At 62.3% G+C, this 56,974-nt stretch carries 56 protein-coding genes (2 of these 56 cut by a window edge); 20 read left to right on the forward strand and 36 right to left on the reverse strand.

Annotated elements, in window-relative coordinates:
• Window positions 1-558 carry the final stretch of a methyl-accepting chemotaxis protein gene (locus DFR38_RS04155; protein WP_059287140.1) on the forward strand. It extends 1,068 nt beyond the left edge of the window, so only the last 558 of its 1,626 coding nucleotides appear in the window; its start codon lies beyond the left edge, outside the window; the stop codon is at window positions 556-558.
• Between the two features lie 105 nt (window positions 559-663).
• On the opposite strand, the gene DFR38_RS04160 is transcribed toward DFR38_RS04155, so the two are convergent.
• On the reverse strand, window positions 664-2,562 hold the full coding sequence (locus tag DFR38_RS04160; protein WP_059287139.1) for a propionate--CoA ligase: 1,899 nt from the start codon (window positions 2,560-2,562) through the stop codon (window positions 664-666).
• Window positions 2,563-2,868: 306 nt separating this feature from the next.
• Here DFR38_RS04160 and DFR38_RS04165 point away from each other — a divergent pair, with 306 nt between their 5' ends.
• From DFR38_RS04165 to ggt, 10 genes are all read left to right on the forward strand, one after another.
• Window positions 2,869-4,110 carry a PP2C family protein-serine/threonine phosphatase gene (locus tag DFR38_RS04165; RefSeq protein ID WP_059287138.1) on the forward strand — a complete coding sequence of 414 codons (1,242 nt, stop codon included), beginning with the start codon at window positions 2,869-2,871 and terminating at the stop codon, window positions 4,108-4,110.
• Between the two features lie 32 nt (window positions 4,111-4,142).
• Complete coding sequence (locus DFR38_RS04170) at window positions 4,143-4,703, forward strand: SiaB family protein kinase (protein ID WP_059287137.1); 561 nt, start codon at window positions 4,143-4,145, stop codon at window positions 4,701-4,703.
• An 11-nt stretch (window positions 4,704-4,714) separates the two neighbouring features.
• Entirely contained in the window at window positions 4,715-5,101 is a 387-nt protein-coding gene (locus DFR38_RS04175) for a DUF1987 domain-containing protein (protein WP_059287136.1), read from the forward strand.
• 104 nt (window positions 5,102-5,205) lie between these two features.
• Window positions 5,206-6,465, forward strand: coding sequence for a glutamate-5-semialdehyde dehydrogenase (locus DFR38_RS04180; RefSeq protein WP_110313042.1), 1,260 nt, complete (start codon window positions 5,206-5,208; stop codon window positions 6,463-6,465).
• Window positions 6,466-6,632: 167 nt separating this feature from the next.
• Complete coding sequence (locus DFR38_RS04185; protein ID WP_059286879.1) at window positions 6,633-7,085, forward strand: DUF2214 family protein; 453 nt, start codon at window positions 6,633-6,635, stop codon at window positions 7,083-7,085.
• Between the two features lie 79 nt (window positions 7,086-7,164).
• Entirely contained in the window at window positions 7,165-7,539 is a 375-nt protein-coding gene (locus DFR38_RS04190) for a hypothetical protein (protein WP_146215912.1), read from the forward strand.
• A 416-nt stretch (window positions 7,540-7,955) separates the two neighbouring features.
• On the forward strand, window positions 7,956-9,338 hold the full coding sequence (locus DFR38_RS04195) for a DUF2252 domain-containing protein (protein WP_059286877.1): 1,383 nt from the start codon (window positions 7,956-7,958) through the stop codon (window positions 9,336-9,338).
• 158 nt (window positions 9,339-9,496) lie between these two features.
• Window positions 9,497-11,107, forward strand: a complete 1,611-nt coding sequence (locus DFR38_RS04200; RefSeq protein WP_059286876.1) for a methyl-accepting chemotaxis protein — start codon at window positions 9,497-9,499, stop codon at window positions 11,105-11,107.
• A 212-nt stretch (window positions 11,108-11,319) separates the two neighbouring features.
• On the forward strand, window positions 11,320-12,672 hold the full coding sequence (locus DFR38_RS04205) for a glutamine synthetase family protein (RefSeq protein ID WP_110313043.1): 1,353 nt from the start codon (window positions 11,320-11,322) through the stop codon (window positions 12,670-12,672).
• Window positions 12,673-12,860: 188 nt separating this feature from the next.
• Entirely contained in the window at window positions 12,861-14,579 is a 1,719-nt protein-coding gene (gene ggt, locus DFR38_RS04210; RefSeq protein ID WP_059286875.1) for a gamma-glutamyltransferase, read from the forward strand.
• A 2-nt stretch (window positions 14,580-14,581) separates the two neighbouring features.
• Here the strand turns inward: ggt and DFR38_RS04215 are convergent, their stop codons facing one another.
• Window positions 14,582-14,896, reverse strand: a complete 315-nt coding sequence (locus DFR38_RS04215) for a hypothetical protein (RefSeq protein WP_059286874.1) — start codon at window positions 14,894-14,896, stop codon at window positions 14,582-14,584.
• A 270-nt stretch (window positions 14,897-15,166) separates the two neighbouring features.
• Between DFR38_RS04215 and DFR38_RS04220 the strand changes: the two genes are divergently transcribed.
• Complete coding sequence (locus DFR38_RS04220; protein WP_082693584.1) at window positions 15,167-15,625, forward strand: universal stress protein; 459 nt, start codon at window positions 15,167-15,169, stop codon at window positions 15,623-15,625.
• Window positions 15,626-15,735: 110 nt separating this feature from the next.
• Here the strand turns inward: DFR38_RS04220 and DFR38_RS04225 are convergent, their stop codons facing one another.
• Window positions 15,736-16,488 (reverse strand): TlyA family RNA methyltransferase, encoded by a 753-nt coding sequence (locus DFR38_RS04225; protein ID WP_059286872.1) that lies wholly within the window; start codon window positions 16,486-16,488, stop codon window positions 15,736-15,738.
• Window positions 16,489-16,903: 415 nt separating this feature from the next.
• On the opposite strand from DFR38_RS04225, the gene DFR38_RS04230 reads away from it, so the two are divergent.
• Together DFR38_RS04230 and DFR38_RS04235 are read left to right on the forward strand one after the other, a co-directional pair.
• A complete protein-coding gene (locus DFR38_RS04230) occupies window positions 16,904-18,442 on the forward strand; it encodes a glycine betaine uptake BCCT transporter (RefSeq protein WP_110313044.1) in 1,539 nt (512 codons plus the stop codon).
• 76 nt (window positions 18,443-18,518) lie between these two features.
• Window positions 18,519-19,148 carry a YceH family protein gene (locus DFR38_RS04235; RefSeq protein WP_110313045.1) on the forward strand — a complete coding sequence of 210 codons (630 nt, stop codon included), beginning with the start codon at window positions 18,519-18,521 and terminating at the stop codon, window positions 19,146-19,148.
• A 138-nt stretch (window positions 19,149-19,286) separates the two neighbouring features.
• Here DFR38_RS04235 and DFR38_RS04240 read toward each other — a convergent pair whose 3' ends face one another.
• From DFR38_RS04240 to DFR38_RS04255, 4 genes are all read right to left on the reverse strand, one after another.
• On the reverse strand, window positions 19,287-19,649 hold the full coding sequence (locus DFR38_RS04240) for a cupin domain-containing protein (protein WP_059285668.1): 363 nt from the start codon (window positions 19,647-19,649) through the stop codon (window positions 19,287-19,289).
• A 116-nt stretch (window positions 19,650-19,765) separates the two neighbouring features.
• Entirely contained in the window at window positions 19,766-20,296 is a 531-nt protein-coding gene (locus DFR38_RS04245; RefSeq protein ID WP_059285676.1) for an arsinothricin resistance N-acetyltransferase ArsN1 family B, read from the reverse strand.
• Between the two features lie 53 nt (window positions 20,297-20,349).
• Window positions 20,350-21,066, reverse strand: a complete 717-nt coding sequence (locus DFR38_RS04250; protein WP_110313099.1) for a glutathione S-transferase family protein — start codon at window positions 21,064-21,066, stop codon at window positions 20,350-20,352.
• Between the two features lie 65 nt (window positions 21,067-21,131).
• A complete protein-coding gene (locus tag DFR38_RS04255; protein ID WP_110313046.1) occupies window positions 21,132-23,165 on the reverse strand; it encodes a prolyl oligopeptidase family serine peptidase in 2,034 nt (677 codons plus the stop codon).
• A 368-nt stretch (window positions 23,166-23,533) separates the two neighbouring features.
• Between DFR38_RS04255 and DFR38_RS04260 the strand changes: the two genes are divergently transcribed.
• A complete protein-coding gene (locus DFR38_RS04260; RefSeq protein ID WP_082693386.1) occupies window positions 23,534-23,848 on the forward strand; it encodes a fimbrial protein in 315 nt (104 codons plus the stop codon).
• Window positions 23,849-23,917: 69 nt separating this feature from the next.
• Here the strand turns inward: DFR38_RS04260 and DFR38_RS04265 are convergent, their stop codons facing one another.
• The 3 genes from DFR38_RS04265 to DFR38_RS04275 form a co-directional block, all read right to left on the reverse strand.
• On the reverse strand, window positions 23,918-24,688 hold the full coding sequence (locus DFR38_RS04265) for an alpha/beta hydrolase (protein ID WP_110313047.1): 771 nt from the start codon (window positions 24,686-24,688) through the stop codon (window positions 23,918-23,920).
• Window positions 24,689-24,729: 41 nt separating this feature from the next.
• A complete protein-coding gene (ltaE, locus tag DFR38_RS04270; protein ID WP_059285675.1) occupies window positions 24,730-25,758 on the reverse strand; it encodes a low-specificity L-threonine aldolase in 1,029 nt (342 codons plus the stop codon).
• 130 nt (window positions 25,759-25,888) lie between these two features.
• A complete protein-coding gene (locus DFR38_RS04275; RefSeq protein WP_059285666.1) occupies window positions 25,889-26,113 on the reverse strand; it encodes a hypothetical protein in 225 nt (74 codons plus the stop codon).
• Window positions 26,114-26,352: 239 nt separating this feature from the next.
• Between DFR38_RS04275 and tcdA the strand changes: the two genes are divergently transcribed.
• Window positions 26,353-27,138: a tRNA cyclic N6-threonylcarbamoyladenosine(37) synthase TcdA gene (gene tcdA, locus DFR38_RS04280; RefSeq protein WP_059285674.1), complete on the forward strand. Its 786-nt coding sequence runs from the start codon at window positions 26,353-26,355 to the stop codon at window positions 27,136-27,138.
• A 69-nt stretch (window positions 27,139-27,207) separates the two neighbouring features.
• Here the strand turns inward: tcdA and oppF are convergent, their stop codons facing one another.
• The 7 genes from oppF to DFR38_RS04315 all read right to left on the reverse strand — a co-directional run bounded on the left by oppF (window position 27,208) and on the right by DFR38_RS04315 (window position 34,787).
• Window positions 27,208-28,200: a murein tripeptide/oligopeptide ABC transporter ATP binding protein OppF gene (gene oppF / locus DFR38_RS04285; RefSeq protein ID WP_059285665.1), complete on the reverse strand. Its 993-nt coding sequence runs from the start codon at window positions 28,198-28,200 to the stop codon at window positions 27,208-27,210.
• Window positions 28,193-29,194 (reverse strand): oligopeptide/dipeptide ABC transporter ATP-binding protein, encoded by a 1,002-nt coding sequence (locus tag DFR38_RS04290; protein WP_059285664.1) that lies wholly within the window; start codon window positions 29,192-29,194, stop codon window positions 28,193-28,195. Before DFR38_RS04290 ends, oppF begins: the two co-directional genes overlap by 8 nt.
• Before the next feature lie 11 nt (window positions 29,195-29,205).
• Complete coding sequence (locus tag DFR38_RS04295; protein WP_082693385.1) at window positions 29,206-30,120, reverse strand: ABC transporter permease subunit; 915 nt, start codon at window positions 30,118-30,120, stop codon at window positions 29,206-29,208.
• A 16-nt stretch (window positions 30,121-30,136) separates the two neighbouring features.
• Window positions 30,137-31,057, reverse strand: coding sequence for an oligopeptide ABC transporter permease OppB (gene oppB, locus DFR38_RS04300; protein ID WP_059285663.1), 921 nt, complete (start codon window positions 31,055-31,057; stop codon window positions 30,137-30,139).
• Between the two features lie 182 nt (window positions 31,058-31,239).
• On the reverse strand, window positions 31,240-32,859 hold the full coding sequence (locus DFR38_RS04305) for a peptide ABC transporter substrate-binding protein (RefSeq protein WP_110313048.1): 1,620 nt from the start codon (window positions 32,857-32,859) through the stop codon (window positions 31,240-31,242).
• Between the two features lie 586 nt (window positions 32,860-33,445).
• Complete coding sequence (pyrC, locus tag DFR38_RS04310; RefSeq protein ID WP_110313049.1) at window positions 33,446-34,480, reverse strand: dihydroorotase; 1,035 nt, start codon at window positions 34,478-34,480, stop codon at window positions 33,446-33,448.
• Window positions 34,481-34,556: 76 nt separating this feature from the next.
• Entirely contained in the window at window positions 34,557-34,787 is a 231-nt protein-coding gene (locus DFR38_RS04315) for a sulfurtransferase TusA family protein (protein WP_059285662.1), read from the reverse strand.
• Between the two features lie 113 nt (window positions 34,788-34,900).
• On the opposite strand from DFR38_RS04315, the gene DFR38_RS04320 reads away from it, so the two are divergent.
• The 4 genes from DFR38_RS04320 (at window position 34,901) to DFR38_RS04335 (ending at window position 37,702) form a co-directional block, all read left to right on the forward strand.
• Window positions 34,901-35,680, forward strand: a complete 780-nt coding sequence (locus DFR38_RS04320; protein WP_059285661.1) for an NRDE family protein — start codon at window positions 34,901-34,903, stop codon at window positions 35,678-35,680.
• A gap of 14 nt (window positions 35,681-35,694) precedes the next feature.
• Window positions 35,695-36,216 (forward strand): CNP1-like family protein, encoded by a 522-nt coding sequence (locus tag DFR38_RS04325; RefSeq protein WP_059285660.1) that lies wholly within the window; start codon window positions 35,695-35,697, stop codon window positions 36,214-36,216.
• Between the two features lie 145 nt (window positions 36,217-36,361).
• On the forward strand, window positions 36,362-37,276 hold the full coding sequence (locus DFR38_RS04330) for a DMT family transporter (protein ID WP_059285659.1): 915 nt from the start codon (window positions 36,362-36,364) through the stop codon (window positions 37,274-37,276).
• 27 nt (window positions 37,277-37,303) lie between these two features.
• Entirely contained in the window at window positions 37,304-37,702 is a 399-nt protein-coding gene (locus DFR38_RS04335) for a lysozyme inhibitor LprI family protein (RefSeq protein WP_059285658.1), read from the forward strand.
• A 34-nt stretch (window positions 37,703-37,736) separates the two neighbouring features.
• Here the strand turns inward: DFR38_RS04335 and moaC are convergent, their stop codons facing one another.
• From moaC to gatB, 19 genes are all read right to left on the reverse strand, one after another.
• Window positions 37,737-38,216, reverse strand: coding sequence for a cyclic pyranopterin monophosphate synthase MoaC (gene moaC / locus DFR38_RS04340; RefSeq protein ID WP_059285672.1), 480 nt, complete (start codon window positions 38,214-38,216; stop codon window positions 37,737-37,739).
• A 63-nt stretch (window positions 38,217-38,279) separates the two neighbouring features.
• Window positions 38,280-38,462: a hypothetical protein gene (locus DFR38_RS04345; RefSeq protein ID WP_059285657.1), complete on the reverse strand. Its 183-nt coding sequence runs from the start codon at window positions 38,460-38,462 to the stop codon at window positions 38,280-38,282.
• Window positions 38,463-38,464: 2 nt separating this feature from the next.
• Window positions 38,465-39,376: a UDP-3-O-acyl-N-acetylglucosamine deacetylase gene (lpxC, locus tag DFR38_RS04350; RefSeq protein WP_059285671.1), complete on the reverse strand. Its 912-nt coding sequence runs from the start codon at window positions 39,374-39,376 to the stop codon at window positions 38,465-38,467.
• A gap of 117 nt (window positions 39,377-39,493) precedes the next feature.
• Window positions 39,494-40,678 (reverse strand): cell division protein FtsZ, encoded by a 1,185-nt coding sequence (ftsZ, locus tag DFR38_RS04355; RefSeq protein WP_059285656.1) that lies wholly within the window; start codon window positions 40,676-40,678, stop codon window positions 39,494-39,496.
• Between the two features lie 95 nt (window positions 40,679-40,773).
• Window positions 40,774-41,985: a cell division protein FtsA gene (gene ftsA / locus DFR38_RS04360; RefSeq protein ID WP_220272880.1), complete on the reverse strand. Its 1,212-nt coding sequence runs from the start codon at window positions 41,983-41,985 to the stop codon at window positions 40,774-40,776.
• A gap of 46 nt (window positions 41,986-42,031) precedes the next feature.
• Window positions 42,032-42,757 carry a cell division protein FtsQ/DivIB gene (locus tag DFR38_RS04365; RefSeq protein ID WP_059285654.1) on the reverse strand — a complete coding sequence of 242 codons (726 nt, stop codon included), beginning with the start codon at window positions 42,755-42,757 and terminating at the stop codon, window positions 42,032-42,034.
• Window positions 42,747-43,658 (reverse strand): D-alanine--D-alanine ligase, encoded by a 912-nt coding sequence (locus DFR38_RS04370; RefSeq protein WP_059285653.1) that lies wholly within the window; start codon window positions 43,656-43,658, stop codon window positions 42,747-42,749. The genes DFR38_RS04365 and DFR38_RS04370 overlap by 11 nt, the downstream gene beginning before the upstream one ends.
• Window positions 43,659-43,711: 53 nt before the next feature.
• Window positions 43,712-45,106, reverse strand: coding sequence for a UDP-N-acetylmuramate--L-alanine ligase (murC, locus tag DFR38_RS04375; RefSeq protein WP_059285652.1), 1,395 nt, complete (start codon window positions 45,104-45,106; stop codon window positions 43,712-43,714).
• A gap of 39 nt (window positions 45,107-45,145) precedes the next feature.
• Window positions 45,146-46,234 carry an undecaprenyldiphospho-muramoylpentapeptide beta-N-acetylglucosaminyltransferase gene (murG, locus tag DFR38_RS04380; RefSeq protein ID WP_059285670.1) on the reverse strand — a complete coding sequence of 363 codons (1,089 nt, stop codon included), beginning with the start codon at window positions 46,232-46,234 and terminating at the stop codon, window positions 45,146-45,148.
• Window positions 46,235-46,404: 170 nt separating this feature from the next.
• On the reverse strand, window positions 46,405-47,562 hold the full coding sequence (gene ftsW, locus DFR38_RS04385; protein ID WP_110313051.1) for a putative lipid II flippase FtsW: 1,158 nt from the start codon (window positions 47,560-47,562) through the stop codon (window positions 46,405-46,407).
• A complete protein-coding gene (gene murD / locus DFR38_RS04390) occupies window positions 47,559-48,935 on the reverse strand; it encodes a UDP-N-acetylmuramoyl-L-alanine--D-glutamate ligase (protein ID WP_110313052.1) in 1,377 nt (458 codons plus the stop codon). Before murD ends, ftsW begins: the two co-directional genes overlap by 4 nt.
• A 12-nt stretch (window positions 48,936-48,947) precedes the next feature.
• On the reverse strand, window positions 48,948-50,033 hold the full coding sequence (mraY, locus tag DFR38_RS04395) for a phospho-N-acetylmuramoyl-pentapeptide-transferase (protein ID WP_059284704.1): 1,086 nt from the start codon (window positions 50,031-50,033) through the stop codon (window positions 48,948-48,950).
• 1 nt (window position 50,034) lies between these two features.
• Window positions 50,035-51,411, reverse strand: a complete 1,377-nt coding sequence (locus tag DFR38_RS04400; protein ID WP_110313053.1) for a UDP-N-acetylmuramoyl-tripeptide--D-alanyl-D-alanine ligase — start codon at window positions 51,409-51,411, stop codon at window positions 50,035-50,037.
• Window positions 51,408-52,886 (reverse strand): UDP-N-acetylmuramoyl-L-alanyl-D-glutamate--2,6-diaminopimelate ligase, encoded by a 1,479-nt coding sequence (locus DFR38_RS04405; protein ID WP_110313054.1) that lies wholly within the window; start codon window positions 52,884-52,886, stop codon window positions 51,408-51,410. Before DFR38_RS04405 ends, DFR38_RS04400 begins: the two co-directional genes overlap by 4 nt.
• 11 nt (window positions 52,887-52,897) lie before the next feature.
• On the reverse strand, window positions 52,898-54,649 hold the full coding sequence (locus DFR38_RS04410) for a peptidoglycan D,D-transpeptidase FtsI family protein (protein WP_059284567.1): 1,752 nt from the start codon (window positions 54,647-54,649) through the stop codon (window positions 52,898-52,900).
• The gene (ftsL, locus tag DFR38_RS04415) at window positions 54,649-54,921 is read right to left on the reverse strand and encodes a cell division protein FtsL (protein WP_059284568.1); all 273 of its coding nucleotides are present in this window, start codon (window positions 54,919-54,921) and stop codon (window positions 54,649-54,651) included. Before ftsL ends, DFR38_RS04410 begins: the two co-directional genes overlap by 1 nt.
• On the reverse strand, window positions 54,918-55,880 hold the full coding sequence (gene rsmH / locus DFR38_RS04420) for a 16S rRNA (cytosine(1402)-N(4))-methyltransferase RsmH (protein ID WP_059284569.1): 963 nt from the start codon (window positions 55,878-55,880) through the stop codon (window positions 54,918-54,920). The genes ftsL and rsmH overlap by 4 nt, the downstream gene beginning before the upstream one ends.
• Window positions 55,877-56,323: a division/cell wall cluster transcriptional repressor MraZ gene (mraZ, locus tag DFR38_RS04425; protein ID WP_059284570.1), complete on the reverse strand. Its 447-nt coding sequence runs from the start codon at window positions 56,321-56,323 to the stop codon at window positions 55,877-55,879. Before mraZ ends, rsmH begins: the two co-directional genes overlap by 4 nt.
• A gap of 392 nt (window positions 56,324-56,715) precedes the next feature.
• On the reverse strand, window positions 56,716-56,974 hold the 3' portion of the coding sequence (gene gatB, locus DFR38_RS04430; protein ID WP_059284571.1) for an Asp-tRNA(Asn)/Glu-tRNA(Gln) amidotransferase subunit GatB. The gene runs 1,169 nt beyond the window's last position; 259 of the gene's 1,428 nt are visible here — the last part of the coding sequence; its start codon lies off the right edge, out of view — the gene reads right to left on this strand; the stop codon is at window positions 56,716-56,718.

The following is a 56,974-nucleotide window of genomic DNA, read 5'->3' on the forward strand; positions in this document are numbered from 1 at the left end:
GCCGCCAACGCCATCGACGACCTGAACAAGCAGACCGACGCCATTGCCTCCATCACCCGCACCATTCACGACATCGCCGACCAGACCAATCTCCTGGCGCTCAATGCCGCCATCGAGGCCGCGCGCGCCGGGGAAATGGGCCGCGGCTTTGCCGTGGTGGCCGATGAAGTGCGCAAGCTGGCCGAGCGCACGGGCGTGGCCACGGTAGAGATTTCCGGGCAGATCGAAACCATCCGCCAGGGCATGACCGGGGTGGTCGGCGTCATGCAAAGCAGCGTGGATGCCTCCAACCACGGGGTGGAGCAGACCCACAAGGCACGCGAGGCCATCAGCGGCATCCGCCAGAATACCGACCAGATCGTCGAGCACATCCAGGGCATCAGCCTGGCGCTGCGCGAGCAGCAAAGCGCCATGGGCGACATGGCGCAGCGCATCGAGGTGATTGCCAGCATGACCGAAGCCAATCAGGTCACGGTGGAGGCTTCCGCCTCCGCCTCCGACCAGCTGAACAGCCATGCCAAGGCGCTCAATGCGGCGGTCAGCGTCTTCCGCAGCTAAGCCGGACAAGCAGACGGACGCAAAAATGCCGCATCCCATGACAGGATGCGGCTGAATCCACAGCCGGCAACTGACCCGTGCCGGCCGTGTCCACCCACCTTCAGTTCAAGACTGCACGGCCTCGCGTACCTGTTCCAGGCCGGTCGGATCATCCAGCGTGGTCAGGTCGCCCGGATCACGCCCCTCGGCCAGCGCCTGTATCGAACGGCGCAGCACCTTGCCGGAGCGGGTCTTGGGCAGCTGATTGACAAAATACACCCGTGCCGGATTGGCAATGGCCCCCAGCTGTGACGCCACCTTGGCAATCACCTCTTTTTCCAGCGCGGCCTTCTTTTCCGGGTCCTTGAGCACCGAGGGATCGCGCAGCACGGCAAACGCCTGCGGCACCTGGCCTTTCAGTGTGTCATGCACCCCCACCACCGCCACTTCGGCAATGGCAGCGTGTCCGGACACCGCCTCTTCGATTTCCCGCGTGCCCAGCCGGTGGCCGGCGACATTGATCACATCATCGGTACGGCCAAGAATGGTGAAATAGCCGTCGGCATCGCGCACCCCCCAGTCAAACGAGGAATACACCTTGCGGTCCTGGAACAGGCTGAAATAGGTATTCACAAAGCGTTCGTCCTGCCGCCACACCGTGCTCATGCAGCCGGGCGGCAGCGGCGGAATCACCGCAATCACCCCCTTCTCGCCCACCGGCACTTCCGCACCGGTCGCCTCGTCCAGCAGCTTGACGTTATAGCCATACACCGGCAGGCCGGGGCTGCCCAGCTTGGTGGGCAGCGGCTGTACGCCATTGCACACGGTCAGCATCGGCCAGCCGGTTTCGGTCTGCCAGTAATTGTCCAGCACCGGAATCTTCAGCTCGTCGGCAATCCAGCTGGCCGTCGGCTCGTCCAGCGGCTCGCCGGCCAGGAACAGGGCACGCAGGCTGGACAGATCGTATTTGTGCAGCCATGCCGGGTCCTGCTTTTTCAGCACGCGTAAGGCAGTGGGAGCCGAGAACATCACCGTGGCGCGGTATTTCTCCACCAGCTGCCACCAGATGCCCGGATCGGGGCGGACGGGCAGACCTTCATACACCAGCGTGGCCATGCCGCAAATCAGCGGGGCATACACGATGTAGGAGTGCCCCACCACCCAGCCGATGTCCGAGGTGGAAAAATAGGTTTCGCCCGGCTTGCCGCCATAGATGTAGTCCATGGTGGAGGCCAGCGCCACGGCATAGCCGCCGGTATCGCGCTGCACGCCCTTGGGTTTGCCGGTGGTGCCGGAGGTATACAGGATGTAGCTGGGATGGTTGGACTCCACCCACTCCACTTCGGCCCGGTCATGCCAGTGCTGCTCACGCAGGGTGGCGTAATCCAGGTCGCGCCCCGGCTTCATCATCGGCGCTTCGGCCAGACCGCGATTGACCAGGATCACCTTGTCCGCGGCCGCGCTGCCGGCCAGCTCCATCGCCTCATCCACCAGTGGCTTGTAGGCAATCACCTTGCCGCCACGCATGCCGGCATCGGCAGTGACCAGCAGCTTGGGGGCGGCGTCCTCGATGCGGGTGGCCAGGCTGGCCGAAGCAAAACCACCAAACACCACCGAATGAATCGCCCCCAGCCGTACCGTGGCCAGCATGGCAAACAGCGCCTCCGGAATCATCGGCATGTAAATCAATACCCGGTCGCCCTTGCCCACGCCCTGCGCCTGCATGATGGCGGCAAAGCGGCTGACTTCCTCATGCAGCTGGCGGTAGGTGTAGGTGAGTTCGGCACCGGTTTCGCTGGAAACATGAATCAGCGCGGCCTGGTCGGGCCGGGTTTCCAGATGGCGGTCTACCGCGTTGTAGCAGAGATTGGTTTCGCCGCCGGCAAACCACTGGCGAAAGGGGGGATTGTCGTACTGCAATACCTGGGTATAGGGCTTGTGCCAGTAAATGCGCGCGGCCTCGGCACCCCAGAATGCTTCTGGCTGCTCGATGGAACGGCGATGGAATTCTTGATAGTCGCTCATGCATTCTCCCGAGGATGGTAGCTAGATCTTTGTTTTATTTATCAACCAAGCGGTTGCTAGACAAGCAAAATAAGCCCTTTATCCCACAGGGTCAAGCAGCATCGCCATCTCGGGCAGGCCGGCGCCAATAGCCGTCGGGGCGAAACAACAGGCCATGGATCTGCCAGCTTGTATTCATTCAATAATCAAAACATCTAATAAATAACACCAAGTTTAGTTAGCAATAAAACAAAATTCATCTTGTAGTAACCGAATCATCATCCGGCAAAACTAGACTGCGGCCACGTCAATTCCGCCGAGAACATCATGCCGCTAGATAGCACCCCCCACGCCGCTCGCTCGCAATCCATGGCGGGACATCTGCTGCAAACGCCGCCGACTGTCAGCCCCAATGACAACAACTACCACGTGCTGGAACTGTTCACCCAGGATGAAGGGCTGAGCAATATCCCGGTGGTGGAGCAGCAGCGCGCAATCGGCATCATCAACCGCAATACCTTCATGAGCACGCTGGCCCGCCCCTTCCACCGCGAAATCTTCGGCCGCAAGCCCTGCACCGCCTTCATGAATGCCAGCCCGCTGATCGTCGACTATCTGACGCCGATTACCGAGCTGTCCTTCATGGCGCTGGAAGCGGACAAGAAAGTGCTGTCGGACGGCTTCATCATCAATCTGGACAATGCCTATGCCGGCATGGGACTGGGCGTGTCGCTGATGCAGGCACTGGCCGACCAGCAGGCGGAAAAACACCGCCAGATGATGGAGAGCATCAATTACGCCAGCGTGATCCAGCAATCCTTCCTGCAAAGCTCGCGCCGCGACATGGCGGCCGCACTGGACGATTACTTCATGGTATGGGCCCCGCGTGACATCGTCGGCGGCGACTACTACTACTTTGTCAAACGGCCGGATGGTTTCTTTGTCGCGGTCATCGACTGCACCGGCCACGGCGTGCCGGGCGCCTTCATGACGCTGATCATGGCCTCCACGCTCAAGCAGGTGCTGACCAGCCACGACCTGCACAACCCGGCAGCCCTGCTGCAGGCGATCAACCAGCAGGTCAAGCAGTCGCTGGGCCAGCTTACCCCGGAAGAAGCCGGCCTCGCCGACCACCCGGAGCTGAACTCCGACGACGGCATGGACGGTGCCTTCTGCTGGTTCGACTATGCCAGCCGCACCCTCACCTATGCCTCGGCCAAGACCCCGCTGTTCGTACTGGAGCCGGGCGCGGACGAAGTCCACACCCTGGATGCCAACAAGAAGGGCGTGGGCTATGTCGGCACGCCGCTGGACTACCAGTGGGACAACCACGCCGTGCAGCTGCCGCCGGGCAGCCGCCTGTATATCAGCACCGACGGCATCATCGACCAGATCGGCGGCCCCAAGCGCATCTGCTTTGGCAAGAAGCGCCTGAAGGAAAACATCCTCAAACATGCCGACAAGCCGATGCAGCAACAACAGAAGCAGCTGATCGACGCCTTCCTCAAATGGCAGGGTGACAACAGCCGCCGCGATGACGTCAGCCTGTTTGGCGTCCACCTGCTCTGATTCCAGCGACCACCCATCAAGAAAGAACGCACATGAGCCTGACCGATTTCCACCGCTTCAAGGAACTGGCCCGCCAGGAAAACGTGGTGTTCTATTACACCGGCTATTTCTCGCAAAGCATCGTCACCGCCATGGGTGACTCGCTGCGCCTGCGCCTGTCCAGCCTGGACGCCAGCCAGACCGCCCGCCGCAAGCTGTTTTCCGTATTCGTGGAAATGGCGCAAAACGTGGTGCATTACTCGGCTGATCACCTGACCGCCACCGATGAATCCGACCATGAAATCCGCATGGGTTCGCTGTGGGTGGGCGAGGCCGACGGCCACTACTACGTGGTATGCGCCAATCCCATCAGCAGCGAAGGGGCCGCGCATATCCGCGCCAAGCTGGAACCGCTGCGCACCATGACCAATGACGAAATCAAGGCCCTGTACAAGGAAAAGCTGCGCGCCGAAGGCGAAGCCGGCAGCAAGGGCGCCGGCCTGGGCTTCCTCACCGTGGCCCGCGACTCCAGCAATCCCATCGAATTTGATTTCGTCGATGAAACCGGCACAGCCGGCCCGTTCACCACCTTTTATCTCAAAGCCACCATTTAAAGCACCGAGCCATGCAAAACCTGTATATCGCCCCGACTTCGTCCACGCCGGAAGTGAACTTCCAGTTCGACCAGCACCAGCTGAGTCTGCGCGGAGAAAGCTACCCGGAAAACGCGCAAGCCTTTTTCGGCCCCATCATGCAGGCGGTGCAAAACTACCTGCCCAGCCTGCAATCCACCCAGGTCACGGTGGACGTGCAGCTGGCCTACTTCAACAGTTCCAGCACCAAGGTGCTGCTGGAGTTGTTCAGCCTGTTCAATGACGCAGCAGTGGCAGGCAATTACGTCACCCTCAACTGGCACTACATCGAGGACGACGAAACCATTCTGGAATTCGGCCAGGAAGTGGCGGATGACTTCACCGCGCTGGATTTCCACCCCTGCGCACTGGTGGAATAAGCCACTGTCCGACAATATCCACCTGGCGGCTGACTGGATACGGCAGCAGGTTTTGGGGTAATCTGGCTGACTACCCCGACAAGATCTGATTCAGGACATCCGCCATGAATGTGAAGGACTACATGCAGCGCGTCGGCCAGGCGGCGCGCAAAGCCAGCCGCGCCATTGCCAAGGCCGATACCCGCCAGAAAAACCAGGCACTCAATGCCATGGCCGATGCCATCGTGCGTGACAGCGCCAAACTGTTGGCCGCCAACCGGCAAGACCTGGACGCTGCGCGCGCCGCCGGGCTGGACGCCGCCTTCATCGACCGTCTGGCCTTGTCCGAGGCCACCGTGGCCGGCATGGCCGAAGGCCTGCGCCAGATCGCCAGCCTGCCCGATCCGGTGGGCGAGATGGACGATTTCTGCTACCGCCCCTCCGGCATCCAGCTGGGCAAGATGCGCGTGCCGCTGGGTGTGGTGGGCATCATTTATGAAGCCCGCCCCAATGTCACCGCCGATGCCGCCGGCCTGTGCCTGAAATCCGGCAACGCCACCATCCTGCGCGGTGGCTCGGAAGCCTTCCACAGCAATCAGGCCATTGCCGCCTGCGTGCACGAAGGCCTGCGCCTGGCCGGCCTGCCGGCCGAAGTGGTGCAAGTGGTGGAAACCACCGACCGCGCCGCCGTGGGCGAGCTGATCACCATGCAGGAATACGTGGATGTGATCGTGCCGCGTGGCGGCAAGAGCCTGATCGCCCGCATCAGTGCCGAAGCACGGGTACCGGTCATCAAGCATCTGGATGGCAACTGTCATGTCTATATCGACGACACGGCCAATCCGGAAAAAGCCTTCAATATCGCCATCAACGCCAAAACCCAGCGCTATGCGCCGTGCAACACCATGGAAACCCTGCTGGTGCACACCGCCTTTGCCGAATTCATCCTGCCGCGCCTGGCGGAAGCCTATTGGGAAAAAGGCGTGGAGCTGCGCGGCTGCGAGCGCACACGGGTGATTCTGGGCGAGAAGATCGTGCCGGCCACCCAGGACGACTGGTATACCGAGTACTCGGCACCCATCCTCGCCATCAAGGTGGTCAAGGACCTGGACGAAGCCATCGAGCACATCAACCACTACGGCAGCCATCACACCGATGCCATCATCAGCGAGGATTACGGCCGTACCCGCCGCTTCCTGCGCGAGGTGGACTCCTCCAGCGTGATGGTGAATGCCAGCACCCGCTTTGCCGATGGCTTCGAATATGGCCTGGGCGCGGAAATCGGCATTTCCACCGACAAGATCCATGCCCGTGGCCCGGTCGGCCTGGAAGGCCTCACCAGCCAGAAATGGATCGTGCTGGGCGATGGCCAGGTACGCGGCTGACCCCCGTTGCGGTGCCATGAAACCGGCTGCGGCCGGTTTTTTTGCGCCTGCCGCCGGCGGACAAATGTCACAGCCGCCGCCAGCATGACAGGCAAATACCGCTGAATGCTTGCCAGCAGCAGCCGGCTTCACTAGTGTAGTCAGACTTGGCTGGCCGGGGGGTCATCATGCTGCAATGGCTGTTTGCCACGCTACATCTGCTGGCCCTGGGCTGCGGCCTGGGCGCGCTGGCGGCGCGAGCCCGCAATCTGGCTCCGCCACTGGATGCTGCCGCCCTGACACGCTGCCTGCGCGCCGACAACTGGTGGCGGCTCAGCCTGCTGCTGTGGCTGTGCAGCGGTGCCGGGCTGGCGTATTACCATGCCGCCATGCTGTGGCAACAAGGGCGGCCGGTCCCGCTTGCCATGGCCAAGCTGCTGGGCATGCTCCTGCTGCTACTGCTGGAATGGCGCATCCGCCCGCTGCTCAGCCAGTGCCGACAGCGGCTGGAGCGTGGCCGCCTGCCTGCAGAAGAGCTGTGCAGCCAGCTGGCAGGCCAGAGCCGGCGGCAATTGCTGCTGTTATTGCTGTTGCTCATGCTGTCCAGCGCCTGGCAAAGCGGCGCGTTCAACACTCCTTAACATCTGTTGGCACAGCCTGGCGGAACCAGCAGGCGCAATCGGGCCTCCATCCGCATATCACTTGCCAGAGCAGAACCTCATGCCAACACCCCCATTCTTTACGGCCTTGTGCCAAGCTTTTCGCCGTGCACACCTGTTTGCCGTCCTGCTGCTCATCCCGCTCACCGCCCTTGCCGACAGCAGCTTGCAGCTGTCATCCGACAAAAAACCCGCAGAGGTGGCGGACTGCCTGAAACAGGGCATCCGCCAGCTGAAGATTCCCGATGACTATGTACGGCGCGACAGCAAGGCCGATGGTACGGAAACCATCAGGCTGCTCAACCCGGTCAGCGGCAACACCAGCCTGCAAGTGGATGTACAGCCCGATGGCGAGCACAGCCGGCTGCAGGTCGACCAGAACGGCATCCCGCTGACCCCGCCCTGGTTGCGCCTGATCAAGCGCTGCGCCAGCTGACGCCAGCTGTGGACAAGTCCACCAGCAGCGTCTGCGCTGTGGATGAGCGGGATAAAACCTGAACAAGCTGTGCATAAGACATGCGCAACCTGCCCGCAATGCGTGACAATGCCCCGCACATGGCGCCGCCGCCGCTGTGCATATTTTTCCAGATGGCCATTCTGCTGTGGATATTGTGCACAGCCTGTGCATGAATCTGTGGATAAAATCGGCATGACCCTCACCCGCCCCCGGCTTCAGACGGCGCCTTCCACCCATCCCGCAGCGGCCCGGCACGAGCGCCAGCAATTGCTGCACTGCCTGCTGCAAGACTAGCCACCGTGCTGTCCGTGACAGCAAATGACATCCCATCATCAATTTTTCATGTCTGCGGGATTACACTGTGCTGAATTGTCATCTACAGCCAGTTAACTGCCATGCCCACTCCCGCACATCTGCAATATGAAAAACGCCTGGCCGCCGGCAAGGCGCGCCGTGAAAGCTGCTCCCGCACCCTGCAGGCGCAATGCCTGCTCAGCCCGCAACGCGACGTGGTGGACATGCTGCGCCAGACCTCCGCTGGCCGGGTCCCTTCGCTGATTCCCCTGCGCTACAGCCGCATGCAGGCTTCGCCCTTTGCCTTCTTCCGCGGCATGGCCATGATCCAGGCCGCCGATCTGGCCGCCACCCCCAATAGCGGCATCACCCTGCAAACCTGCGGCGATGCCCACCTGATGAACTACGGCTTCTTCGCCTCGCCGGAACGCCAGCTGATGTTCGACATCAACGACTTCGACGAAACGCACCAGGCGCCGTGGGAATGGGACATCAAGCGCCTGGCGGTCAGCGTGGTGCTGGCGGCGCGCAATCGCGGCTTCAGCAATGCGGCAGCACGCCAGGCGGTGTGCCAGCTGGTGGGAACCTACCGCAAGCGCATGCAGGAATATGCCCAGATGAGCCAGCTGGAGCTGTGGTACTGCAAGGTGGGCTTCGAACAATTACTGCAGCGGGCCAATAGCGACAGCATCCGCCAGCAGCTGCTGAAGCTGGCGGACAAGGCGCGCGGCCAGACCCAGGAAAAACTGCTGCCAAAGATGACGGTACTGGAAGACGGCAGCCTGCGGCTGCGCGACAACCCGCCGGTGATCTTCCACATGCAGCAGCAAGACCAGGTCTGGGGCAATGATGAGCACTGGCTGGGCGATGGCAGCTCACACGACTTGCTGCACACCATGCTGGCCGAGTACAGCGCCACGCTGAAAGAAGACCGCCGCACCCTGCTCAGCCGCTTCCGGCTGGTGGATGCCGCCTTCAAGGTGGTGGGGGTGGGCAGCGTCGGCACCCGTTGCTTGGTGATGCTGCTGCAGGATGAATACGACCAGCCGCTGTTCCTGCAATTGAAAGAAGCGCGCAACTCGGTGCTGGAGCCCTACACCCAGCCCTGCGTGCACGGCCACCAGGGCAAGCGTGTGGTGTTTGGCCAGCGGCTGATGCAGGCTGCCAGTGACCTGTTCCTGGGCTGGACGACCGGGCCGGGCGACCGTCATTTCTATGTACGCCAGCTGCGCGACATGAAGGCAGCACCGGCACTGGAATCATTCGACTCGGCGGAAAGCCTGGCGGCATTCGGCCAGGCCTGTGCCTGGGCACTGGCACGCGCCCATGCCAAATCCGGTGGCCGTGCTGCGGAAATGGCCGGCTATATCGGCCAGTCGGACAAATTCGACCAGGCCATCGCCAGCTATGCCATGAGCTATGCCGATCAGGTGGAGCTGGATTTTGCTGTTTTTACTGCCGCTTTGGCCGAACACAAGCTATAAGTGAATCATCCGCCGCCAATAAAGAGCGACTAGGGGTTTTCAGCAGTTATTCCGGCCTGACCCTGCGTTTAGTATTAACAATGCCCCGGTATATTTACCGGGGCAACTTACAGAAGATGCCATCTTAAAGAACTCACTCCACGCCAAGGACTGCCATCGTGCGCGTCAATACCCGTCTGCTCATCATCATTGCTGCCAGCCTGATCGCGCTGATCGCCCTGGCAGCCACTTCGCTGTACATCACCCGCAGCACGCTGCAGAGCGAAAAGCGCGAGCAGATCACCCTGTTGCTGCGCATGGCGGAGAACACGCTCGACTACTACGCCAAACAGGAAGCCAGCGGCAAACTGAGCCGGCCACAGGCACAGGACATGGCACGCAAGGCGCTGAAGGCACTGAAGGTGGACGACATCTACTTCTTTGCCCGCGACAGCGACAACCGGCTGGTGCTGCATCCCAAGGCTGACCGTGAAGGCAAGGTGGACATGGGCAGCACCGTGCCCGATGGCCGCACCACGGTAGCCGTGTACAACGAAGCACTGCAAAAAGACCATTACGGCATCGTCACCATCCTGACCTCGCGCGGGGCAGGCAAGGAGCAGCTGCCCAAGCTCAACGGCGTGGTGCGCTTCGACCCCTGGGGCTGGACGGTGGGCACCGGCTTTTTCATTGACGATATCGACGCCCTGTTCTGGCGTCAGGGCACCATCCTGCTGCTCATCAGCGGCCTGTCGGTGCTGGCGCTGGTCGTGCTGGGCAGCGCCATGTCGCGCAGCATCGTGCGCTCGCTGGGCGGTGAGCCCGGCTACGCCGCCCAAGTGGTGCGCCAGATTGCCCAGGGCGACCTGACCGAACAAATCCGGGTCAACGGCCCGCCGCACAGCCTGCTGGCCGCCATGCACGACATGCAGCAGAAGCTGCGCGAAATGATCAACCAGATCCGTCAGTCCACCGACAATATCGGCCAGGCCGGCCAGCAGCTGTCGGCACAGATGAACAAGGTGGACGAAGTGTCCGGCATTGCCAGCAACTCCACCGCCTCTGCCGCCGCCTCCATCGAGCAGCTGTCGGTCAGCATCGATCATGTCAAGGACAATGCCGGCGGCTCGGAAGAAGGCGCCCGTCGCTCCAGCCAGCTGGCACGCGAGGGTGAGCTGGTGGCCAAGGAAGCCGCCAGCGGCATCGAATCCATCGCCACCCAGGTGGGCGATGTCAGCGATCTGGTCGGCAGCCTGGCCGAACGCACCCGCAACATCAGCGGCATTGCCGAAACCATTCGCGACATCGCCAACCAGACCAATCTGCTGGCGCTGAATGCCGCCATCGAGGCCGCCCGTGCCGGTGAGATGGGCCGCGGCTTTGCCGTGGTGGCCGACGAAGTACGCAAGCTGGCCGAGCGCACCGCCAGCGCCACCAATGAAATCACCAGCATCGTCCAGGCCGTGGTGGATGAAACAGGCAGCGTGGCCGGACGCATGCAGGAAATCCGCCCCGCGGTGCAGTTGGGCGTGGGCAAGGCCAATGAGGCCGCCCAGACGCTGGATACCATCAGCCGCCAGGCACACAGTGCGCTGGAAAGCCTGCATTCGGTGGTGAGCGCCATGACCGAGCAAAGCCAGGCCGGTGCCAATATCGCCGTCAGCGTGGAACAGGTGGCTGGCGTGGTGGAGGAAACCCAGAGTTCGGTCAAGCTGGCGGTCCAGGCCATGCAGAATATCGACCAGCACGCCCGCCAGTTGCAGCAGTCGGTAGCACGCTTCCGGCTGTAAGCGCTTTTCCCTGCCTGTGATCAAACCGGTCCTGCCTGCAAGCAGGGCCGGTTTTTTCATGTGCCATGGCCGGCCGCAGCGATATCGCGCTTGCCCTCCCCCCTGCCGGTGGCATAATGCCCACAGGGCTCAGCCCGCAAAATCAAAAAAATGCAGCACCGACAGACAGGCAGATAGATGAAACAATCGAGAACACTCCAGGGGAGACCTGCATGTCCCAACACTCCATCGCGGCTGCTCAAGCCGAATGGTTGATTCAGCAAAACGTCCGTGACGTTGAGCTGGCCTTTGCCGATGTCAGCGGCTTTGCCCGCGGCAAAACCCTGCCCGCCAAGGCCCTGATCAAAGGCCAGGAATTGCGCATTGCCCGTGCCGTCGCCATCCAGACCTGCGTGGGCGAATTTCCCGACTACCGTTTCTATGGCGAAAACGACCCCGATGTCGTGCTGCGCCCGGATTTCGCTACCCTGCGCCCGGTACCCTGGGCCAAGACCCCGCGCGCCATGGTGGTGTGCGACAACATTGATCACGATGGCAGCCTGTCGCCGCTGGCACCGCGCTCGGCGCTGAAAAACATTCTGGCGCGTTACCAGGCCCGTGGCTGGACCCCGGTGGTGGCACCGGAGCTGGAGTTTTACATCTTCGATGCCCACGCCAATCCGGAGCAGCCCTTCCAGGCACCGGCCCTGCGCACCGGCCGCCGTGAAACCGGCTTCGACGCCTTCAGCTTTTCCACGCTCAACGATCTGGAAGGCTTTTTCGACGACCTGTACCGCGCCTGTGAGCAACTGGGCATCCAGACCGACACCTATGTGCACGAAATGGGCCCCAGCCAGTTCGAGATCAACCTCAAGCATGGCAATGCGCTGGAGCTGGCCGACCAGACCTTCCTATTCAAGTACGCGCTGAAGGAAATCGGCTACCAGCACGGCCTGACCGTGGTCTGCATGGCCAAGCCGCTGCCCGGCCAGCCCGGCAGTTCGATGCACCTGCACCAGAGCGTGGTGGATGGCCAGGGCAATAATGTGTTCAGCCAGGCCAATGGCGAGGCCAGCGCCGAATTCTTCCATTACATCGGCGGCCTGCAACAGTATCTGCCGCACCTGATGCCGCTGTTCTGCCCCAGCCCCAACTCCTTCCGCCGCTTCGTCAAGGGTCTGGCCGCACCGGTGAATGTCAGCTGGGGCGTGGACAACCGCTCGGTAGGCATCCGCGTGCCGGTATCCGGCCCGGAAGCCCGCCGCGTGGAAAACCGCCTGCCAGGCTGCGATGCCAATGCCTACCTGTCGCTGGCGGCCAGCCTGGGCGCCGGCCTGCTCGGCGTGGAAGAAAAATGCAGCCCGAGCGAGCCGGCTGTCGGCAATGTCTTCAACAATGCCGATGCCGCCACCCTGCCCAATACCCTGGACGCCGCCTGCGCGCTGATGGCTGCCCATGACACGGCCGAACGCCTGTTCGGCAGCGAATTCAACGCCGCCTATCTGGCCGTCAAGGAAGTGGAACTCAGCCATTTCCACAACCAGATCACGCCATGGGAGCGCCAGTACCTGGCCACCCTGTCCTGATCCGGCAGCCCTGGCAGGGACAACGGCCTGACGCCTATACGCGCCAGGCCGTTCTGCATGGGGCCGACCGCGCAGGATTGACCCTCTCCCGCCCCTGTCGCACCATTGCCCCTGTGCTTTTCACACCGCCCGCGCGCGCTGCGGGAGGCCACCGCTGATCCAGCCCATCGCCAACGAGGTCCGAATTCATGTTGTTACGCAGTCTGCTGCTCTTGCTGTGCGCCCTGCCAGCCCTGGCGGAAACCGCAGCGCCTGAAGCCGCCAGCGGCTTTAGCCCCCGCCCCGCCGTCAGCGCACGCAACAGCATGGTAGCGACCGCCAATCCCTACGCCAGCAAGGCTGCGCTGGAAATCCTGCAACGCGGTGGCAGCGCCATCGATGCGGCCATCGCCGCCCAGCTGGTGCTGGGCCTGACCGAGCCACAATCGTCCGGCATCGGGGGCGGGGCCTTCATGCTGTATTACGACGGCCACCGGCTCACCAGCTTCGATGGCCGGGAAACCGCCCCGGCCACGGCGGATGGCAAGCTTTTCCTGCAGGCACAAGGCCAGCCCATGGACTTTTATCAGGCGGTGGTGGGGGGACGTTCGGTGGGGGTGCCCGGCGTGCTGGCCATGCTGAAGCTGGCACACCAGCAAGGTGGCCATCTGCCATGGGCCAGCCTGTTCCAGCCGGCCATCCGCCTGGCGCAACAGGGCTTCGCCATTTCACCACGGCTGTACACCCTGCTGGCTAACGACCGGTTTCTGCGCGAGGACGCCGCTGCCCGCCGCTATTTCTACCAGCCGGATGGCCAGCCCAAAGCCATGGGCAGCCTGCTGAAAAACCCCGAGTATGCGGCAACGCTGGAGCAGATCGCCCGCCATGGCCCGCGCGCCTTCTACCAGGGCGAGATCGCCACGGCCATCATCGACAAGGTCAACCAGCATCCGCGCAACCCCGGCCGCATGCTGCCGGCTGATCTGGCAGCCTACCAGGCCATCGAACGCAAACCGCTGTGCGCCCCCTATCGCAGCTGGCAGGTCTGCGGCATGGATGCACCCAGCTCCGGCGGTGTGGCCGTGCTGCAAATGCTGGGCATGCTGCAACGCTTCCCGCTGGCGGGCATGTCGCCCACCGCCGGCTCCACCATCCATTTGTTTGCCGAAGCGGGCAAGCTGGCCTTTGCCGATCGCAACCGCTATCTGGCCGACCCGGCTTTTGCCAGCGTGCCCAGCGCGGCACTGGTCGCCACCGATTATGTGCAGCAGCGCAGCCTGTTGATCCGGCCGGAACGCAGCATGGGCACGGCCAGCGCCGGTGAGCCGGCCGGCGTCAAATTATCGGCCTATGGCAGGGATAGTGCAGTGGAGCTGCCCTGTACCTCCCACCTCAATGTGGTGGACCGGCAAGGGCGGGTGGTCAGCATGACCAGCTCGATTGAAGACCAGTTTGGCAGCCGCATGCTGGTCAAGGGCTTTTTGCTGAATAACCAGCTGACGGATTTTTCCTTTGCACCGGAAGACCACGGGCTGCCGGTAGCCAACCGGGTGGAAGCCCGCAAACGGCCGCGCAGCAGCATGTCGCCCACCATGGTGTTCGACAGCAAGGGCAAGTTCCTGCTGGCCACCGGCTCCCCCGGAGGCAGCCAGATCATCGGCTATGTTGCCCAGACACTGATCGCCCTGCTCGACTGGAAGCTGGATCCGCAACAGGCCGTCAGCCTGCCGCACTACGGCAACCGCAACGGAGCCACCGAACTGGAAGCGGGTCAGGGACTGGACTTGCAGGCCAGCACGCTGACGGCGCTGGGGCATCAGGTGAAAATGGTGGACATGACCAGTGGCCTGTCGGCACTGGTCAGGACGGGCAATGGTTATACCGGTGGTGCGGATCCACGCCGCGAGGGGCTGGTACTCGGCCGCTAGGGCTAGCGGCGGCTGGCCTGCAGGCGCTTGGCCAGTTGCTCGATCGCACCATCGCGGCTGATCGGCGGGATATTCTGGTGCTGCTCGGCCATGATCCACTTTTCCACCACCGAACGGTCGCCACGGGCGGCCTTGAGCAACAGGCCGAAAGCGTGGCCGGTGCTGTGTTCCAACGGCTCCAGGGGCCGGGACTGGGTATGTGCGGCATAGATGCGGCTATCGTCCGCCACCTTGTTGTTTTTGCGCTTGCCCGACTTCAGACTCCAGGCAACGATGGCGGCAATAACGAGCAAGGACAGCAAGGCAAAGATCAACATGATGTAAAACCATCCTCCTTGGTATGCAAATGGGTCGGGCCGGAATAGCGGCAGACCATGGGTTCACGCATTAAACGCGGCCCATGGTCTGTTCGAGTTTGTTATAGATCAAATGCATAACAATTAGTTCGGAGAGTCTTTCTGCCGCCGCGAGTATCCTAAAATCAAACAGGGCATTCAGCCGCTTCAGGACGCCGGGCAGGGCCTCATGCCGGCCGACAGTACCGCCATCTGACCTGGCGCGAGCGACGGTTTTACGAGGAGCACTCCATGTATCAACACATTGTTATTGCAGTAGATGGTAGCCGAACTTCTGCAAAGGCTCTAGCCGAGGCACTACGTATTGCCAAAACGGCACAATCCAGCGTGTCGCTGGTGCATGTGGCCAGTTTGCGCGACATGGCCATCGAGGGCGTGGGTGCGCTGGACACCCATCAGCTGCATGATCTGGCCTTCCGTCAGGCGCGCGAGTTGCTGGACAAGGCAGAAAAACAGGCCATCAACGAAGGGGTCAGCCGGGTGGACTGCCATATCGCAGAAAGCTGGGAAGGCGGCAAGGACATGGCGGATGCCTTGATCCGCTTTGCCGACAGCCGCAAGGCCGAGTTGATCGTCATCGGCACCCATGGCCGCAGCGGACTGGCTCATCTGCTGCTGGGCAGCTTTGCCGAAAACGTCATGCGCAAGACCCACTGCCCGCTGCTGGTGGTGCGCGGCGAGGAAGACTGAAACCGCCGGCCGCCTCACTCGCAAGATCCCACCGCACCGTCAGGCCACAGGCAAGGTGGCCGGTGCCATCCGCAGAGTGCATGACGCCTCTGCGGATTTTCTTTGCCTGCTCAATAGACCGCCCGGCGTGCCAGCACGAAAAACTCGCGGTTGCCGTCGCCACCGGTCAACGGGCTGTCGAACCACTGCTCCACCTCCCAGTCCAGCTCGTCCAGGCAGTTGCTGATCTTGTCCTGCACCCCGGCGAACAGGCTTTCATCGCGCACGATGCCGCCATGTCCCAGCGCGCCGCGTCCCACCTCGAACTGCGGTTTGACCAGCCCCAGCAAACGGCCATTCTCCGCCAGCAAAGGCAGGGCCGACGGCAGGATCAGCGTGAGCGAGATAAACGACACATCGCACACCATCAGGTCGAAGGGCAAACCGTCATTGGCCTGCAGCAGGCTGCGGCCATCCAGTGCGCGCGCGTTCACCCCTTCAAAGCAGCGTACGCGCGGATCATCCCATAGCCTGGGATGCAGCTGGTCGTGACCGACATCCACGCCCACCACATACTCGGCCCCGGCCTGCAAGGCGCAATCGGTAAAGCCGCCGGTAGACTGCCCCACATCCAGCACCCGCCAGCCGGTGATGTCCAGCCCGGCCTGGCGCAAGGCGCCATCCAGCTTCTGCCCGCCACGGGAGACGAAGCGGTCGGCCGGATCGGGCCGGACCTGCAAGGGTGTGCCAGCGGGAAATTTTGAACTGGCCTTGCTGATGACCTGGCCGTCCAGGCTGACCCGGCCGCTTTCCAGCAGGCTTTGTGCCGCTGTCCGGGAAGTGGCAAGTCCTTGTTCCACCAACAGAAGATCCACCCGCTTCATCACCGTTTCCTTGCATGCTTTTCAAAAGGCGACAGGTTGGCCAGTCCGCCGCATGCTGTCAAGCATCAACCCGTCTGGCGCGGCCAAGGCGGCGGGACAAGGCGCCGGTCAGGGCTGCGGCGGCCACCAGCTGATTCAGTATATTTGTTTACATCAATTTACTAATAATGTTATGGTAAAAAGGCAATGTATTGAATTCATTGAATTATCCATATGGCAGCCCACAGACTGCCGCCCATTTCAGGCTGCTGCGCCTGTTGCATGGCTGCTTGCCATGCCATCGCCGCCAGCTGACATCATCCGCCCGTCCCCTGCCCGGCCCTTGCGCCGGAGCGGGCGACAGCCCTGCCCCACCCTGCCAGTGAAGGCCAGCCAGCCCGGCGTTCTGCTGGCCGTCTAACGAAAGGAGACACGCTTGGTCTTGCGACTATCCCTGTTACTGACTGCCCTGTTTGTGCTGTTTGGCGCTCTTGCCCCACAGCAGCTGGCCGACACCACGGCCGCCCTGCTGAGCGATACCATTGCCCGCTTCGGCTGGTTTTACCTGCTTGGCGTATTCGGCTTTCTGGTGTTTGCCCTGTATCTGGCCTTTGGTCGTTTCGGCCATATCCGGCTGGGAAAAGCGGATGAGGCACCGGAGTTTTCCCGCGGCAGCTGGTTTGCCATGCTGTTTTCTGCCGGCATGGGCATCGGTCTGGTGTTCTGGGGCGTGGCCGAGCCGCTGTCCCACTTCGCCAGCCCGGCCAGCGCGGCCGTCACGCCGCAGTCGGCCGAGGCAGCCCGTGCCGCCATGCGCTATGCCTTTTTCCACTGGGGCCTGCACCCCTGGGCCATCTATAGCCTGATGGGGCTGGTACTGGCCTATTTCAAATTCAACCGTGGCACGCCGGGGCTGATCAGCGCCGCCTTCCGCCCGCTGCTGGGCGCACGGGTGGATGGCCCCATCGGCAAGGCGATTGATACCCTGGCCGTACTGGCCACGGTATTCGGTGTGGCCACTTCGCTGGGCTTTGGCACCTTGCAGATCGAGAGCGGACTGCTCAAGCTGTTTGGCCTGCCGGCTTCGCCCTGGCTGACCTTTGCCATCGTCGCCATTGCCACCGTGCTGTTCCTGCTGTCCTCGCTCACCGGCCTGGCACGGGGGATCAAGTGGCTGTCCAATCTCAACATCCTGCTGGCCTGCGGCCTGATGCTGCTGCTGATGGTACTGGGCCCCAGCGGCTTCATCTTCGATACCTTCACCACCACCCTCGGTGATTATCTGGGCAATCTCACCAGCATGAGCCTGCGCATGTCGCCCTTCAGCCAGAGCAGCTGGATGGCCAGCTGGACGCTGTTTTACTGGGCCTGGTGGGTGACCTGGGCACCGTTTGTCGGCATGTTCATCGCCCGCGTCTCGCGTGGCCGCACCATACGCGAATTCGTGGTGGGCGTGATGCTGGTGCCGGCCCTGGCCAGCTTTGTCTGGTTTGCCGTATTCGGTGGTACGGCACTGGAGCTGCAATTGTTTGGCGGGGCCGACCTGGTCAGCGCGGTAAAACAGGATGTTTCCACCGCGCTGTACGTGATGTTCGACTATCTGCCGGGTGGGCGCGCGCTATCCATGCTGGCCATGTTGCTGGTGGTCAGCTTTTTCGTCACCTCGGCCGATTCCGCCACCTTTGTGCTGGCCATGCTGTCCTCCGGCGGTTCGCTCAATCCGGGACACCGCGTCAAGCTGGTCTGGGGCGTGCTGCTGTCGGCCATTGCCCTGGTACTGCTCTCCAGCGGCGGGCTGAAGGGCTTGCAGACCATGTCCATCGTGGCAGCGCTGCCCTTCATGCTGATCATGATCGGCATGGCGATTTCGCTGTACAAGGCCCTGGCCGAGGATGAGGATGCCGCCCGCCTGCGCCAGATCCAGCGCCGGCAGCAGCTGGATGCCCTGCTGGCGCAACAGCAGCCACCACGCTGAGCGGTGGCGGCGACAAAGCTTGGTTGCCGGGTGTGCTTGGTGCGATGATGTGCGCATTGCAACAAGGGAGCACAAGATGGATACACACCAACTGGATGCCGCGGAAGTGCGGGTACTGGGCGCACTGGTCGAAAAACAGGCGCTGACACCGGATGCCTACCCGCTGACGCTGAACAGCCTGTCTTCCGCCTGCAATCAGCTCACCAGCCGCGAACCGGTGATGCAGTTGTCCGATGCCGAGCTGAGTGCCGCCCTGGACGGGCTGATGACGAAAAAGCTGGTCACCGAGCGCCTGCCGGCCGGCAGCCGGGTGGCCAAGTATGAGCATCGCCTGAACTATGAATGGAATATCGACGGCGCACGGCAGGCTGCACTGGCGCTGCTGATGCTGCGCGGCCCGCAGACCAGCGCGGAAATCCGCACCCGCTCCGGCCGCATCTACAGTTTTGCAGGCGTGGAAGAAGTGGAAGGCGCGCTGGACGCACTGGCCGACAAATACCCGCCGCTGGTGATGAAACTGCCGCGCCAGCCGGGTGAGCGCGAAGCGCGCTGGTGCCACCTGCTCAGTGGCGAACCCAGCCAGAGCGAACTGAGCGCCGCGGCCATCATCGATGTCGGCGTTGCCGGACGGGTGGCGGCGCTGGAAGCCGAGGTGGCCGCCCTCAAGGCCCGCTTGCAAGAACTGGAACACCGCCTGGGCGAGTAAGCGCCACCAACACCCGGCCCGTTGTGGCATTGGCCCGGCGGGGTGCGCGATCTTGCTCGCCGCGCCAGGCCCTGCGGTTGGTCGGTAATGCACAAAGCCCCGCCAGGGCGGGGCTTTGTGCATTACGGCAAGGCGCAACTATTTGGGCTCAAAGATGGCGTAGGTCTTGCGCGCCGGTTCCAGCACTTCCCACACCCCTTCGAACCCTGCCGGAATGACGAAGTGGTCGCCGGCATACAGCTCCACACTTTCACCCTGCTTGTCGGTCAGCCGCACATAGCCTTCCAGCAGGGTGCAGAATTCGTGCTCACTGTATTTCACTTTCCAGCTGCCACGGCCACCGCTCCAGATCCCGGCATGAAACTGGCCGCTGGGATCGGAGTAATGGTTCTCCACGGTCTGGGCGCATTCGCCTTCGATACGACGCTCGTCCGCCGCGTTGAACTGTTCGACCCGTACCGGGTTGCGTTGAAACACGATGATGTCGCTGGCCTGTGTCATGTCTGCTCCTTTTGTGAGTATTTGATCAAATTTGTCACAAAGCGCAGCGGCTGTCCAAGGTTTTGCACGCACCACACTGGGGAGGGCATGGCCCCAGCATGGCGCAGATGGCGTCGTCAGCTGCCATGGCCTGGTGGCGGGCCATCATTGAGCTTCAGCTCCCAATAGCCCACGTCCAGCCAGCGGCCGGCCTTCCAGCCCACCTCGTGAAACGTGGCCACCTGACGGAAGCCCAGACCCTCGTGCAGGGCGATGCTGGCCTCATTGGGCAGGGCGATGCCGCCGATGGCCATATGCACCCCCCGTGCGCGCAATTGCTGCAGCAAGGCGCGATACAGCCGGCTGCCCAGGCCCTGGCCGCGGGCGGCGGCGGCAAAATACACCGAGGTTTCCACCGCAAAGCGATAGGCATGGCGCACCCGCCAGCGCGTGGCATAGGCATAGCCCAGCACTTCGCCATGCAGCTCCACCACCAGCCAGGGCAGGCCCTGCTCGTCCACCTTGCGCATGCGCTCGGCCATGTCCTGCTCGCTCACTGCCTGCTCTTCAAAACTGATGGTGGTGTCCAGCACGTAGGGATTGTAAATCGCCACGATGCTGGCGGCGTCGGCCAGCGTGGCCGGTCGGATGTGGATATCTTGGCTCATGCTCAGGGTCTGGGACGGGATGATGCTGCCGGGTGGTGCAAGAAACGCGCCAGTCATGCAGGAACCGTCCAATCGGGAAAGTATTGCCGGCGCAGCCGCTCGACATAAGCCTGCAGATTGGGGTGCTGCCGCAGCGCCTGCTGGCTGGGGGTGTCGCCCAGTGTGCCCAGCCAGGCGGAAGCGAGAAAGGCAAATACCGTGGCATCCAGCCAGCTGGGCGCCGCGCCCAGCATATAGGGCTGCTCGCCCAGCAGGGTGGCCAGGGTGGCGACATCCAGTTGCAACAGGCGCTGGCGTTCGGCCGGACTGAAGCGCCCCAGCCCCTGGGCCTGCAGGCTGGCACGCACCTTGCGCCGCACCATGGCCATGATCGGCGCGCGCAACAGCCGCGGCACGCGCTGGAAAAACTGCGCCGGGCCACGGGCAAAGGTGGCGTCGTCCAGCCAGCGTTCATGCACCACGCACCAGTACAGATGATCGCTGCACAGGCATTCCACGCTCCAGGCCAGCGCCTTGTCAGTCTCCGACAGCCCGGCGTCCAGGCTGATGCCATACTGCTCGGCCAGATAAAGGCGGATCAGCGTGGAGTCCGGCACGCGCCGGCCATCGTCATCGAGATAAGGCAGCTTGCCCTTGGGCGCCCGGCGCATGCTGCCGGGCTGCTTGCGATATGGCAGGCCGGACAGCTTGAGCAGCATTTCGGCCTTGATGACAAAGGGGCTGGCATCGGGCAGGCCAAAGGCCGGGCCAAACACATACAGGGTGATCACGGGCAGCACTCCGCGGGGTGGCAAGGCGTTCAGACTAGCACCACCGGCGCAGGATGACGATGGCTTCAGTCCATCAGTTGCTGGTACAGATACACCAGCACCCGCGCCAGTTCCTCGGCCGTCTGTTGCTGACCGGCATTGCCGGTATGGCCGCCGGCAGCGGTTTCGATCAGCAGTGCGGCGTGGCCCAGTTCCTGCAGGCGCGCCACCATCTTGCGGGCATGGCCGGGGTGTACCCGGTCGTCGTGCGCACTGGTGGTAAACAGCGCCAGCGGATAGGTCGCCCCTGGCTTGATCTGGTGATAAGGCGAGTAGGCGGCCAGCGCGGCGGCCTCCTCCGGATTGGCCGGATCGCCGTATTCGTCTATCCAGCTGGCACCGGCCAGCAGCTCGGTGTAGCGCAGCATGTCCAGCAGCGGCACTTCGCACACCACGGCCTTGAACAGCTCGGGTCGGCGCAGCATGCAGGCGGCCACCAGCAAGCCGCCATTGCTGCCGCCTTCGATACCCAGCTTGTCCGGGCTAGTGAGGCCGCTGGCCATCAGCGCTTCGGCCACGGCGCAGAAGTCATCAAAGGAAACCGGGCGCTTCACGCCTTGCGCAGCCTGATGCCAGGCGGGGCCGAATTCGCCACCGCCACGGATGCAGGCCAGCACGAAAGCTCCACCCTTTTCCAGCCAGTGTGCGCCAAAGTTTTCCACGTAGTAGGGCATCATCGGCACTTCGAAACCGCCATAGCCATACAGCAAGGTGGGCGTGCTGCCATCCGGCACCATATCGCGGGCACGTACCACGAAATAGGGAATGGCCACTCCGTCCGGTGCCGTCGCCCAGCATTGCTCGGCGACAAAACGGCTGGCATCGAAGGCGGCGGGCTGCTGGCGCAGGCATTCCTGCTGGCCACTGGCCACATCCAGCCGGTACAGGCCGGTGGGATTGAGAAAATCGCTGAAGCTATAACACAGCACTTCGCTGTCCCAGGGCTGGTCGGCAAACTCGATCACCCCGGAATCCGGCACCGGCAGGCTGCGCGGCTGCCACTGCGCGCCATGCAGGTCAAAGGCCAGCAGACGGCTGCGCACATTGTCAATCAGGTTTACCACCACGCTGCTGCGGGTGGTTTCCACCGACTCGATGGCCAGCCGCGGCGCCGGCTGCACCAGGCACTGCACCCTGCCATCACCGCCCAGCAAGTGGTCCAGCGGCACCGCCAGCAGGCTGCCGGCCAGATGGACCACGCCCTGCCACGACCAGTCTTCTGCCAGCTTGACGATGAACTGGCCATGCAGATAGCCCTCGATATCCGCTCGGGCCGGCAGCGGCAGCGGTCGGGTTTGCAGCTCGGCATCGATCAGATGATAGGTCTTGCTGTAAAAGCCGTCGGCCGCTTCGATCAGGTCCAGGACGCCGTCCGTGCCATCCAGATAACGCCAGGCCGCCACCATCATCGCCCCCTTGGGGGCAACAAACAGCTGCTGCCATTGATGCTGGCCATCGGCCGCCCGTTCCACCAGCCATACCTCGCTGGGATAACCGGAGCGGGTCAGCGGTGCGCCCTGCCAGCCCGGGCAGACCAGCACGCTGTCCGGATCGCGCCAGGCGATATGGTTCTTGCCCTTGGGAAAGCGCAGGCCCTGCTCCACCCAGGCCGCGGCCTCCAGATCGTATTCCCAGGCCAGGCTGGCATCACCGCCCCCTTCGCTCAAGTGCACCAGCACCCGCGTCGGGGCGACCGTGCAATGCGCCACGCCATCCAGATACCAGTCCTTGCCAGCCTCCGCCGCCAGCGCATCCACGTCCAGCACCGTCTGCCACTGCTGGCTACCTGCACGGTAAGCCGCCAGCGTGCTGCGGCGGTAAATGCCACGCGGGTGGTGTTCGTCCTGATGGAAGTTGTACAGCCAGCCGGCGTGCTCGGAAAAGAAGGGAATCTGCCGCGTATCGCGCAGGTGGGCCAGGATGTCGCGCTGCAGCGGGGCATAGCGCGCATCGGCATCCAGCAGGGCCTGGGTACGGCTGTTTTGCGCAGCAACCCATTGCAGGACTGCAGGGTCGTCGAGGCTTTCCAGCCACTGATGGGGATCGGGAAGGTGGGACATGACAGAACCAGAAATGCTAACAGGCGCACAGCTTAGCACCGACACCTGGCCGGCATGAATCAAACACGCGACAGCATGGCGGCGAAAAACCATCCTTTAGTACGGCATTTTCCGTGCAAAAACTCTATTTCTTGCAAAAGGGTCAACACATCAGCCCTATTTACGCTCTAATTATTAAGCCATCGATGTCAAATAACAGCGTCTTTGTAAATACAAAACCTAAAGCCGCGTTTTTGATATGAACGAATAAAAGAATTTATAGGAAAACACAAACAATCAATAGCTGGCGGTAATTTGATTATTTTCCTATAAATCGTTCAGAAATTTCTTTATATATCTATCTATTTACTTAAAGTATTGGAAAAATCATGAAAAACATTCTGATTGCCTGCAGCCTGCTTGCCCTGTTGTTCAGCCATGCTGCCTCGGCCAGCAGTGGCACCATTACTTTTCGTGGCGCCATCGTCAATACACCCTGCGTCATCCCGGCTGAAACCTGGATGAACTACGCCCAGCACCCGGCCAATTACAAAATGGCCCGTACGGCTGCGGCCAATCCCAGCTGTGCCGGCCCGGCGGCAACCCAGTCGGTGCGGGTCTCGCGCTATATCCCGGCATCCATGACCAGCACCACGCTGACGGTCAGCCCGGCCAAGGCCATCGTTACCGTGGTGTACGACTGAACACACCATGACCAGCCCTGTGCATGACTGCCGATTGCTCGTCCACGGATGACGACGGCCAGGCCAAGCTCAGGGCTGATGCTGTTTGATCCAGGCCGCGACCTGGCTGATGACTTCATCCTCTATGCCGTTATAGCCGTGTGCGGCCCAGGCCTGACAGGGGTCGCCCCGGTCCTGTCCACCATCAAACTCCAGCAGGGCGCGCGGCCTGGCCTTGAGCAGCCCGTCCAGTACCGGCTGCACATTGGCCGGCAGGCTTTCCTTGCACTGGTCATGCCGGTGTTGCACCAGCAGGACCGGCAGGGTGAGCTGTGACAAATCCATGGCCGCGACATTGCCCCGGTCGTGATTGATGGTGGAGGTCAACACCAGCCCGGCCACACGCGTTTGCAGACGGATGCCGATGGCCGCCGCCGAGGTAGTGCCACGGCTGGTACCCACCAACCATACCGGGACATCCGCCCGGCGGCGCAGCTCATCAATCACCACCGCCATGTCTGCCGCATGCTCGGCGCTGCTGCGAAAATCGTTACGGCTGATATTGTCCGGATGGTCGGACGGCGCATCCACCACCGCCACCTGGAAACCCTGCCCGGCCCAGCGCTGGCGGGTCCTGACCAGAAAATTGCCGGCACCGGCGCGCAGCTGGCCGCCATCGCTCAGTTTCAGCGTGCCCTCGCCTCCGGTGAACAGGATCAGGCTGGCCAGCGGCTGTCCGGGCGGCTCCAGCAACAACAGCCGCTGCGTCACGCCGGGACGGGTGCTGAGCGTGAGCATCTGTTCATCGGCCAGCGCCCGGCCACAACACAATGCCAGCAAGCAGATCAATACGCTTTTCATCTCGCCCCTCCTGTTTCGCCAGCCGCACCCGGCGCGACTGCTCAGTCGCTCAACACCCGCTGAAACACCTCCAGCACGCGGTCAATGGCTTCACGACTGACCTGCCAGTGTGTCACCAGCCGCATGCGCCCGGCCTCGGGCGGGTTAACCTTGATGCCGGCCGCGGCCAGCGCGGCCATCAGTTCGCTGACATCAATATCGGCCAGAAAACGGAACCACACCATATTGATGTGCACATCATCCAGATCGACTTCAATACACGGCATGCCAGCCAGCTGCTCGGCCAGATAGCGGGCATTGGCATGGTCTTCCGCCAGGCGTTGCGTCATCTCGGTCAGCGCCAGCAGGCCGGGTGCCGCCAGCACGCCGGCCTGACGCCAGCCACCGCCCAGCAACTTGCGATTGTAGCGGGCGCGGGCAATGAATTCGGCCGAACCGGCCAGGATGGAACCGACTGGTGCGGCCAGGCCCTTGGACAGACAGCACATCACCGTATCGGCATGACGGGTGATGTCCTGCACATTGCAGCCCAGATACGTCGCGGCATTGAACACGCGCGCACCATCCAGATGCACCGGCACGCCGTGGCGGCGGGCGATGTCGGCGGTGCGCTGCATGATGTCCAGTGGAATCACCCGGCCATTGCTGTGGGCGTTTTCCAGGCAGATCAGCCCGGTTTTGGGCCAATGCACATCCTGCCCGACCCGGATGCGCGCTTCGATTTCGTCCGGGTCCAGCACCCCCTTGTTGCTGGTGATGGTGCGCAGCTGTACACCGCCGATCACCGCAGCACCGCCGGTTTCATGCCAGACGATATGGCAGTCGTCGCCCAGAATCACCTCATTGCCACGCTGGCAGTGAGTGAAAATGGCCAGCTGGTTGCCAAAATTGCCGGTGGGCACAAACAGCGCGGCTTGCTTGCCCAGCAGGCGGGCTGCCAGGGCTTCCAGTTCGACCACGGTCGGGTCGTCGCCATAGACATCGTCGCCCACCACGGCGTGGGCCATGGCGTGGCGCATGGCCTGGGTGGGTTGGGTGACGGTATCGCTGCGCATATCAATCCACTGCATGCTGTGCTCCTGCAAATGAAAGCGGCGGCCAGAAGGCCGCCGCATGGGGAAAATGATGAATCAGGCCCTGCCTGATTGTGCCAGCAAACGGGTTGCCGGGGGTATTGCGCGGGTTGTGGGAATCACTCCATCAGGGTATTCGATATGCCTGCTTCAGTTCGCTGACGCGGCGCTGGGCGGCCAGCATGGCCGTGCTGTTCATCGAGATGTCACTGCCGCACTGGCAGCGCAGGGTATGGTCGGGGGACAGGGCTTTCAGATGATGGCGGTTTTCATGACCGCAGGCCACGCAGGCAATCACCACGGTGGCGTTGTAATGCTTGTCCAGATCGATATCGAAACGCGGGTGCTTCATGGGGAACTCCCTTGAGATCACACAGGCTGGCCCGGATCAGAGGAATGCCGACATGCATTCTTGACAGGCCCACAGACAAGGATAGGCAAGGCCGGGGAAAGTTCCAATAAATCAGCTGCTTGTTCAGCAGCTGCCGCTGTGCACTGTTGCAGGCAGGACGCAGCCGTTTTCTGCCACAGCGCTGGTCAGCCGGCCCCGGCTTGGTTATGCTTGGCCGTTTTTCCGTACCGGATGTCCCGATGTCGCACGATGCTGATCTTGAACGCCGCTTTGGCGGTATTGCCCGCCTGTATGGCGCAGAGGCGCTAAGCCGTTTCCAGCAGGCTCATGTCTGCGTGGTCGGGGTGGGCGGCGTGGGGTCCTGGGCGGTGGAGGCGCTGGCTCGTAGCGCAATCGGCCGCCTGACACTGATTGATCTGGACAATATTGCCGAGTCCAACACCAACCGCCAGCTGCCCGCGCTGGACCCGCACTACGGCATGGCCAAGGTGACGGCGCTGGCCGAGCGGGTGGGCGCCATCAATCCGGCCTGCGTGGTGCAGGAAATCGAGGATTTCGTCACCGAAGACAATCTGGACGCCATGCTGGGCCAGGGCTTCGACTTCATCATCGACTGCATCGACAATCTGCGGGTGAAAACCGCCATGGCGGCCTGGTGTGTGCGCCATCGCCAGCCCTTTATCGTGTCCGGCGGTGCCGGTGGCCAGATGGACCCGACCAGGATCCAGCTGGCTGACCTGGGTGAAGTGACTTACGACCCGCTGCTGTCCAAGCTGCGTTACAACTTGCGCCGTTATCACGGTTTCCCGCGTGATGCCGGCAAGAAGCTGCAGGTTCCCTGCGTGTTCTCTACCGAACAGCTGGTTTATCCCGACACGCAAAGCTGCGATGCCGACAGCAGCCGTGGCCCGCAGGGCCTGTCCTGCGCCGGCTTTGGCGCGGGCATGGTGGTGACCGCCAGCTTTGGCCTGGTGGCGGTGTCGCATGCCTTGAAGCAGCTGGCCAAGGCGAAAAAGAAAAACTGAAACATCCGGCAGACCATAAAAAACGCCCGGCATGGCAACAGGCCGGGCGTTGGTTTTTGCAGAAGCGAATCAAGCCAGCAGGCAGGAACTCTGGCTCTGCTCACTGATCCGGCGCAGCTGGATTTTCTCCGTGCCGCAACGCGCCTCGGCCTGCGGGCAGCGGGTGCGGAACACGCAGCCGGACGGCGGGTTGATCGGGCTGGGCAGATCGCCTTGCAGGATCTGGATCACCTTGCCCTTTTCCAGCTTCGGGTCGGGGATGGGAATGGCCGACAGCAGCGCGCGGGTGTAAGGATGCGCCGGCGCATCATACAAGGCATGCTTTTGCGCCAGTTCCATCTCGCGGCCCAGATACATCACCAGGATGCGGTCGGAAATATGCTTGACCACCGCCAGATCGTGGGCGATGAAGATCAGCGCCAGCCCCATCTCGCGTTGCAGCTCTTTCAGCAGATTGATGATCTGCGCCTGGATCGACACGTCCAGTGCCGACACCGGCTCGTCGCAGATGATCAGCTTGGGTTCCAGAATCAGCGCGCGGGCAATGCCGATACGCTGGCACTGGCCGCCGGAGAACTCGTGCGGATAGCGGTTGATCATCTGCTCGCGCAGGCCCACCCGCGCCATCATGGCGCGTACCCGCTTCATCACCTCGGCTTCCGACAGCTCCGGCTTGTGTACGCGCAGCGGCTCGCCAATGATGTGCGCCACCGTCATGCGCGGGTTAAGCGAGGCCAGCGGATCCTGGAAGATCATCTGGATGTCCTTGCGCACTGCGTGCCAGTCCTTGTCCGTGCCACGGGTCAGGTCCTTGCCCATCCACACGATCTCACCCGCGGTGGCCGGAATCAGGTTGAGGATGGCGCGCGACAAGGTGGACTTGCCACAGCCGGACTCGCCCACCACGCCCAGGGTTTCGCCGGCATACAGGTCAAAGCTGACCCCGTCCACCGCCTTCAGCGTGCGTTTGGCACTCCACGGCCACTTGCCGTCGCCCTTCACCTGGAAGTGCACCTTGACATCGCGTACCGACAGAATCGGCTGCTTGCTTTGTTCAGACATGGGCCACCTCCTGTGCTGCCTGCTGCAATTCGTCTGCCGGTTTGTGACAGGCGCGCAGCACCTGCGGATTGACGCTGCTGGCAGCCAGTGCCGGCAGTTCGTCGGCACAGCGGCTGCTGGCATGGGTGCAACGCTCGGAGAACGGGCAGCCCTTGGGCATTCTGGCCATATTGGGCGGATTGCCCGGAATGCTCACCAGCTCGCTGCCATCGTGATCCAGCCGCGGCAAGGCGCCGAGCAGGCCGATGGTGTAGGGATGGCTGGGCTGATAGAAGATATTGTCGGCGCTGCCGTACTCCATGGCGCGGCCGCCATACATCACCATCACTTTTTCGCACAGCCCGGCCACCACGCCCAGATCGTGGGTGATCATGACGATGGAGGTGCCGAAATCACGCTGCAGGTCTTTGAGCAGGGTGAGGATCTGCGCCTGTACCGTCACGTCCAGCGCGGTGGTGGGTTCGTCGGCAATCAGCACTTCCGGTTCGCACAGCAGGGCCATGGCAATCATCACCCGCTGGCGCATGCCGCCGGAGAATTCGTGCGGATACATATTGATGCGGCGGGCGGCTTCCGGAATACGCACCGCATCCAGCAGCTCGATGGCGCGCTTTTTGGCGTCGCGGCGGCTAATGCCCTTGTGCAGCTCCAGCACCTCGGTCATCTGGCGTTCTACCGTCAGATAGGGATTGAGCGAGGTCATCGGGTCCTGGAAGATCATCGCCAGCCGGTCGCCGCGGATGCGGTTGAGTTCGGCCGGGCTCATCGCCAGCAGGTTCTGGCCCTGGTACAGCGCCTCGCCAGTGGTTTTGCCGTTCTTGGCCAGCAGGCCCATCATGGCCAGCACGGTCTGGCTTTTGCCGGAACCGGATTCGCCGACGATGCCCAGGGTCTGGCCTTTTTCCAGCTCGAAGCTGACGCCGTTGACGGCACTGACCACACCGTCGTTGGTCTGGAACTGCACGCCCAGATTACTTACTTTCAATAGACTCATCTGTTGCTACCTCAACGATCTTTCGGATCGAGCGCATCGCGCAGGCCGTCGCCGATATAGTTGGCGCAGTACAAGGTGACCGACAGCAGGCCGGCCGGGAACAGCAGAATCCACGGGCTGGCATCCATCACGCCGGCACCGTCCTGAATCAGCACACCCCAGCTGGTCATCGGCTCCTGCACCCCCAGGCCCAGGAAGGACAGCACCGATTCGGTAAGGATCACGCCCGGCACGGTAACGGTGGTGTAGATCACCACGATGCCCAACAGATTGGGCACGATGTGGCGGAAGATGATCTTGGGAGTGGATACGCCAATGGCGTGGGCGGCCTCGACATATTCCTTGGACTTGATTGCCAGCGTCTGGCCGCGCACCACCCGTGCCATGTCCATCCACGAGAACACGGTAATGGTGAGCACCACCAGGTAGAAGTCGCGGCCCAGCAGGGTCACCATCAGGATGGCAATCAGCAGGTAGGGCACGGCATACATCATGTCGACAACGCGCATCATCAGCGCATCCACCTTGCCGCCCATGAAGCCGGCAGTGGCACCCCAGACGATGCCCAGCGCCACCGAGGCGATGGTGGCCAGCGCGCCCACCATCAGCGAAATGCGTCCGCCGATCAGGCAGCGCACCAGCAGGTCGCGGCCCAGCGCATCGGTGCCGAACCAGTGGGTATTGGCCAGCGTCGGGGCGATGCCCATGGCGTCCCAGTCGGTGTCTTCATAAGTGTGCGGCAACAGCATCGGCCCGAACACACAGGCCAGGGTGATAAAGGCCAGCACGATCAGGCTGAGCACGGCGGCCTTGTTGCGGAAAAAGCGCAGGCGCGCGTCGCGCCACAGGCTGCGGCCTTCCACGGCGGCATCGGCGAGGCCATTGTCCAGCGCAGCCGTCATGGCTTTCTGTTTGCTTTGCATCATGATTGCTTCCTCCCGCTCAGTAGCGAATCTTCGGGTCCAGCAGCGCATAGGCCAGATCCACGAGCAGGTTGAGAACAACGGTAATCACCGTCACCAGCACCACCAGCCCCAGCACCAGGGTGTAGTCGCGGTTGGCGGCGCCATTGACGATGAGCTTGCCCAGGCCGGGCAGGCCGAACACGGTTTCGGTAACCACGGCAGCGGTAATCGAGGAAATGGCCAGCGGGCCGATCACCGACACCACCGGCATCAGCGCCGGCTTGAGCGCATGGCGCAGCACGATGGTGCGCATGGGCAGGCCCTTGGCGCGGGCGGTACGGATGAAGTTGCTGCCCAGTACCTCGATCATGCTGCCGCGCATCACGCGGCCGATGGTGGAGATGTTGATGAACACCAGCAGGGCAATCGGCAGCACCATGTAGCGCAGCGAGAAATCATCCCAGCCGCCGGCCGGCAGCCATTCCAGGCCAATGGCAAACACCATCACCAGCACCGGGCCCAGCACGAAAGAGGGAAAAGCACCGCCGATATTGCCCAGCAGCATGACGAAGTAATCGATCAGGCTGTTCTGGCGCAGTGCGGCGACAATGCCCAGCGCCACGCCGATAAACAGCGAAATGACGATGGCACCACCACCGATGGCCGCCGATACCGGCAGGGCCTTGCCCACCAGATCGTTCACGCTCCAGTCGGCATAGCGGAAGGAAGCGCCCAGGTCGCCCTGCAACAGGCTCTTGATGTAATACAGGTATTGCTGCCACAAGGGCAGGTCGAGATGGTATTTGGCCTGCAGATTGGCCAGCACCGCGGCAGACACCTTGCGCTCCCCGTCAAAGGGGCCGCCCGGCGTCAGGTGCAGCAGCAGATAGCAAACGGTAATGACGGCCAGCAGCGTGGGAATGGTGGCCAGCACGCGTCGGAAAGTATAGGACCACATGGGGATACTCCAGCCAGGGGCAGCCGCCGGCAGGGCGCACGTCTGGTCAACGCGCCTGCAGGGCGAAGCTCCGGCATGATGCTCTACATCACAAGCCGGATGTCCGTCTGGCGGACATCCGGCCTCTGTTCAACCGGGGGCCGCAGCCCCCTCCTCTTGCATCACTCAGTCAAGCGCAAGGCTTAGTGCTGGATGATGTAGAGGTCCTTGCCGCGGTAGCGGTCCATCGGGTTCTTGCCGTAGCCACCCACATAGGACTTCACCAGACGCGGTGCGGTGTATTGCAGCAGCGGGATCATCGGATAGTCATCCATGATCATCTTGACTGCCTGGGTGAACAGCTGCTTGCGCTTGGCCTGATCGGTGGTATCGCTACCCTGCTTGATCAGGGCTTCGGCCTTGGCATTGCAGTTCTTGTTGTCGTTCTGGTCGTTGTCACACTGCACCAGCGCCAGGAAGGTGGTGGCGTCGTTATAGTCGGCTACCCAGCCATTACGGGCGATCTGGTAGTCGGCGTCATGGCGCTTCTTCAGCAGCACCTTGAATTCCAGGCTTTCCAGCTCGGTGTTCAGGCCCAGCTTGGATTTCCATTCGGAAGCGGCAAAGATGGCCATCTTCTTGTGGTAGTCACTGGTGTTGTAGGCAAACTTCAGCTTGGTGCCGGGCTTCACGCCCGCTTCGGCCAGCAGCTTCTTGGCCTCTTCCACCCGCTTGGCCATCGGCCATTTTGCCCAGTCATAGCTGGTGACATCGGCACCGGCAGTACCGGCCACGATGGCGCTGTAGGCCGGAGCCTGGCCGTCGGCGGTCACTTTCTTGGCCAGGATGTCACGGTCGATCACCATGGACAGGGCCTTGCGCACGCGCACGTCCTTGAGCAGCGGGTCCTTGTTGTTCAGCGAGTAGTAACGCAGGCCCAGGAAGGGCGCATTGCGGATTTCCTTCGGATACTGGGTCTTGTACTTGTCGTAAGTACCGGACGGCAGTTCCAGCACCCAGTCGTTTTCGCCGGACTCATACAGCTTCACGTCGGCATTGTGGTCTTCGATCGGCAGATAGGTGATCTTGCCCAGCTGCACATTCTTCAGATCCCAGTACTGCGGGTTCTTTTCCACCACCACCTTGCTGTTGACCTGCCAGTCCTTCAGCGCAAAAGCGCCGTTGGAGACCATCTTGCCCGGCTTGGTCCAGTCCTTGCCAAACTTGTCGATGGTGGCCTTGGGCAGCGGTGCCAGCTGGGTATTGGCCACCAGCGACGGCATGAACGGTACCGGGTAGGGGGTTTGCACTTCCAGCGTGTACTTGTCCACGGCCTTCACGCCCAGGGCAGAAGCGGGCTTCTTGCCTTCGGTGATTTCCTTGCCGTTCAGGATGAAGATGCCATAGGTGGAGGCATAGGGAGAGGCGGTCTTGGGCTCGACAAAACGCTGCCAGCCATACACGAAATCGCTTGCGGTCACCGCGGAACCATCCGACCACTTGGCATTCTTGCGCAGCTTGAATACCCAGGTGGTGGGGCTGGTCTGCTTCCAGGACTCGGCCACGCCCGGCACCACCTTGCCAAAGCTGTCGGTGGCGGTCAGGCCTTCAAACAGGTCGGCGGTAATGGTGTTGGCCGGTACCGATTCGGCCAGTACCGGATCGAGCGATTCCGGCTCGGAACCGGTGTTGCGGGTCAGCTCCTGCTTGGCAGCCAGCTTGACGCCAGCCGGCACCTGGGCGGCCATGGCGAAACCGGTCGTACCAGCCAGTGCCAGGGCTACGGCTGCCGCGGCCACGCGCAGCGATTTATTGTGTGACATTCGCCTATTCTCCTGTTCTGTAGAGCCCCGCTTATTGCGGGTGCGCAAATTCTTTTATCCGAATTATGTCCGGAACTTCCCGATTAACTGTCCGAAACGGGCCGGGCCATTATGCGCCAGCGTTTTTCAATTCTTCAAGTGTGAATCAGAACAATATGACAAGCGTTTTGCAAAACCCGTGTCATTTCAACGACGTTAGCGCTTTTGCCAGCAATTTTTCACAGGATTTTCGGCTGAACCACAAAATTTACCACCCCTGCCATGAGTAATTATATTGGCAGGTATTATTATCTTGCATGCATGGACTGATTTAAGCGGCAGATATGGCGCCAGCCGCGACTTTCATTTGCCCATTCAGGCCGGCAGCATATTAATCAGCCGTTGACTGAGACTAAATATCAGTACGATAACAAGCTGAATACCGCCGGATTGCCCACGGTAAAAGGCTCCCGACCACTACGGCATGGCATGGCAAACCGCGGCCATTCGCCGGCAAGGCGTTGGATTGCCCGACAATACCAGGCGAAAAAACCATGAAAAAAGCTCCCCGCAGGGAGCTTTCATCAGCAGGAGCAGCCGGTCGGCTTCAGTCTTGCATGCGCCAGTGAATGGCTTCGCCGGCACGCAGCGGCACCAGCACATCATCGCCATAGCTCAGTTCGGCCGGCACGGTCCAGCTTTCCTTGACCAGGGTGATGGTGTCGGCATTGGGGGCCAGGCCGTAGAAAGCCGGGCCGTTCAGGCTGGCAAAGGCTTGCAGCTGGTCCAGCGCCCCGGCGGCTTCAAAGGCTTCGGCATACAGCTCGATGGCGGCATTGGCGGTATACATGCCGGCACAGCCACAGGCGGCTTCCTTGGCGTGACGGGCATGCGGCGCGCTGTCGGTGCCGAGGAAGAACTTGGCCGAACCGGATGTCGCGGCCTTGAGCAGCGCCTGGCGGTGCAGCTCGCGCTTGAGTACCGGCAGGCAGTAGTGATGCGGGTGAATGCCGCCAACAAAGATGGCATTGCGGTTCATCAGCAGGTGATGCGCGGTAATGGTGGCGGCAATGTTATCCGGCGCGCTGGCCACATACTCGGCCGCATCCTGGGTGGTGATGTGTTCGAACACCACGCGCAGCGACGGCAGACGCGCCAGCAGCGGCTGGAATACCTGTTCGATGAACACCGCTTCGCGGTCGAAGATGTCGATGGCCGGATCGGTCACTTCGCCATGCACCAGTAGCGGCATGCCGCAGTCGGCCATGGCTTCCAGTGCCGGCATGGCCTTGTCGATGCTGCTGACGCCAAAGTCGGAATTGGTGGTGGCACCGGCCGGATATAGCTTGATGCCATGCACGAAACCACTGGCGCGCGCCTTGCGCACTTCCTCGGCACTGGTGTTGTCGGTGAGATAAAGCGTCATCAGCGGTTCGAAACGGCTGCCGGCCGGCAGTGCGGCCAGAATGCGCTCACGATAGGCAGCAGCAGCCTCCACCGTGGTCACCGGCGGTTTCAGGTTGGGCATGATGATGGCGCGGCCCATCTGGCGCGCGGTGTCGGGCAGCACGGCCGCCAGGGCTGCGCCATCGCGCAGGTGCAAGTGCCAGTCGTCGGGACGAATGAGGGTAAGGGTCTGCATGCGGTTTCGCTCTATCGCTGGGCTATCGGGATCAGGACAGGCAGGCGGCCACCGGCCGGGTGCGCCGCCGCCCACATCATTTGCGGCGCAACACCATGCGGAACTTGCCTGCCGCCGTGGTGGTGGACTCCAGCAAGGCATTGCCGGTCTGGCGGCAGAAGGCCTCGAAATCCTTGGGCGCACCGGGATCGGTGGCAATCACTTCCAGCACCGTGCCGCTGTCCATTTCCGCCAGTGCCTTCTTGGCACGCAGGATGGGCAAGGGGCAGTTCAGGCCGGACAGGTCAATCAGGCGGTCGGGAGTCATGGGGGTTTCGCTCAGTCTTACGTTACAATGCCAATCGGAGGCGGTATTCTACCGGCTCTGTATCCGCTTAGTGTACGCCACTCGTCAAGCCCCCCAAAATCGGGACACCCGCCATGTGCGTGATTGCCTTTGCCTACAAGATGCCCGGCCTGGGCCAGCTGGTTTTGCTGGCCAACCGCGACGAATACTACGCCCGCCCGTCCGCAGCGCTGGACTGGTGGGATGGCTTTACCGACACCCTGGGCGGGCGTGACCTGCAGGCGGGTGGCAGCTGGCTGATGGTGGATGGCCGTGGCCGCTTTGCCGCGCTGACCAATTTTCGCGAAGGCTATGGCAAGAGCGGCGAGCGCTCGCGTGGCGAGCTGGTGCAGCGCTTTGTCACCGGTGATGACGACCCGTTTGCCTTTGCCGACTGGCTGCGCGACAACCATCAGCACTATGCGCCGTTCAACCTGTTGTACGGCAAGGTGGATGATCTGTTCCACTTTCACAGCCGCGGCGCCCGCATCGCCCGCGTGACACCCGGCATACACACCCTGTCCAATGCCACGCTGGACACGCCCTGGTTCAAGAGCGAACGGCTGGCCGAGCATCTGCGCGGCCTGCGCCGTCCGCCCACCGAAGAGCAAGCCTTTGCCTGGCTGGCCGATGCCACCGCCGCCGGACCCGGCCAATTGCCGAATACCGGGGTGGGACTGGCACTGGAAAAAGTCTTGTCGCCGGTATTCATTCAGGGCCGCGACTACGGCACCCGCTCTTCCATGCTGCTCAACGTATCCGCACGCGGTGATGTAAGCTTGTCCGAACTTTCCTGGGGGTTGGCCGGCCGCGAAGCCGGCCGCCGCCGTTACACCATCCGGCCGGGGCAGGTACAACACCCGGCCAAGCTTTGAAGCAGGAGACGTGCTTGAAATTGTCCCGATATGGTCTGGCCGTGGCCGGACTGCTGCTGGCGCTGAACGCCCAGGCCAGCGAATACAGCAAAAGCTTCAACAATACCAATTACGCGCTGGACGATGTCCAGCCATGGGCCGAAGGCAAGTTCAGCATCCCCGACTATCCGGCAGCACCGGACTGGGTCGGCTTTTATGTCGGCCCGGAAGTAGCCAACAAATACTTTGCCGACAGCAAGAGCATGACGGTGGGTGAAGATGGCGTGATCCGGCTGATTCTGCGCGTGCAAAGCCCGTCCGGTGCGGAAAACCTGAGCGTGGAAGGCATACAGTGTGCCGAGGGTACGTATCGCAGCTACGCCTTTGGCGACAGCATCAACAAGCGCTGGATCGAATCCATGCGTGCCGACTGGCGCAAGATTGCCTACGACGACAAGGCGCGCCGCACCCTGCGCGAAGACCTGTGCGTGGAGAAGACCGCACCGAAATCCGCTGAACAGGCCGTCAAGCTGTTGCGCGCCGCGCCCTGGCGCTGACAACAACAGGGCACCAAACAGCGCAAGGGCAATATCCGTCATCCCCGACGGCTATTGCCCTGCTTGCACCAGCCCGGTGCATTGGTCATGACAAGCAAGTGAATTTGGGTTATCAATATGGCTTTACCCATTCTTTGGCCGTATTGTGTCTTCACCTGCCCCCTCCCCACGCAGCGCCCTGACGCTGGCCCAGTTCAAGATCCTGCTTTCCGCCATCGGTTTTGGCAGCATGGCCATCCTGGCGCGCTTTGCCTATGCCGACGGCGTGTCCACCGCCAGCCTGCTGTTCCTGCGCTTTTTCCTGGCCGGGCTCTTGCTCTTGCCATGGGTATTCTGGAAAAAGCTGCCCTGGCCACGCGGACGCGCCCTGCTGGTGCTGATGGGCATGGGCAGCCTGGGTTATGCCGGCATGGCGGCCTGCTATTTTTCCGGCCTGCACTATGCCAGTGCCGGCACCATCGCCCTGCTGCTCTACCTGTTCCCGGCCATCGTGCTGGTGCTGTCCACCCTGCTGCTGGGCGAACGCTTCAGCACCCGCCGACTGCTGGCCCTGCTGCTGGCGCTGGGCGGCCTGACCATCACCATCGGCCTGGAACTGTCGGCCCAGCCACTGGGCCTGCTGCTGGGGCTGGCCTCGGCGCTGATCTATTCGCTGTATATCCTGGCTGGCAGCCGCTATACCAGCGCCTGTGATCCGCTGACTTCGGCTTGCGTGGTGGTGTTTTCCGCGGCCACTTGCTATGGCATCTATCTGGGCATCACCGGTTTTCATGGCCCGGCCAGCCTGCACGGCTGGCTGGCGGTCTTGGGCATTGCCTGTTTTGGCACGGTGGCGGCGCTGGCGCTGTTCCTGTCCGGCCTGGCGCGTACCGGGGCCACCCAGGCCTCGCTGATTTCCACCGCTGAGCCGGTGGTCACCATCCTGCTGGCCTGGCTATTGCTGGGCGAGCAGCTGGGCTGGAGCCAGGCCGTGGGCGGCGCGCTGATTCTGGCCGCGGTGGTATTGATCAGCCGCGAAGCACGGCCGGAGCAGGTGCAGCTGACCGAGCTACATGACTGAAACCGGGTGATACGGGAGGAAGCATCAATGAAATTCGGTCTGACCGCCCTGCTGCTGGCAGGACTGTGTAGCAACCTGGTGCAGGCTGCCGGCGACAGCTGCCAGCATGCCATGACGCAGGCGGACATGAATGTGTGCGCGGCCAAGGCGCATGAGCTGGCAGATAAGCAGCTGAACAGCCTCTACCAACAGTATCGCCAACGGCTAGCTGCCGACGACCAGCAACGGCTGACCATCGCCCAGCGTGCCTGGATAGGCTACCGGGATGCCGCTTGCCGCTTTGAAACCGCCCAGGTCAGTGGTGGCAGCATTTTCCCCACCATCTGGTTACAGTGCCTGACCGGCAAGACGGAGAACCGCATCAAGGAGCTGCAAAAACTGCTGCAATGCCAGGAAGGCGATCTGGACTGCCCTGCTTTGCAATAAAACGCCACAAGGCAGGCATGAATATGCCGGCGGCTCAGGCCCCCGCCTGCCAGTGCCCGCTCTTGCCGCCTTCTTTTTCCAGCAGCTGCACGGCGGAAATCACCATGCCACGGTCCACCGCCTTGCACATATCGTAAATGGTGAGCAGGCCAACGCTGGCAGCTGTCAGCGCTTCCATTTCCACACCGGTCTGGCCGCTGCACTCGGCAGTCACCGTAATGCTGACGCTGCTGCTGGCTTCGTCAAGTGCAAATTCCACGGCCACGCGGGTGAGGGCGATGGGGTGACAGAGCGGGATCAGGTCGGCGGTACGTTTGGAGGCCATGATGGCGGCGATGCGGGCAATGCCCAGCACGTCGCCTTTTTTATGATGGCCATCGCGGATCAGCAGCAGGGTGGCCGGCAGCATGCGGATGCTGCCGCTGGCCACCGCACGGCGGCGGGTGTGCTCTTTGTCACCGACATCCACCATATGGGCCTGGCCACTGGCATCGAAATGGGTCAGTCCGGACATGTAAACCTCCAGCAAGTGGCAGCCGCTGGCTGCCAGCAGATTGAAATGGCTGGCAGTGTGCGGTTAACGGAGCAGTTTGCCAATCAGCCAGAAGAGGGTGAGCAGCAGGCCCAGGCCGCCAGTCCACTTGCACAGACGCAGGCTGATATGCAAATAACGCGGGTTGCGGGTGAGCGCATAGCTGATGGCGGACCAGCCAAAAGCCAGAATGATGACAATGGCCCACAGCCGCCACAGCGCCAGCATGTCTACACCACCTCGGGCAGGCGGTGGAAGCTGGACGGGGCATCCAGCGGGTCGGTAAAGCTGACGTATTCCCAGGCATCCGGCGTATCCAGCAGCTTGCGCAGCAATTTGTTATTGAGCGCATGGCCGGATTTATGGCCGGAGAAGGCGGCAATCAGCGGGTGGCCGATGATGTAGAGGTCGCCAATGGCGTCCAGAATCTTGTGGCGCACGAATTCGTCGGGAAAACGCAGTCCCTCCGGATTCAGCACGTACTCGTCATCGATGACGATGGCGTTGTCCAGGCTGCCGCCCAGCCCCAGCCCGTGCTGGCGCATGTATTCCACTTCGTGCATGAAGCCGAAGGTGCGGGCGCGGCTGATTTCGTCCAGATAAGAGCTGCTGGCGAAATCCACCGTGACTTTTTGCGGTGCCAGATTGAAAGCGGGATGGTTGAATTCGATGGACAGGGTGATCTTGAAGCCATCCATCGGCTCCAGCTTGACCCATTTGTCCTCTTCGATGATTTCCACCACCTGTTTGACGCGAATGAAGCGCTTGGGCACGGTCTGCTCGACCACCCCGGCACTTTGCAGCAGGTAAATGAAGGGGGCGGCGGAGCCATCCATGATGGGCATTTCCGCCGCCGTCACCTCGACAATGAGGTTGTCGATGCCAAAGCCGGCAAAGGCCGACATCAAATGCTCGATCGTGCCGACACGCACGCCGGTGGCGGTCACCAGCGTGGAGGAGAGGCGCGTGTCGTTGACGAGCGCAGGCTCGGCTTTCACATCCTCCGACTCGGGCAAGTCGGTGCGGCGAAAGACGATGCCGGTGTCGGGTGCTGCCGGCAGCAGGGTGAGTTTCACCCGCTCGCCAGAATGCAAGCCGACACCTGTGGCGCTGATCGCTTGTTTCAGCGTGCGCTGGAATATCATGTGAAGCTTTCAGGCAATCGGGAAAACCCGATTCTAGCACAGGCTTGCGCCATGCTTTATTGATTGCTCGTCACACGTTAATAGTATTTAACTATTTATCCTGGCAGACCTTTCTTAATCTGCCTGCTTGCGCAGGAAGGCCGGAATATCGTAGCTGTCGCTCACTTCCGGGTTGGAGAAGTCGGTGGACGGCGCCGCACGGCGACGGCCCTGACGCATGATGGCCGGGGTATCGAAATCGTCGTAGTTGATGACCTCGACAGCACGGTCGTCGGTGCCGGTCTTGACGATCTTGATGTATTCCGGACGCTCTTCGCGTACCGGCTTTTGCTGGCCCAGGCCGGTGGCAATCAGGGTGACACGGATGGTGTCTTCCGGCATTTCTTCCACTTCGGCAGTACCGAACTTGATCTGGGCATCTTCGTCGGCGTACTGACGGATGATGCCCATGATTTCGCGGTATTCGCTCATCTTCAGGCAACCCGGTGCGGTGGAGATGTTCACCAGCACGCCGCGGGCACCTTCCAGGGTAATGTTGTCCAGCAGCGGGCTGGCCACGGCCTGCTCGGCGGCCACGCGGGCACGGTCGATACCCGATGCATAAGCCGAACCCATCATCGCCAGACCCATTTCGCACATCACGGTGCGTACATCGGCAAAGTCGACGTTGATCAGGCCGGGGCAGGTGATCACTTCGGCGATACCGGCTACCGCGCCCTTGAGCACGTCATCGGCGGCACGGAAGGCTTCGCGCATGGTGACATCGTCGCCCAGCACTTCCATCAGCTTTTCGTTGGGGATGACGATCAGCGAGTCGACATGCTTTTTCAGGTCTTCGATACCGCTCTGGGCCACTTTCAGGCGCTTGCCTTCGTGGTCGAACGGGCGGGTGACCACGCCTACGGTGAGGATGCCCAGTTCCTTGGCCACTTCGGCCACCACCGGGGCGGCACCGGTACCGGTACCACCGCCCATGCCGGCAGTCACGAACACCATATTGGCGCCGCGCAGGGCGTCGGCGATGCGTTCGCGGTCTTCCAGCGCGGCGCTGCGGCCCACTTCCGGGTTGGCACCGGCACCCAGACCACGGGTCAGGTTGTTGCCCAGTTGCAGTTTCTGCGGCGACTTGTTGCGCTGCAGGGATTGCGCATCGGTATTGGCGCAGATGAATTCCACACCATGCACATGACTGCTGATCATGTTGTCGATGGCATTGCAACCACCACCGCCTACGCCGATGACCTTGATCACGGCCGCATTGGCGGTCTCTTGCATGACTTCAAAAACCATTCCGCTCATTTGCCTCTCCTCAAGTTTAAGATGAGCTTGCATTTCCGATATTTACTGCTGCCCGATAAAACACGACAGCCCGGCGGCCACCCGGCCGCCCGGGCTTAAAAATTCCCGGCGAACCAGGCCTTCATGCGGCCGAACAGATGACCGACACCCGCGCTTTCCACTTTGGGGCCGCTATGGGTCTGGATCTGGTCCTTGCCGTACAACAACAGACCGACACCGGTGGAGAAGCGCGGGGTCTTCACCACTTCGGCCAGGCCGCCTACATACTTGGGCACGCCCACGCGCACCGGCATGTGGAACACCTCTTCGGCCAGTTCCACCATGCCCGGCATCAGGCTGGCGCCACCGGTCAGCACGATGCCGGAAGACAGCAAGTCCTCGAAGCCGCTGCGGCGCAGCTCCTGCTGTACCAGCTGGAAGAGTTCTTCCACCCGTGGTTCCACCACTTCGGCCAGGGTGGCGCGCGACATCTGGCGCGGACCGCGCTCGCCCACGCCCGGCACTTCGATCATCTGGCCCGGATCGGCCATGGTCACCAGTGCCACCGCGTGCTGGATCTTGATGTCTTCCGCTTCCTTGGTCGGGGTGCGCAGCGCCATGGCGATGTCGTTGGTGATCTGGTCACCGGCAATCGGAATCACCGCGGTATGGCGGATGGCACCGTTGGCATACACCGCGATGTCGGTGGTGCCGCCACCGATGTCGATCAGGCACACGCCCAGTTCCTTTTCGTCTTCCGACAGCACGGCAATGGCCGAGGCCATCGGCTGCAGCACCAGGTCGGACACTTCCAGCCCGCAGCGGCGCACGCACTTGGTGACGTTCTGCGCGGCAGACACCGCACCGCTGACGATGTGTACCTTGGCTTCCAGGCGCACGCCGCTCATGCCCAGCGGTTCGCGCACCCCTTCCTGGCCGTCGATGCTGTATTCCTGGGTGAGGATGTGCAGCACCTGGTGATCCGGCGGGATGGTGACGGCGCGGGCGGTTTCAATCACGCGCTCGATGTCCATCTGCATGACTTCGCGGTCCTTGATGGCCACCATGCCGTGCGAGTTGATGCTCTTGATGTGGCTGCCTGCAATGCCGGCAAACACCTCGTGAATCTTGCAGTCGGCCATCAGCTCGGCCTCCTCCAATGCACGCTGGATGGCCTGCACCGTGGATTCGATGTTCACCACCATGCCGCGCTTCAGACCGCGAGACGGGGTCTGGCCCATGCCGATGATGTTGAGCTGGCCGTCATCCAGGACCTCCGCGACAATCGCCACGATCTTGGATGTGCCGATGTCCAGGCCGACCAGCATGTTCTTGCTTTCCTTAGGTTTGCTCACCTGTCGCTCCAGCTTGGTATTACTTTTTCACTTGAGCCGGCGGCGCCTTGTAATCAGGCATCCGCACGGCAAATCCATTGGGGTAGCGCATGTCCACGTAATCGATGTGGTAGGGCAGCGCTGCCAGCTTGTCTTTCCAGTACTGGGCGAATCGCTCCACCCGCAAATCCACGTCGCCACGACCCAGGTCCAGCTTGATGTCGTTATCCAGCCCGACCTGCCAGGCACGGCGTGGCGACAGCCAGATGTCCTTGGGGGCCAGCCCCGTCGGTTTCAGGCCCTGGCGCAAACGCGCCAGCATGGCTGTCATGTCCTTTTCTGCGCCTGCCGGTCCGTAAAACACCGGCAGTTGCTGATCACTGGCGGCATCGAAGCGGTCGCCGTGGCTGTCCACCAGCCCGTTTTCGCCCCAGCGCGCCAGCGCCACATGTTCTTCCACTGCAATTTCCAGGGCATCCGGCCAGCGCCGCCGCACCTGGGCATCGCGCACCCAGGGCAGCTTGCCGAATGCGGCCCGCGTCTTGTCGATGTCCAGCGTGAAGAAAGTCCCGGTCAGCTCATGCTCGGCAATGAAGCGCAGCTGTTCCGGCGTCACCCTTTTCATCTGTCCCTGGATCTGGATCTTCTTCACCGGAAACACCGGCGCATGCGTCACCCAGAATCCACCTGCATACATCAGCATCAGCAGCGAGGCGCCCAGCAGGAAATTGGCCAGGCCTTTCAGCAGCTGATGGTTATCCCACATGCACCATATCCAGCACGTTCAGGCAGAGGTCCTCGTAGCTGATGCCCTGGGCGCGTGCCGCCATCGGCACCAGGCTGTGGCTGGTCATGCCCGGATTGGTATTCACTTCCAGCAGATAGATGCCACCATCCTCGTCCATCAGGAAATCCACCCGGCCCCAGCCCTGGCCGCCCAGCACACGGAAAGCCTGCAGGCACAGGGCGCGGGCGCGCTGTTCCACTTCTTCGCTCAGGCCGGACGGGCAGCGGTAGACCGTGTCGTCGCGGAAATACTTGGCCTGATAATCGTAATACTCGGTAGCCGGCTCGATCTTGATCGTGGGATAAGCCTGGCCATCTATCACCGCACAGGTGTATTCGCCACCACCGACAAAGCGCTCGGCCAATACCAGCGGGTCGTACTTGCGGGCTTCCTCAAACGCGGCTTGCAGTTCGCCCGGCTGTTTTACCTTGGTCACGCCAATGCTGGAGCCTTCGGTTGCCGGCTTCACGAACAGCGGCAGGCCCAGGCGTGCTTCCACGGCGGCAAAGTCGCTGTTTTCGTCCAGCAGTTCGAATTCCGGAATCGGCAGGCCGGCACCGCGCCACAACAGCTTGGTGCGCCATTTGTCCATGCAGATGGCCGAAGCCATCACACCACAGCCGGTATACGGAATACCCAGCGTTTCCAGCGCACCCTGCAAGGTACCGTCTTCACCAAACGGGCCGTGCAGGATGATGAACACGCGCTCGAAGCCTTCGTCCTTCAGCGCCGACAGCGGTTTGTCAGCCGGGTCGAAGGCGTGGGCATCCACGCCGCGCGAACGCAGCGCGTTCAACACGCCATTGCCGCTCATCAGCGAGATTTCCCGCTCGGCGGAGCTGCCGCCCATCATCACTGCCACTTTGCCGTACTGCTTCATTGCTCTTCCTTACTGGGAGGGTCTGTCCCCTCCCGCCAAAATTCGCCTGCTACTTACAGCTTGCCCGCCACCAGCTTGCCTGGCACCGCGCCAATGGAACCGGCACCCATGGTGATGACCACATCGCCGTCCCGCGCGATGTCCATGATGGTGCGCGGCATGTCGGCAATCTGCTCGACAAACAGCGGCTCCACCTTGCCGGACACGCGCACCGCACGCGCCAGGGCCCGGCCATCCGCCGCCACGATGGGGGTTTCGCCCGCGGCATAGACTTCGGACAGCAACAGCGCATCCACGCCGTTCAATACCTTGACGAAATCTTCGAACAGATCACGGGTGCGGCTGTAGCGGTGTGGCTGAAAGGCCAGTACCAGTCGCTTGTCCGGGAAGGCGCCACGCACCGCCGCCAGCGTGGCAGCCATTTCCACCGGGTGGTGGCCGTAATCGTCCACCAGGGTGAAGCTGCCCCCATCCGGCAGGGCCACTTCGCCATAACGCTGGAAGCGGCGGCCCACACCGGCAAACTCGGCCAGGCCGCGCTGGATGGAAGGGATGTCCGCGCCGCATTCCAGACCAATGGCAATGGCCGACAAGGCGTTCAGCACGTTGTGACGACCCGGCAGGTTGAGCACCACCGGGAAGCGCTGCTGGCTGCCATTGTTGACCACCACGTCGAAATGCATCTGGCCTGCGGCAGCCACCACGTTTTCGGCATAGATGTCGGCCGAATCGTCCAGGCCGTAGGTCGTCACCGGCTTGGTGATGCGGCTGCGGATTTCGCGCACGTTCGGGTCGTCCACACACAGCACGGCACGGCCATAAAACGGCAGGCGGTGCAGGAAATCGACGAAAGCCTGTTTGAGCTTGTCAAAGCTGTGGTCGTAGGTGTCCATGTGGTCGGCGTCGATATTGGTGATCACCGCCATCACCGGCGTCAGGTGCAGGAAAGACGCGTCCGATTCGTCGGCCTCGGCCACCAGGAATTCCCCGGAACCCAGCTTGGCGTTGGTCCCCGCGGCAGTCAGCTTGCCGCCGATCACGAAAGTGGGGTCCAGCCCGGCTGCCGCCAGCACCGAGGCCGTCAGGCTGGTGGTGGTGGTCTTGCCGTGGGTGCCGGCAATGGCGATGCCCTGCTTGAAGCGCATCAGCTCGGCCAGCATCATGGCGCGCGGGATCACCGGAATGCGGCGCTCACGGGCACACAGCACTTCCGGATTGTCCGCCTTCACCGCGGTGGAGGTCACCACCACATCGGCACCTTCCATATAGGTGGCGTCATGGCCAAAAAACACGCGTGCGCCCTGCGCCGCCAGGCGCTGGGTGGCGGCACCATCAGCCATGTCGGAACCGGACACGCTGTAACCGAGGTTCAGCAGAACCTCGGCGATGCCGCACATGCCGACACCACCGATGCCGACGAAGTGAATGTGTTTGACCCTGTGTTTCATGTTCTTTCTCGTTGCTTCCGGCCGCTTGTGGCTGCCGTATTACTGTTCGTCTGCCAGAGCGGCGCACACATCGGCCACCCGGGCGGCTGCGCCCGGTCTGGCCAATGCACGGGCGTGGCTGGCTAGTTCCAGCAGACGGGGCCGGTCAAGACCGGCCAGCACGTCTGCCAGCTTTTGTGCTGTCAGTTCGCTTTGCGGCAGATGAATCGCCGCGCCTGCTGCCGCCATCCACTTGGCGTTGTCGCGCTGATGCGCGGTGGTGGACACCACCAGCGGCACCAGAATGCTGGCCACACCAGCGGCGCAGAGCTCGCTTACCGTAATGGCCCCGGCGCGGCAGATGATCAGGTCGCAATCGGCCAGGCGGCTGGGCATGTCATCGATAAACGGCAACAGCGTCACCTCCTGTTCCAGCCCGGCGGCACGATAGGCGGCCTGCACCTCGGCAAAGTTGGCTTCGCCAGTCTGGTGGGTCAGCTGCGGCCGCTGTGCTGCCGGCAACTGCGCCATTGCCTGCGGCAGGGTCTGGTTCAGCACCCGCGCCCCCAGGCTGCCACCCACCACCAGTACCCGCAGCGGGCCACTACGGCCTGCCATGCGCTGTGCCGGAGCCGGCAGGGCTTCGATTTCCTGGCGTACCGGATTGCCGGTCACCAGCGCCTTGGGACTGCTCTTGGCGGCGCTGCCGTCAAAACCGCACACCAGCTTGCGGGCAAACGGCAGCAGTGCCTTGTTGCTCAGCAGCAGGCTGGCATCGGCATTCACCAGCACCAGCGGCTTCCACAACAGGCCGCTCATCACCCCGCCCGGCAGGCAGACATAGCCGCCCATGCCCAGCACCACGTCCGGACGGTGACGGAACAACAGCTGTGCCGACCGCACAAAGGCGCCGCACAGTTGCAGCACACCCTTGAGCGAACCCAGCAGGCCCTTGCCACGCACGCCATGAAAAGCCAGCCGCTCCAGCGGAATGCCGGTGGGCGGCACCAGCTTGTTTTCCATGCCGCGCTCGGTACCCAGCCACACCACTTTCCAGCCGCGCTGTTGCAGCTCTTTGGCCACGGCAAGGCCGGGGACAATGTGTCCACCCGTACCGGCTGCCATTACCATGACCGTTCTGTTCGTCATCTTCATCAAACCTTGTAGCCGCGCATGATGCGCTGATTTTTGCTTCGTCCTGCGCAGCTACACCTTGTAGCCGCCCTACTCTCGGGTTTTAGCTTCGGCCTTTGGCCTCTCAGAAACCGCCGCCACCGGGCTTGCGCCCTCACGCGCCAGTCGGCGCTTGTCCTGCGCGGCTACACCTTGTAACCGCGCATGATGCGGCGGTTTTCATAATCAACCCGCAGCAGTACGGCCATGGCTACCAGATTCATCAACATGGCCGAACCACCAAACGACATCAGCGGCAGGGTCAGGCCCTTGGTGGGCAACAGGCCCATGTTCACGCCGATGTTGAAAAACACCTGAATGCCCAGCCAGATGCCCATGCCCTGTGCCACCAGCGCCTGGAAGAAACGCTCCAGCTTTTTCGATTCCACGCCGATGTGAAACGCACGCCGTACAATCCAGGCATACAGGCCGATCACCACGCAGATGCCGACAAAGCCGAACTCTTCCGAAATCACCGCCATGATGAAGTCGGTGTGCGCCTCGGGCAGGTAGAACAGCTTTTCAATACTGGAGCCCAGCCCCACGCCATACCATTCGCCACGACCAATGGCGATCAGCGAGTGCGACAGCTGGTAGCCCTTGCCATACGGGTCATCCCACGGGTCCATGAAGCCCAGCACGCGCTTGAGCCGGTATGGCGAGGAAATGATCAGCAGCACGATGGCCACGGCCGCCATCACCGCCAGCCCGGAGAAGATGCGCATATTGATGCCGCCGAGGAACAACACGCCCATGGCAATGGACATCACCACCATCAGCGCGCCGAAGTCCGGTTCGCGCAGCAACAGGAAGGCCACGGCCACCATGGCGGCGAACATCGGCGCAAAGCCTTCTTTCAGGCTGTGCAGCTTGTGGGTCTTGCGCACGGTGTAGTCAGCGGCGTAGATCACCGTGGCGAACTTCATGATTTCCGACGGCTGCAGATTGAGCACAAACAGGTTGATCCAGCGGCGCGAACCGTTCACCACCCGGCCAATGCCGGGCACCAGCACCAGTACCAGCAACACGATGCCCAGCAGGAACAGCTTGCCAGCGTACTTTTGCCAGATACGGGTGGGCACCTGGAACAGGATGTAAGAGGCACAGAGGCCGATCACCATGAAGATGATGTGGCGGATCAGGTAGAAGTAGCGGTTTTGCGTGGCAGCATCGGCCTCGGCATAGGCAATCGACGCCGAATACACCATCACCAGACTGATGGACAGCAGCAGGGCCAGGGCCCAGGCCAATGCCTCGTCGAAGGGTTTGATGGCGGTGTAACGGCGCGCCGAGTGCACGATCATGGCTGCCCCTTTCCGGATACGGCCTTGATCTGTGCCACGGTGTCGATGAACACCTGGGCGCGATGGGCGTAGTTGCGGAACATGTCCAGGCTGGCACAGGCCGGCGACAGCAGCACCACATCGCCCGGCTGGGCCAGCCTGGCGGCAAGGCGGGTGGCCTCTTCCAGCGTGGCGCAGTCGTGCAGCGGCACGCCGCTATCCGCCAGCGCGGCGCGGATGCGGCCGGCATCGCGGCCAATCAGCAGCACAGCGCGGGCAATACGCTGGCAAGCCGGTGCCAGCGGGCTGAAATCCTGGCCCTTGCCATCGCCACCGGCAATCAGCACCACCTGGCGGGTCATGCCATTGAGGGCGGCCTCGGTGGCGCCGACATTAGTGCCCTTGGAATCGTCAATCCAGGCGATGCCGTCAAATTCGTCCACCAGCTCCACGCGGTGCGCCAGGCCCTGGAAGCTTTGCAAGCCTTGCAGCAGGGCGGTACGGTCCAGTCCGATGCTGTCGCACAAGGCCAGCGCCGCCAGTGCATTGGCGGCATTGTGCAGGCCTTGCAGTTGCAGGCTGGCTTGCGGCAACACGGCCTCGCCCTGCGCGCTCAGCCAGTATTGGCCGTCCTGCCGGGTGAGGCTGTATTCCACCGGCTGCTTGAGCGAGAACCACTTGACCTGATGGCCGGGGCGCACCATGGCCGGGGCCAGGATATCGTCGCGGTTCAGCACCTGCACACCCAGGCCATTGAATACGGCGGTCTTGGCGTGGGCGTAGTCCAGCAGGTCGTTGTAGCGGTCCAGGTGGTCTTCGGAAATATTCAGCACGGTGGCGGCATCGGCCGCGAGGCTGTACGTGGTTTCCAGCTGGAAGCTGGACAGTTCCAGCACCCATACGTCCGGCTGCTTGCCGGACTGTTCGCGTTCCAGCAGGGCTTCCAGTACCGCCAGGCCGATATTGCCGGCGACAATGGTATCCAGCCCGGCCTGCTGGCATATATGGCCCACCAGGCTGGTGACGGTGGTCTTGCCATTGGAACCAGTAATGGCAATCACCTTGCTGCCGCTGCCCTTGATGGCGCGGGCCAGCAGTTCCACATCGCCCACCACTTCGCCACCGGCGCGGCGGAAAGCATCCACGGCCGGGTTCTTCAACGGTACGCCGGGGCTGAGCACCAGCATGTCGACACCGGCAAAGGTGCTGGCATCGAATGCGCCGACGCGCAGTTCGGCATCCGGCACATGGCGCTGCAATTCGGCCACGCGCTCGGGCGCGGGCTTGCTATCGGCCACCACCACGCGTGCACCGTGGGCCGCCAGATAGCGCGCGGCAGCCAGCCCCGAGCCTCCCAGCCCCACTACCGCGATGTGTCGATCAGCAAAGTCCATGAGCCCTGTTCCTTAACGCAATTTCAACGATGCCAGGCCAGCCAGCACCAGCATCATGGTGACAATCCAGAAACGCACCACCACCTGGGTTTCCTTCCAGCCCTTCAATTCGTAGTGGTGATGCAGCGGTGCCATGCGGAACACGCGCTTGCCGGTGAGCTTGAACGAGGTCACCTGGATCATCACCGACAGCGCTTCCATCACGAACAGGCCGCCCATGATGAACAGCACGATTTCCTGACGCACGATCACCGCCACGGTGCCCAGTGCCGCGCCCAGTGCCAGTGCGCCGACATCGCCCATGAATACCTGGGCCGGATAGGCGTTGAACCACAAAAAGCCCAGACAGGCGCCGCAGATGGCGGCGCAGAACACCACCACCTCATGCGCGCCGGGAATGAAGGGCAGGCCCAGATAACGGGAAAACACCACGTGGCCAGCCACATAGGCAAAGATCGACAGGCCGGAGGCCACCATCACCACCGGCAGCGCCGCCAGACCATCCAGACCGTCGGTCAGGTTGACCGCATTGGAGGTACCGACGATCACCAGATAGGTCAGCACGCAAAAGCCCACCACGCCCAGCGGATAGGCCACGGTCTTGAAGAAGGGCACGATGAATTCGGTGGAGGCCGGCAGCTTGGCGGTGGCGATCAGGAAGATGCCCGCGGCAATGGCGATGGTGGATTGCCATACCATCTTGAATTTGGCCGACACCCCTTTCGGGTCCTTGTACACCACCTTGCGCCAGTCGTCGTAAAAGCCCAGCGCGCCGGTGCCCAGCATCACCGCCAGCAGCAGCCAGACGTATTTGTTGGACAGGTCAGCCCACAGCAGGGTGGTGATGGTGATGGACAGCAGGATCAGCGAACCGCCCATGGTCGGCGTACCGGCCTTGACCAGATGGCTTTGCGGGCCGTCGTTGCGCACCGCCTGGCCGACTTTCAGTTCGGTCAGCTTGCGGATGACCCACGGCCCCAGCAGCAGCGAGATGGTCAGCGAAGTCAGCGCTGCCATCACCGCCCGCAGGGTGACGTAGAACACAACGTTAAAGGTCCGGATATGAGAACCCAGCAATTCAGCTAGCCAGAGCAGCACCTTACACTCCCTCTTCTTGTTGTTTTGCGGTCGTCAGGTGTTCCACCACCCGTTCCATACGCATGAAGCGCGAACCCTTCACCAGCACTGAGGCTCCCGCTTGCAAATTGGCGCCCAGCCAGCTGGCCAGCGCCGTGAAATCATCAAAACTGTGTGCGCCCTCGCCATAGGCGGCCGCGGCGTGATGGCTGAGCTCGCCCAGCGTCACCAGTTGGGCAATGCCGCGCAGGCGGGCGTGTTCACCCACTTCGCGATGCAGTTGCACGGCCGACTCGCCCAGTTCGCCGATATCGCCCATGACAAAGCAGTGCGGTGCCGGCAGGCGGGCCAGTACATCGATGCCGGCTTTCATCGAATCCGGATTGGCGTTGTAGCTGTCGTCGATCACCACGCCACCATGCAGGCCGGTTTTCTGCTGCAGACGGCCCTTGGCATTGCCGAACACCGCCAGACCGGCAGCAATGGCCGCCAGCGGCACGTCCAGCGCCAGCGCCATGGCGGCGGCGGCCAGCGCATTGCGTACATTGTGTTCGCCCGGCGCCGGCAGGCTGATGGCTTGCTCACCCTGCGGGCAGCACAGGATGAACTGGCTATCCAGCGCCTGCAGGCTGATGTCGCGCGCACGGATGTCCGCTGGCTGTTGCAAGCCGAAGCTGCATTGCCGATGACTGCCGGCAGCGGCGCGGAACAGCGCAATATTGGCGTCGTCGGCATTGACGATGGCCACGCCATCCGCCTGCAGGCCGGAGAAGATTTCCGCCTTGGCGCGGGCCACATCGGTGGTATCGGCGAAATAACCGATATGCGCGCGCATGGCATTGTTGACCAGCGCCACTTGCGGCCGGGCCAGGCTGCTCAGATAAGTCAGCTCGCCGTGATGGTTCATGCCCATTTCCAGCACCGCATAGCGATGGGCGGGCTTCAGCCCCAGCAGGGTGAGCGGCAGGCCGATGTCGTTATTGAAGTTGCCGGCAGTGGCATGCACGGCGGCATCTCCGGCATGGGCCTTGAGAATGGCGGTGAGCATTTCCTTGACCGTGGTCTTGCCATTGGAGCCGGTGATGCCCACCCGCACGGCAGGCAGGGCGGCAGCCCAGCCGGCAGCCAGCCGGCCCAGCGCCAGCCGGGTGTCGTCCACCTTGATCAGGCTGGCAGCTTCCAGTGCAAAACTTTCGTCTACCAGCGCAGCAAGCGCACCGCGCGCCAGTACATCGGCTACGAAATCGTGGGCATCGAAGCGCTCGCCCTTGAGCGCGACAAACAGGTCGCCCGGCTGCACGGCGCGGCTGTCGGTGACCACGCGGGCCAGACGCGCCGATCCGTCGCCACCCACCAGGATGCCGCCAGCCAGTTGCGCCGCCTGTTGCAGGGTCATCATGCCTGGTCTCCCCAGGCCGTCAGCGCTTCTTCGGCGATGCGGAAATCGGAGAAGGGGTGCTTGACCCCGGCGATGTCCTGGTATTCCTCATGGCCCTTGCCGGCAATCAGCACGATGTCGCCGGCCTGGGCGCGGCTGACTGCCCAGTGAATGGCGGCAGCGCGGTCCAGCTCGACATGGCCCGGATGGCTCATGCCCGCCAGAATGTGGTCGATGATGGTTTGCGGGTTTTCGGTACGCGGATTGTCGCTGGTCACCACCGCCACATCGGCGATGCGCTCGGCGATTTCGCCCATCATCGGGCGCTTGCCCGGATCGCGGTCGCCACCGCAACCGAACACGCAATACAGCTTGCTGCCTGCCGGACGGATGTCGGCCAGTGTGGCCAGTGCCTTTTCCAGCGCATCAGGGGTATGGGCGTAATCAATCACCACCAGTGGTTCGTGACTGCCACCAATGCTTTGCATACGGCCACGCGCCGGCTGGATGCGTGCCATCACGGCGGCGGCATCAGTCAGGCTGATGCCGTTGACACACAGGGTAGCGAGACACGCCAGCAGGTTGCTGGCATTGAAGCGGCCCACCAGGCCGGTGCGTACTTCCACCTCACCCCAGGGTGTGGTCACCTGCAACTGCAGGCCGTCCAGATTGGCCGTCAGGCTGAGCGGGCGCACATCGCCCTGGGTCAGGCCGTAGCTGACTACCTGCGTCTGTCTGGCATCAATCTCCTGTACCAGCTGGCGGCCAAACGGGTCGTCCACATTGATGACGGCGTGCTTGAGGCCCTCCCAGTGGAACAGCTTGGCCTTGGCCGCGCCGTAGGCTTCCATGCTGCCGTGGTAGTCCAGATGATCGCGGGTCAGGTTGGTGAATACTGCGGTGGCAAAACTCACACCGTTCACCCGTGCCTGATCCAGGCCATGGCTGGATACCTCCATGGTCACCACATGCGCGCCCTGACGACGGTATTCGGCCAGCTTTTGCTGCACGGTGACCGGGTCCGGTGTGGTGTGCGTTGTTTGGGTCAGTTCGCCATAAAAACCGTTACCGACGGTGCCGATCAAGGCGGCTTTCTGGCCCAGCAAGGAAAACGCCTGCGCCAGCCAGTGGGAAATGGAAGTCTTGCCATTGGTGCCGGTAATGCCGATCACCGTCATCGCCTGGCTGGGCTGGCCATAAACATGTGCGGCCACCATGCCGGCGCGTTCGCGCAGGGCGGGGACAGGCAGGTTGGGGATTTGCCAGTCCGGATTCCAGCTGAATCCGTCGGCGGCATCCCACAGCACGGCAGCCGCACCTTTTTCCAGTGCAGCAGCAATGAAGTCGCGGCCATCGGTGTATTCACCGCGGCAGGCCAGGAAGACATCGCCGGGCAATACACGGCGGCTGTCCGCTTCCACCCGTTTGATGGGGAAGCCCAGCTGGTTCAGTTGTGCCGGATCCCAGTCCGGCAAGCTTGTCAGGCGACTTTTCATGTTCTGTTTCTTCAAAAATCCGCAGGGACCGGAGTGGAATCCGGCAGCAAGCTGTTATTGGACGGCTCGTCCGGCTGCACATTCAGCACGCGCAGCGCGCCGCCAGCCACCTGGGAAAACACCGGCGCGGAAATGGCGCCGCCGTAATATTTGCCGGCCGTGGGCTCATCGATCATCACCGCCACGATCAATCGTGAGCTCTTGCCCGGGGCAAAACCGATGAACAGGGCGCGGTGCTTGTTGGCCACATAGGTGCGGCCTTCCAGCTTGCGCGCCGTGCCGCTCTTGCCGCCGATGCTGTAACCGATGATGCGGCCACCGACAGCGCCACCACCCGGTTCGCTATTGGCCACCAGCAGGTCGTGCATTTCATGCGCGGTTTTTTCGCTCAGCACGCGCTTGCCGGGCATGGGGGTGCTGGTCTTGTACAGCGAGATGGGCAGCATCACGCCGTCATTGGTGAAAATGGTATAAGCCCGCGCCATCTGCAGCAGGCTGACCGACACGCCATAGCCGAAAGACATGGTGGCCTGCTCGATGGGCCGCCAGCTTTTCCAGTCACGCAAGCGCCCGGCCGCCTCGCCGGGGAAGCCGGTATTGGGCGCACGACCAAAGCCCAGTGAATCGTAATAAGTCCAGAAATCCTGCGGGCTGCTCAGCAGCGCCAGCTTGCTGGTGCCCACGTTGGAGGATTTCTGGATGATGCCCAGAATGTTCAGGCTGGGCTGGGCCGATACGTCGCGGATGGTGGCGGGACCGATCATGTAGCTGTGGGTGTCGAGAACGGTGTTGACGTTGGCCTTGCCGTGTTCCAGTGCCAGCGAGATCGACAGCGGCTTCATGGTGGAGCCGGGTTCGAACAGGTCGATCACCGCCCGGTTGCGCAGCATTTCCGGCGTGGTGCCGACCCGGTTGTTGGGATTGAAGGAGGGGTAGTTGGCGAGCGCCAGCAGTTCGCCGGTCTTGGCATCCAGTACCACCACGCTGCCTGCCTTGGCCTTGTTCTCTTCCACCGCGGCCTTGATTTCGCGATAAGCCAGGTACTGGATGCGATGATCCACGGCCAGCGCCAGGGTCTGGCCATCGCGCGGCGGCTCGATGGCGGCCACATCCTCGATGATGTGACCACGACGATCCTTGATCACCACGCGGCGGCCATCCTTGCCGGACAGCATTTTTTCACGCGCCAGCTCCACGCCTTCCTGACCTTTGCCGTCCACCCCGGTGAAGCCGATGATGTGGGAGATGATCTCGCCAGCCGGATAGAAACGGCGGTATTCCTGCTGCTTGGCAATGCCGGGGATGCCCAGGGCCATCACCTTGTCCGCCACTTCCGGATTGATCTGACGCTTGATGTAGACGAATTCTTTCTTGCGGTCGGACAGCTTGGTGGCCAGTTCTTCCGGCGACATGTCCAGCAGCTTGCCCAGCTCGCGCAGCTTGGCCGGCGGCACCGGCTCCATGTCGGCCGGGCTGGCCCAGATGGTTTGCACCGGCGAACTGATGGCCAGCGGTTCGCCATTGCGATCGGTGATCACCCCGCGGTTGGCCTCCAGCGTCATCGCCCGGCGGAAACGCGCCTCACCCTGGCCTTGCAGGAAGTCCTGCTGCACCACTTGCAGGTAAATGGCCCGGCCAATCAGCGCCAGGAACAGCATGCCCAGCATCACCAGTACAAAACGCACACGCCCTGCCGTCATTTTCAGGGCAGGGCTGGCATCGGCAAGGCGTTCGCGCTGATGGGCGGAGTAGCTGGTGCGCATCAGGCACCTCCCCGCGCAGAAATCACCTGGATCTGTCGCGGATCCGGCGTGTGCATGCCCAGCCGTGTGCTGGCGGCCTTTTCAATCACCGCGTGGGCGCCCCAGGTGCTTTGCTCGAGCTGCAGCTGGCCGAATTCCACTTCCAGTTGCTGGGCGGATTTCTGCTCTTTCTGCAGGTCGCTGTACAGCCTGCGCGATACGTGCTGCGAGGTGACCACCGACCAGGCGGACACCACGACCAGCACCAGAAGGATCGCGCACAGACGGTTCATGCATCCCCCTCGCGCCACGGCGCGGCGGTGCGTTCGGCGATACGCATGATGGCACTGCGCGAACGGGCGTTTTCACGCACCTCTTCCTCGCTGGCGCGCACCGGCTTGCCCACGGTTTCCAGCGGCGGCCGCGCCATGTCGTCGGCACGCACCATGACCCAGCTGGGCAGCTTTTCCACGCTGCTGGCATCACGCAGGTATTGCTTGACGATACGGTCTTCCAGCGAGTGGAAGCTGATGATGGCCAGCCGGCCGCCTTCAGCCAGATGACGGGCTGCTTGCGGCAATACCGCCTTCAGCTCGTCCAGCTCGCGGTTCACAAAGATCCGGATCGCCTGGAAGGTCCGCGTGGCTGGGTCCTGACCCGGTTCCCGAGTACGGACGTTTTGCCCAACGAGCAGGGCGAGCTCACGCGTGGTCTGGATGGGAGCGAGCTCCCGTTGCGCAACAATGGCTGCTGCGATCTTGCGAGCAAACCGCTCTTCACCATAAGTCTTGATGACCTCTTTGATTTCGTCTTCTTCCGCAGTGGCCAGCCACTGCGCGGCAGTGATGCCGCGGGTGGTGTCCATGCGCATGTCCAGCGGTGCGTCGAAGCGGAAACTGAAGCCGCGACGCCCGTCGTCGATCTGTGGCGAGGACACGCCCAGATCCATCAATACACCGTCCACCACGGCCACGCCCAGACGGGCCAGCTCCTGGCCCAGGGTCTCGAAACCGTTGTGAACAATGGTAAAACGACTGTCTTCTGCCGCCAGCTTCTCCGCTTCGGCAATGGCTTCCAGATCCTTGTCGAAGGCAATCAGGCGGCCATGCGGCCCCAGCTGCGACAGGATGAGCCGGCTGTGGCCACCGCGACCGAAGGTGCAGTCCACATACACGCCATCAGGCTTGATGGCGAGCGCGGCTACAGCTTCGGCTAGCAGCACCGTGCGGTGCACGTACGGGGTGGAACTCACAGGGTAAAGTCTCCAAGATGTTGTGCCAGATCGGCTTGGTCGATGGCCAGTGCTTCCGTGGTCTGGCTGTCCCATTCCTCGGCATTCCACAGCTCGAAGCGGTTGCCCATGCCTACCAGTGCCACGTCCTTGTCCAGACCGACCAGTTCACGCAGGCGGGAAGGCAGCAGGATGCGTCCGGCGCTGTCCATTTCCAGCGTTTCTGCGTGGCCAAGCACGAGGCGCTGATAGCGTTTCAGCGTGGGATTGCCGGTGGGAAGTGCAAGCAGGCGGGCTTCGACCGGACGCCAGTTGGGTTCGGGGTAAATCAGCAGATGGTCGGGTGATTCGAGGGTGACGACCAGCTTGTGGCCAAACGCGGACAGCAGTGTCTCACGGTGTCTGGCCGGAATGGCCAAACGACCCTTGCTATCAAGAGAGACAATACTGACGCCGCCGATCATGAGCTGGACACCACCGCTGAAAGTTGAGGGGCCGTCGCCCCACATTTACCCACTTCACCCCACTTTTCGCCACTATAAGAAAGAACTTCACCACGGTCAACATCACTCGGCGCTAATTCACCTTTTGCGACAATGACTTAGCGACAGCCTCAAAAAGCGCTTTCCGTGTCAAATCAGTGGGTTAATACCGGCAGTCAAAGTGAGCTGTGAGCTGAAATGGTGCGGGAAGACAACACAATGATTTTTCATGACAATCAAATGCACGGCCGTCGCCAGTCTGCAAAAAAAGCCGGCCCGCAGTTGAAATTGCCTATTTAAACTGCAAAAACAGAACGGCATGCTGCCGCATGCCGTTCGCTCAACACCGCCGCCAGGGGGTGGCGGCGGCTGGATCAGGCCAGTTTCTGCTTCAGGATGTCCTGCACCTGAGCCGGATTGGCCTTGCCCTTGGAAGCCTTCATCACCTGACCGGCCAGCGCATTGAGCGCCTTTTCCTTGCCGGCACGGTATTCCTCCACCGCCTTGGGATTGGCGGCGATGGCTTCTTCCACCATCTTCTCGATGGCACCGACGTCGGACACCTGTTTCAGGCCATCACGCTCGATGATGGCATCGGCGGACAAGTCGCTCTCCCACAAGGCATCGAACACC

This window comes from Aquitalea magnusonii (assembly GCF_003202035.1).
In the GTDB taxonomy this organism is placed as follows: domain Bacteria; phylum Pseudomonadota; class Gammaproteobacteria; order Burkholderiales; family Chromobacteriaceae; genus Aquitalea; species Aquitalea magnusonii.

Bases quoted from the DNA above. Each gene is read 5' to 3' on its own strand.
- DFR38_RS04335 (WP_059285658.1), top strand. From the start codon at position 37,304: ATGAAATTCGGTCTGACCGCCCTGCTGCTGGCAGGACTGTGTAGCAAC.
- DFR38_RS04345 (WP_059285657.1), bottom strand. From the start codon at position 38,462: ATGCTGGCGCTGTGGCGGCTGTGGGCCATTGTCATCATTCTGGCTTTT.
- DFR38_RS04410 (WP_059284567.1), bottom strand. From the start codon at position 54,649: ATGCGCACCAGCTACTCCGCCCATCAGCGCGAACGCCTTGCCGATGCC.
- oppF (WP_059285665.1), bottom strand. From the start codon at position 28,200: ATGTCTGAACAAAGCAAGCAGCCGATTCTGTCGGTACGCGATGTCAAG.
- DFR38_RS04190 (WP_146215912.1), top strand. From the start codon at position 7,165: ATGCCAACACCCCCATTCTTTACGGCCTTGTGCCAAGCTTTTCGCCGT.
- DFR38_RS04240 (WP_059285668.1), bottom strand. From the start codon at position 19,649: ATGACACAGGCCAGCGACATCATCGTGTTTCAACGCAACCCGGTACGG.
- DFR38_RS04315 (WP_059285662.1), bottom strand. From the start codon at position 34,787: ATGACTCCCGACCGCCTGATTGACCTGTCCGGCCTGAACTGCCCCTTG.
- ftsA (WP_220272880.1), bottom strand. From the start codon at position 41,985: ATGCTGGTCGGCCTGGACATCGGCACATCCAAGATCGTGGCGATTGTC.
- ltaE (WP_059285675.1), bottom strand. From the start codon at position 25,758: ATGCAGTGGATTGATATGCGCAGCGATACCGTCACCCAACCCACCCAG.
- DFR38_RS04170 (WP_059287137.1), top strand. From the start codon at position 4,143: ATGAGCCTGACCGATTTCCACCGCTTCAAGGAACTGGCCCGCCAGGAA.
- tcdA (WP_059285674.1), top strand. From the start codon at position 26,353: ATGTCGCACGATGCTGATCTTGAACGCCGCTTTGGCGGTATTGCCCGC.
- DFR38_RS04290 (WP_059285664.1), bottom strand. From the start codon at position 29,194: ATGAGTCTATTGAAAGTAAGTAATCTGGGCGTGCAGTTCCAGACCAAC.
- ggt (WP_059286875.1), top strand. From the start codon at position 12,861: ATGTTGTTACGCAGTCTGCTGCTCTTGCTGTGCGCCCTGCCAGCCCTG.
- DFR38_RS04370 (WP_059285653.1), bottom strand. From the start codon at position 43,658: ATGAAGCAGTACGGCAAAGTGGCAGTGATGATGGGCGGCAGCTCCGCC.
- murG (WP_059285670.1), bottom strand. From the start codon at position 46,234: ATGACGAACAGAACGGTCATGGTAATGGCAGCCGGTACGGGTGGACAC.
- DFR38_RS04185 (WP_059286879.1), top strand. From the start codon at position 6,633: ATGCTGCAATGGCTGTTTGCCACGCTACATCTGCTGGCCCTGGGCTGC.
- murD (WP_110313052.1), bottom strand. From the start codon at position 48,935: ATGGACTTTGCTGATCGACACATCGCGGTAGTGGGGCTGGGAGGCTCG.
- DFR38_RS04260 (WP_082693386.1), top strand. From the start codon at position 23,534: ATGAAAAACATTCTGATTGCCTGCAGCCTGCTTGCCCTGTTGTTCAGC.
- DFR38_RS04165 (WP_059287138.1), top strand. From the start codon at position 2,869: ATGCCGCTAGATAGCACCCCCCACGCCGCTCGCTCGCAATCCATGGCG.
- DFR38_RS04160 (WP_059287139.1), bottom strand. From the start codon at position 2,562: ATGAGCGACTATCAAGAATTCCATCGCCGTTCCATCGAGCAGCCAGAA.
- DFR38_RS04245 (WP_059285676.1), bottom strand. From the start codon at position 20,296: ATGAGCCAAGATATCCACATCCGACCGGCCACGCTGGCCGACGCCGCC.
- moaC (WP_059285672.1), bottom strand. From the start codon at position 38,216: ATGTCCGGACTGACCCATTTCGATGCCAGTGGCCAGGCCCATATGGTG.
- DFR38_RS04220 (WP_082693584.1), top strand. From the start codon at position 15,167: ATGTATCAACACATTGTTATTGCAGTAGATGGTAGCCGAACTTCTGCA.
- DFR38_RS04295 (WP_082693385.1), bottom strand. From the start codon at position 30,120: ATGATGCAAAGCAAACAGAAAGCCATGACGGCTGCGCTGGACAATGGC.
- DFR38_RS04255 (WP_110313046.1), bottom strand. From the start codon at position 23,165: ATGTCCCACCTTCCCGATCCCCATCAGTGGCTGGAAAGCCTCGACGAC.
- mraZ (WP_059284570.1), bottom strand. From the start codon at position 56,323: ATGATCGGCGGCGTCAGTATTGTCTCTCTTGATAGCAAGGGTCGTTTG.
- DFR38_RS04205 (WP_110313043.1), top strand. From the start codon at position 11,320: ATGTCCCAACACTCCATCGCGGCTGCTCAAGCCGAATGGTTGATTCAG.
- DFR38_RS04400 (WP_110313053.1), bottom strand. From the start codon at position 51,411: ATGATGACCCTGCAACAGGCGGCGCAACTGGCTGGCGGCATCCTGGTG.
- DFR38_RS04225 (WP_059286872.1), bottom strand. From the start codon at position 16,488: ATGAAGCGGGTGGATCTTCTGTTGGTGGAACAAGGACTTGCCACTTCC.
- DFR38_RS04215 (WP_059286874.1), bottom strand. From the start codon at position 14,896: ATGTTGATCTTTGCCTTGCTGTCCTTGCTCGTTATTGCCGCCATCGTT.
- pyrC (WP_110313049.1), bottom strand. From the start codon at position 34,480: ATGCAGACCCTTACCCTCATTCGTCCCGACGACTGGCACTTGCACCTG.
- DFR38_RS04195 (WP_059286877.1), top strand. From the start codon at position 7,956: ATGCCCACTCCCGCACATCTGCAATATGAAAAACGCCTGGCCGCCGGC.
- murC (WP_059285652.1), bottom strand. From the start codon at position 45,106: ATGAAACACAGGGTCAAACACATTCACTTCGTCGGCATCGGTGGTGTC.
- DFR38_RS04365 (WP_059285654.1), bottom strand. From the start codon at position 42,757: ATGTGGGATAACCATCAGCTGCTGAAAGGCCTGGCCAATTTCCTGCTG.
- DFR38_RS04175 (WP_059287136.1), top strand. From the start codon at position 4,715: ATGCAAAACCTGTATATCGCCCCGACTTCGTCCACGCCGGAAGTGAAC.
- DFR38_RS04235 (WP_110313045.1), top strand. From the start codon at position 18,519: ATGGATACACACCAACTGGATGCCGCGGAAGTGCGGGTACTGGGCGCA.
- DFR38_RS04405 (WP_110313054.1), bottom strand. From the start codon at position 52,886: ATGAAAAGTCGCCTGACAAGCTTGCCGGACTGGGATCCGGCACAACTG.
- DFR38_RS04320 (WP_059285661.1), top strand. From the start codon at position 34,901: ATGTGCGTGATTGCCTTTGCCTACAAGATGCCCGGCCTGGGCCAGCTG.
- oppB (WP_059285663.1), bottom strand. From the start codon at position 31,057: ATGTGGTCCTATACTTTCCGACGCGTGCTGGCCACCATTCCCACGCTG.
- DFR38_RS04265 (WP_110313047.1), bottom strand. From the start codon at position 24,688: ATGAAAAGCGTATTGATCTGCTTGCTGGCATTGTGTTGTGGCCGGGCG.
- ftsL (WP_059284568.1), bottom strand. From the start codon at position 54,921: ATGAACCGTCTGTGCGCGATCCTTCTGGTGCTGGTCGTGGTGTCCGCC.
- ftsZ (WP_059285656.1), bottom strand. From the start codon at position 40,678: ATGAGCGGAATGGTTTTTGAAGTCATGCAAGAGACCGCCAATGCGGCC.
- DFR38_RS04180 (WP_110313042.1), top strand. From the start codon at position 5,206: ATGAATGTGAAGGACTACATGCAGCGCGTCGGCCAGGCGGCGCGCAAA.
- ftsW (WP_110313051.1), bottom strand. From the start codon at position 47,562: ATGATCGTGCACTCGGCGCGCCGTTACACCGCCATCAAACCCTTCGAC.
- DFR38_RS04275 (WP_059285666.1), bottom strand. From the start codon at position 26,113: ATGAAGCACCCGCGTTTCGATATCGATCTGGACAAGCATTACAACGCC.
- DFR38_RS04305 (WP_110313048.1), bottom strand. From the start codon at position 32,859: ATGTCACACAATAAATCGCTGCGCGTGGCCGCGGCAGCCGTAGCCCTG.